Annotated in this window: 51 protein-coding genes, 4 tRNA genes and 1 riboswitch; of the genes, 35 read left to right on the top strand and 20 right to left on the bottom strand. The window is 70.6% G+C overall.

Annotation, left to right across the window (positions count from 1 at the left end):
- Nucleotides 1–1,705 (top strand): DNA repair protein RecN (gene recN, locus VFH10_RS15420; RefSeq protein WP_325130105.1); only part of this gene is annotated, 1,705 nt, incomplete at its 5' end.
- A 6-nt stretch (nt 1,706–1,711) separates the two neighbouring features.
- On the opposite strand, the gene VFH10_RS15415 is transcribed toward recN, so the two are convergent.
- Both VFH10_RS15415 and orn read right to left on the bottom strand, forming a co-directional pair.
- Nucleotides 1,712–1,787 (bottom strand) — tRNA-His (locus tag VFH10_RS15415).
- Nucleotides 1,788–1,878: 91 nt separating this feature from the next.
- Nucleotides 1,879–2,535, bottom strand: coding sequence for an oligoribonuclease (gene orn, locus VFH10_RS15410; protein WP_325130103.1), 657 nt, complete (start codon nt 2,533–2,535; stop codon nt 1,879–1,881).
- A 164-nt stretch (nt 2,536–2,699) separates the two neighbouring features.
- On the opposite strand from orn, the gene VFH10_RS15405 reads away from it, so the two are divergent.
- From VFH10_RS15405 to VFH10_RS15395, 3 genes are all read left to right on the top strand, one after another.
- Nucleotides 2,700–3,158, top strand: a complete 459-nt coding sequence (locus VFH10_RS15405; protein ID WP_325130102.1) for a MauE/DoxX family redox-associated membrane protein — start codon at nt 2,700–2,702, stop codon at nt 3,156–3,158.
- 17 nt (nt 3,159–3,175) lie between these two features.
- Nucleotides 3,176–3,958, top strand: coding sequence for a DsbA family protein (locus tag VFH10_RS15400; protein WP_325130100.1), 783 nt, complete (start codon nt 3,176–3,178; stop codon nt 3,956–3,958).
- A gap of 447 nt (nt 3,959–4,405) precedes the next feature.
- Nucleotides 4,406–5,482 carry an adenosine deaminase gene (locus VFH10_RS15395; RefSeq protein WP_325130098.1) on the top strand — a complete coding sequence of 359 codons (1,077 nt, stop codon included), beginning with the start codon at nt 4,406–4,408 and terminating at the stop codon, nt 5,480–5,482.
- A gap of 10 nt (nt 5,483–5,492) precedes the next feature.
- Here the strand turns inward: VFH10_RS15395 and VFH10_RS15390 are convergent, their stop codons facing one another.
- Both VFH10_RS15390 and VFH10_RS15385 read right to left on the bottom strand, forming a co-directional pair.
- The gene (locus VFH10_RS15390; protein WP_325130095.1) at nt 5,493–6,464 is read right to left on the bottom strand and encodes a quinone oxidoreductase; all 972 of its coding nucleotides are present in this window, start codon (nt 6,462–6,464) and stop codon (nt 5,493–5,495) included.
- Between the two features lie 28 nt (nt 6,465–6,492).
- A tRNA-Arg gene (locus tag VFH10_RS15385) sits at nt 6,493–6,566 on the bottom strand.
- Nucleotides 6,567–6,758: 192 nt separating this feature from the next.
- On the opposite strand from VFH10_RS15385, the gene VFH10_RS15380 reads away from it, so the two are divergent.
- From VFH10_RS15380 to VFH10_RS15360, 5 genes are all read left to right on the top strand, one after another.
- Entirely contained in the window at nt 6,759–7,667 is a 909-nt protein-coding gene (locus VFH10_RS15380) for an alpha/beta hydrolase (RefSeq protein WP_325130093.1), read from the top strand.
- Nucleotides 7,668–7,894: 227 nt separating this feature from the next.
- Nucleotides 7,895–8,041, top strand: a riboswitch (cyclic di-AMP (ydaO/yuaA leader).
- Nucleotides 8,042–8,056: 15 nt separating this feature from the next.
- A complete protein-coding gene (locus VFH10_RS15375; protein WP_325130092.1) occupies nt 8,057–8,395 on the top strand; it encodes a transglycosylase family protein in 339 nt (112 codons plus the stop codon).
- A gap of 358 nt (nt 8,396–8,753) precedes the next feature.
- A complete protein-coding gene (locus VFH10_RS15370) occupies nt 8,754–9,383 on the top strand; it encodes a LysE family translocator (RefSeq protein ID WP_325130090.1) in 630 nt (209 codons plus the stop codon).
- A gap of 181 nt (nt 9,384–9,564) precedes the next feature.
- A complete protein-coding gene (locus VFH10_RS15365; RefSeq protein WP_325130088.1) occupies nt 9,565–10,977 on the top strand; it encodes a hypothetical protein in 1,413 nt (470 codons plus the stop codon).
- Between the two features lie 40 nt (nt 10,978–11,017).
- Nucleotides 11,018–12,421, top strand: a complete 1,404-nt coding sequence (locus VFH10_RS15360; protein WP_325130086.1) for a FlgD immunoglobulin-like domain containing protein — start codon at nt 11,018–11,020, stop codon at nt 12,419–12,421.
- Between the two features lie 73 nt (nt 12,422–12,494).
- On the opposite strand, the gene VFH10_RS15355 is transcribed toward VFH10_RS15360, so the two are convergent.
- The 3 genes from VFH10_RS15355 to VFH10_RS15345 form a co-directional block, all read right to left on the bottom strand.
- Entirely contained in the window at nt 12,495–13,058 is a 564-nt protein-coding gene (locus tag VFH10_RS15355) for a DUF1269 domain-containing protein (protein ID WP_325130084.1), read from the bottom strand.
- Between the two features lie 136 nt (nt 13,059–13,194).
- Nucleotides 13,195–13,590, bottom strand: coding sequence for an SHOCT domain-containing protein (locus tag VFH10_RS15350; protein ID WP_325130082.1), 396 nt, complete (start codon nt 13,588–13,590; stop codon nt 13,195–13,197).
- A 223-nt stretch (nt 13,591–13,813) separates the two neighbouring features.
- Nucleotides 13,814–15,349 carry a M20/M25/M40 family metallo-hydrolase gene (locus VFH10_RS15345; RefSeq protein ID WP_325130080.1) on the bottom strand — a complete coding sequence of 512 codons (1,536 nt, stop codon included), beginning with the start codon at nt 15,347–15,349 and terminating at the stop codon, nt 13,814–13,816.
- A 208-nt stretch (nt 15,350–15,557) separates the two neighbouring features.
- On the opposite strand from VFH10_RS15345, the gene VFH10_RS15340 reads away from it, so the two are divergent.
- Nucleotides 15,558–16,073 carry a hypothetical protein gene (locus VFH10_RS15340; RefSeq protein WP_325130079.1) on the top strand — a complete coding sequence of 172 codons (516 nt, stop codon included), beginning with the start codon at nt 15,558–15,560 and terminating at the stop codon, nt 16,071–16,073.
- Nucleotides 16,074–16,087: 14 nt separating this feature from the next.
- Here the strand turns inward: VFH10_RS15340 and VFH10_RS15335 are convergent, their stop codons facing one another.
- The 3 genes from VFH10_RS15335 to VFH10_RS15325 form a co-directional block, all read right to left on the bottom strand.
- Nucleotides 16,088–16,453 carry an NYN domain-containing protein gene (locus VFH10_RS15335; RefSeq protein WP_325130077.1) on the bottom strand — a complete coding sequence of 122 codons (366 nt, stop codon included), beginning with the start codon at nt 16,451–16,453 and terminating at the stop codon, nt 16,088–16,090.
- Between the two features lie 12 nt (nt 16,454–16,465).
- Nucleotides 16,466–17,038: a DUF6529 family protein gene (locus VFH10_RS15330; RefSeq protein WP_325130075.1), complete on the bottom strand. Its 573-nt coding sequence runs from the start codon at nt 17,036–17,038 to the stop codon at nt 16,466–16,468.
- A gap of 83 nt (nt 17,039–17,121) precedes the next feature.
- Nucleotides 17,122–18,573 (bottom strand): aminopeptidase P family protein, encoded by a 1,452-nt coding sequence (locus tag VFH10_RS15325; RefSeq protein WP_325130073.1) that lies wholly within the window; start codon nt 18,571–18,573, stop codon nt 17,122–17,124.
- 102 nt (nt 18,574–18,675) lie between these two features.
- On the opposite strand from VFH10_RS15325, the gene VFH10_RS15320 reads away from it, so the two are divergent.
- From VFH10_RS15320 to ettA, 5 genes are all read left to right on the top strand, one after another.
- Nucleotides 18,676–19,893: a PrsW family intramembrane metalloprotease gene (locus tag VFH10_RS15320; RefSeq protein WP_325130071.1), complete on the top strand. Its 1,218-nt coding sequence runs from the start codon at nt 18,676–18,678 to the stop codon at nt 19,891–19,893.
- Entirely contained in the window at nt 19,890–21,617 is a 1,728-nt protein-coding gene (locus VFH10_RS15315; protein WP_325130069.1) for an ABC transporter, read from the top strand. The genes VFH10_RS15320 and VFH10_RS15315 overlap by 4 nt, the downstream gene beginning before the upstream one ends.
- Nucleotides 21,614–23,275 carry a GTPase gene (locus VFH10_RS15310; protein ID WP_325130067.1) on the top strand — a complete coding sequence of 554 codons (1,662 nt, stop codon included), beginning with the start codon at nt 21,614–21,616 and terminating at the stop codon, nt 23,273–23,275. The genes VFH10_RS15315 and VFH10_RS15310 overlap by 4 nt, the downstream gene beginning before the upstream one ends.
- A 113-nt stretch (nt 23,276–23,388) precedes the next feature.
- Nucleotides 23,389–23,892 (top strand): single-stranded DNA-binding protein, encoded by a 504-nt coding sequence (locus VFH10_RS15305; RefSeq protein ID WP_325130065.1) that lies wholly within the window; start codon nt 23,389–23,391, stop codon nt 23,890–23,892.
- A 77-nt stretch (nt 23,893–23,969) separates the two neighbouring features.
- Nucleotides 23,970–25,652 carry an energy-dependent translational throttle protein EttA gene (gene ettA, locus VFH10_RS15300; protein ID WP_325130063.1) on the top strand — a complete coding sequence of 561 codons (1,683 nt, stop codon included), beginning with the start codon at nt 23,970–23,972 and terminating at the stop codon, nt 25,650–25,652.
- A gap of 32 nt (nt 25,653–25,684) precedes the next feature.
- On the opposite strand, the gene VFH10_RS15295 is transcribed toward ettA, so the two are convergent.
- Nucleotides 25,685–26,035, bottom strand: coding sequence for a TraR/DksA family transcriptional regulator (locus VFH10_RS15295; protein ID WP_325130061.1), 351 nt, complete (start codon nt 26,033–26,035; stop codon nt 25,685–25,687).
- A 49-nt stretch (nt 26,036–26,084) separates the two neighbouring features.
- Nucleotides 26,085–26,576 (bottom strand): MarR family winged helix-turn-helix transcriptional regulator, encoded by a 492-nt coding sequence (locus VFH10_RS15290; protein WP_325130059.1) that lies wholly within the window; start codon nt 26,574–26,576, stop codon nt 26,085–26,087.
- Between the two features lie 94 nt (nt 26,577–26,670).
- On the opposite strand from VFH10_RS15290, the gene VFH10_RS15285 reads away from it, so the two are divergent.
- Entirely contained in the window at nt 26,671–27,219 is a 549-nt protein-coding gene (locus VFH10_RS15285; RefSeq protein ID WP_325130057.1) for a YceI family protein, read from the top strand.
- Nucleotides 27,220–27,499: 280 nt separating this feature from the next.
- Here the strand turns inward: VFH10_RS15285 and VFH10_RS15280 are convergent, their stop codons facing one another.
- Nucleotides 27,500–28,714 (bottom strand): acetyl-CoA C-acetyltransferase, encoded by a 1,215-nt coding sequence (locus VFH10_RS15280; protein ID WP_325130055.1) that lies wholly within the window; start codon nt 28,712–28,714, stop codon nt 27,500–27,502.
- A 68-nt stretch (nt 28,715–28,782) separates the two neighbouring features.
- Between VFH10_RS15280 and VFH10_RS15275 the strand changes: the two genes are divergently transcribed.
- A complete protein-coding gene (locus VFH10_RS15275; RefSeq protein WP_325130053.1) occupies nt 28,783–29,220 on the top strand; it encodes an acyl-CoA thioesterase in 438 nt (145 codons plus the stop codon).
- Nucleotides 29,220–29,618: a thioesterase family protein gene (locus tag VFH10_RS15270; protein ID WP_325130050.1), complete on the top strand. Its 399-nt coding sequence runs from the start codon at nt 29,220–29,222 to the stop codon at nt 29,616–29,618. Before VFH10_RS15275 ends, VFH10_RS15270 begins: the two co-directional genes overlap by 1 nt.
- Nucleotides 29,619–29,624: 6 nt before the next feature.
- Here the strand turns inward: VFH10_RS15270 and VFH10_RS15265 are convergent, their stop codons facing one another.
- A complete protein-coding gene (locus VFH10_RS15265; RefSeq protein WP_325130048.1) occupies nt 29,625–30,032 on the bottom strand; it encodes a globin in 408 nt (135 codons plus the stop codon).
- Nucleotides 30,033–30,104: 72 nt separating this feature from the next.
- On the opposite strand from VFH10_RS15265, the gene VFH10_RS15260 reads away from it, so the two are divergent.
- The gene (locus VFH10_RS15260) at nt 30,105–30,533 is read left to right on the top strand and encodes an OsmC family protein (protein WP_325130046.1); all 429 of its coding nucleotides are present in this window, start codon (nt 30,105–30,107) and stop codon (nt 30,531–30,533) included.
- A 21-nt stretch (nt 30,534–30,554) separates the two neighbouring features.
- Here VFH10_RS15260 and VFH10_RS15255 read toward each other — a convergent pair whose 3' ends face one another.
- The gene (locus tag VFH10_RS15255) at nt 30,555–31,580 is read right to left on the bottom strand and encodes a mechanosensitive ion channel family protein (RefSeq protein ID WP_325130044.1); all 1,026 of its coding nucleotides are present in this window, start codon (nt 31,578–31,580) and stop codon (nt 30,555–30,557) included.
- Nucleotides 31,581–31,642: 62 nt separating this feature from the next.
- On the opposite strand from VFH10_RS15255, the gene VFH10_RS15250 reads away from it, so the two are divergent.
- Together VFH10_RS15250 and VFH10_RS15245 are read left to right on the top strand one after the other, a co-directional pair.
- Nucleotides 31,643–32,023, top strand: coding sequence for a hypothetical protein (locus VFH10_RS15250; protein WP_325130042.1), 381 nt, complete (start codon nt 31,643–31,645; stop codon nt 32,021–32,023).
- Nucleotides 32,010–32,399, top strand: coding sequence for a DUF5130 family protein (locus VFH10_RS15245; RefSeq protein WP_325130040.1), 390 nt, complete (start codon nt 32,010–32,012; stop codon nt 32,397–32,399). Before VFH10_RS15250 ends, VFH10_RS15245 begins: the two co-directional genes overlap by 14 nt.
- Nucleotides 32,400–32,416: 17 nt before the next feature.
- Here VFH10_RS15245 and pepN read toward each other — a convergent pair whose 3' ends face one another.
- The gene (pepN, locus tag VFH10_RS15240; RefSeq protein ID WP_325130038.1) at nt 32,417–34,999 is read right to left on the bottom strand and encodes an aminopeptidase N; all 2,583 of its coding nucleotides are present in this window, start codon (nt 34,997–34,999) and stop codon (nt 32,417–32,419) included.
- A gap of 106 nt (nt 35,000–35,105) precedes the next feature.
- Here pepN and VFH10_RS15235 point away from each other — a divergent pair, with 106 nt between their 5' ends.
- The 3 genes from VFH10_RS15235 to metG all read left to right on the top strand — a co-directional run bounded on the left by VFH10_RS15235 (nt 35,106) and on the right by metG (nt 38,212).
- Nucleotides 35,106–35,723 carry a DsbA family protein gene (locus tag VFH10_RS15235; protein WP_325130035.1) on the top strand — a complete coding sequence of 206 codons (618 nt, stop codon included), beginning with the start codon at nt 35,106–35,108 and terminating at the stop codon, nt 35,721–35,723.
- 85 nt (nt 35,724–35,808) lie between these two features.
- Nucleotides 35,809–36,333: a maleylpyruvate isomerase family mycothiol-dependent enzyme gene (locus VFH10_RS15230; RefSeq protein ID WP_325130033.1), complete on the top strand. Its 525-nt coding sequence runs from the start codon at nt 35,809–35,811 to the stop codon at nt 36,331–36,333.
- Nucleotides 36,334–36,418: 85 nt separating this feature from the next.
- Nucleotides 36,419–38,212: a methionine--tRNA ligase gene (metG, locus tag VFH10_RS15225; protein ID WP_325130031.1), complete on the top strand. Its 1,794-nt coding sequence runs from the start codon at nt 36,419–36,421 to the stop codon at nt 38,210–38,212.
- A 13-nt stretch (nt 38,213–38,225) separates the two neighbouring features.
- Here metG and VFH10_RS15220 read toward each other — a convergent pair whose 3' ends face one another.
- Genes VFH10_RS15220 through VFH10_RS15210 form a run of 3 tightly spaced genes read right to left on the bottom strand, consistent with a single transcriptional unit; the run spans nt 38,226 to nt 40,176 of the window.
- Nucleotides 38,226–39,452, bottom strand: coding sequence for an RNA polymerase sigma factor (locus VFH10_RS15220; RefSeq protein WP_325130029.1), 1,227 nt, complete (start codon nt 39,450–39,452; stop codon nt 38,226–38,228).
- A 5-nt stretch (nt 39,453–39,457) separates the two neighbouring features.
- Nucleotides 39,458–39,811 (bottom strand): YciI family protein, encoded by a 354-nt coding sequence (locus tag VFH10_RS15215; protein WP_325130027.1) that lies wholly within the window; start codon nt 39,809–39,811, stop codon nt 39,458–39,460.
- Nucleotides 39,808–40,176: a YciI family protein gene (locus tag VFH10_RS15210; RefSeq protein WP_325130024.1), complete on the bottom strand. Its 369-nt coding sequence runs from the start codon at nt 40,174–40,176 to the stop codon at nt 39,808–39,810. The genes VFH10_RS15215 and VFH10_RS15210 overlap by 4 nt, the downstream gene beginning before the upstream one ends.
- Before the next feature lie 99 nt (nt 40,177–40,275).
- Between VFH10_RS15210 and VFH10_RS15205 the strand changes: the two genes are divergently transcribed.
- The 3 genes from VFH10_RS15205 to VFH10_RS15195 are packed head-to-tail and all read left to right on the top strand — an operon-like array spanning nt 40,276 to nt 42,830.
- Nucleotides 40,276–40,788, top strand: coding sequence for a ribose-5-phosphate isomerase (locus tag VFH10_RS15205; RefSeq protein ID WP_325130022.1), 513 nt, complete (start codon nt 40,276–40,278; stop codon nt 40,786–40,788).
- A gap of 3 nt (nt 40,789–40,791) precedes the next feature.
- On the top strand, nt 40,792–41,694 hold the full coding sequence (locus VFH10_RS15200; RefSeq protein ID WP_325130020.1) for an Fpg/Nei family DNA glycosylase: 903 nt from the start codon (nt 40,792–40,794) through the stop codon (nt 41,692–41,694).
- Between the two features lie 17 nt (nt 41,695–41,711).
- Nucleotides 41,712–42,830, top strand: a complete 1,119-nt coding sequence (locus tag VFH10_RS15195; protein WP_325130018.1) for a PP2C family protein-serine/threonine phosphatase — start codon at nt 41,712–41,714, stop codon at nt 42,828–42,830.
- A 52-nt stretch (nt 42,831–42,882) separates the two neighbouring features.
- Here the strand turns inward: VFH10_RS15195 and VFH10_RS15190 are convergent.
- Nucleotides 42,883–42,956 (bottom strand) — tRNA-Gly (locus VFH10_RS15190).
- Nucleotides 42,957–43,138: 182 nt separating this feature from the next.
- On the opposite strand from VFH10_RS15190, the gene VFH10_RS15185 reads away from it, so the two are divergent.
- From VFH10_RS15185 to VFH10_RS15150, 8 genes are all read left to right on the top strand, one after another.
- Nucleotides 43,139–43,214 (top strand) — tRNA-Pro (locus VFH10_RS15185).
- Between the two features lie 94 nt (nt 43,215–43,308).
- Nucleotides 43,309–44,724 (top strand): trigger factor, encoded by a 1,416-nt coding sequence (gene tig, locus VFH10_RS15180; protein WP_325130016.1) that lies wholly within the window; start codon nt 43,309–43,311, stop codon nt 44,722–44,724.
- Between the two features lie 109 nt (nt 44,725–44,833).
- Nucleotides 44,834–46,000, top strand: a complete 1,167-nt coding sequence (locus VFH10_RS15175; protein WP_325130015.1) for a hypothetical protein — start codon at nt 44,834–44,836, stop codon at nt 45,998–46,000.
- A gap of 20 nt (nt 46,001–46,020) precedes the next feature.
- Nucleotides 46,021–46,518, top strand: coding sequence for an SRPBCC family protein (locus VFH10_RS15170; protein ID WP_325130014.1), 498 nt, complete (start codon nt 46,021–46,023; stop codon nt 46,516–46,518).
- A gap of 272 nt (nt 46,519–46,790) precedes the next feature.
- Nucleotides 46,791–49,259 carry an immune inhibitor A domain-containing protein gene (locus tag VFH10_RS15165; protein WP_325130012.1) on the top strand — a complete coding sequence of 823 codons (2,469 nt, stop codon included), beginning with the start codon at nt 46,791–46,793 and terminating at the stop codon, nt 49,257–49,259.
- Nucleotides 49,260–49,544: 285 nt separating this feature from the next.
- On the top strand, nt 49,545–50,159 hold the full coding sequence (locus VFH10_RS15160) for an ATP-dependent Clp protease proteolytic subunit (protein WP_325130109.1): 615 nt from the start codon (nt 49,545–49,547) through the stop codon (nt 50,157–50,159).
- A gap of 83 nt (nt 50,160–50,242) precedes the next feature.
- The gene (locus VFH10_RS15155) at nt 50,243–50,851 is read left to right on the top strand and encodes an ATP-dependent Clp protease proteolytic subunit (RefSeq protein ID WP_325130107.1); all 609 of its coding nucleotides are present in this window, start codon (nt 50,243–50,245) and stop codon (nt 50,849–50,851) included.
- A gap of 215 nt (nt 50,852–51,066) precedes the next feature.
- Nucleotides 51,067–51,636, top strand: a 570-nt coding sequence (locus VFH10_RS15150) for a ClpX C4-type zinc finger protein (RefSeq protein ID WP_325130010.1), incomplete at its 3' end; no start/stop codon positions are given.

Here is a 51,636-nt window from a genome sequence, read left to right as displayed (position 1 = left end):
CGTCATCGAGTCGTCGACGCTCGAGCTCGGGCCGGGCCTGACGGTGATCACCGGTGAGACGGGCGCGGGCAAGACGATGGTCGTGACCGCACTGGGTCTGCTGCTCGGCGGACGTGCCGACTCGGGCGCGGTGCGCTCGGGTGCCAAGCAGGCCCGCGTCGAGGGCGTCGTCGCCGTCAGCGACCTCGACGGCTTCCGTACGGCCGTGGAGGACGCCGGCGGTGAGGTGGAGGAGGACCAGGTCGTCCTCGCCCGCAACGTCGCCGCACAGGGGCGCTCGCGCGCCTGGGTCGGCGGCGCGTCGGTGCCGGTCGCGACCCTGGCCGAGGTCGCCGAGCCCCTCGTGGCCGTGCACGGCCAGTCCGACCAGCACCGCCTGCTCCGGTCCGGTGCCCAGCGTGCCTCGCTCGACCGGTTCGGTGGCGAGGCGCTGGCCGCGACCGCGTCGTCGTACGCCGCCCTGTGGGCCGAGCTCATCGTGACCGAGCGGACGCTCGCCGAGGTGGTCGGCTCGGCTCGGGAGCGCGCGCGGGAGGCCGACCAGCTGCGGTTCGGCCTCGGCGAGGTCGAGGCGGTCGACCCGCAGCCGGGGGAGGACGCCGGGCTCGCCGCCGAGGAGACCCGGCTCGGTTTCGCCGACACGCTGCGCACGGCTGCCGAGACGGCCCGCGAGGCGCTCTCCAGCGAGGACGGCGCACCCGATGCCCTGGCCACGACCAGCGCGGCGCGGCGGGCGCTCGACGGCGTGCGCGACCACGACCCGGCGGCGGGGGAGCTCGCCGACCGGCTCGCCGAGCTGAGCCACCTGCTCGTCGACCTCGCCGGCGACGTCGCGTCCTACGCCGCCTCCCTCGAGACCGACCCGGGCCGTCTTGCCGCCGTCTCGGAGCGACGGGCGGCGCTGACTGCGCTCACCCGCAAGTATGGCGAGACGATCGACGAGGTGCTTGCCTGGGCGGAGCAGGGAGCCAGGCGCCTGCTCGAGCTCGACGGCACCGACGAGCGGATCGAGGAGCTGAAGGCCAGGGCCGCGGGGCTGAGGGCCACGCTGGCCACCCACGGTGCGACCCTCACCGACCTGCGCACCAAGGCGGCGGTCAAGCTCGGCAAGGTCGTCTCCGAGGAGCTGACCGCTCTCGCGATGCCGCACGCCGAGGTCGCGGTCGCGGTGACCCAGCACGCCGACCCCGGCGGCCTGGTGGTGGGGGAGCGGACCCTGCGCTTCGGTCCCACTGGCCTCGACGACGTCGAGCTGCTGCTCGCCGCCAACCGCGGAGCCGACGCGCGCCCGCTCGGCAAGGGCGCCTCCGGGGGTGAGCTGAGCCGGGTGATGCTGGCGGTGGAGGTGGCGCTGGCGGCGACCAACCCGGTGCCCACCTTCGTGTTCGACGAGGTCGACGCCGGCGTCGGTGGCAAGGCCGCCGTCGAGGTGGGCCGCCGGCTGGCGCGGCTGGCGCGGCACGCCCAGGTGCTCGTGGTCACGCACCTGCCACAGGTGGCGGCCTTCGCCGACCAGCACGTCGTCGTGGTCAAGAGCGACGACGGGACCGTCACGACGTCCGGTCTGACCACTCTCGACGACGGCGGCCGGGTCCGTGAGCTGTCCCGGATGCTGGCCGGCCTGGAGGAGTCCGACACCGCGATCGCACACGCGGAGGAGCTGCTCGCCACCGCACAGGAGTCGCGCGCGCGGGCGGCCCGCTGAGCCTCTTGGGGTGAACGACGGGACTCGAACCCGCGACATCCGCGACCACAACGCGGCGCTCTACCAGCTGAGCTACGCCCACCATGTGACCGGTGTCGAGACCGGCCAACAGTCGCGACGGCCCCTCCGTGCGTGCACGGGAGAAGCCGAAGCAGCGAACAGTGTACCCGTTCTCAGGGGGTCTCCGAACCGGGGGCGTCACCGTCCGCCGGCGTCGCCGGGACGACCCCGGTCAGGGACCCGCCGTGCTCTGCGGCGAGCCCCTTGGCGGTGTCGCTGTCTGGCCCCGGGGGCGGGACGAACACCGCCGAGCGGTAGTAGCGCAGCTCCTCGATGCTCTCCTGGATGTCGGCGAGGGCCCGGTGGTTGCCGGACTTGGCCGGAGCGTTGAAGTAGGCCCGGGGGTACCAGCGCCGGGACAGCTCCTTGATCGAGGAGACGTCCACGATCCGGTAGTGCAGATAGGCCTCGAGGTCCGGCATGTCCCGGGCGAGGAAAGCCCGGTCGGTGGCAACGGTGTTGCCGGCCAGGGGTGGTCGGCTCCCCTCCGGGCAGAACTCCCGGATGTAGCCGAGGACCTGCTGCTCGGCCTCCTCCAGGGTGACGCCGTCGGCCAGCACGTCGAGCAGCCCGGAGACGGTGTGCATGTTGCGGACGAAGTCGTCCATCTGGTCCAGTGCCTCGGGCGGCGGCTTCACGACGATGTCGACCCCGTCACCGAGCACGTTGAGGTCGAAGTCGGTGACCAGCGCCGCCACCTCGATCAGCGCGTCGGCGCCCAGGTCGAGGCCGGTCATCTCGCAGTCGATCCACACCAGACGGTCGTTCACGGTTAGGAGGCTACTGGACGGATCGGCGGACACCGGCGGGCGCCGTACGCCGTCACCGGCGATCGACATCGGCCCCCCGATGCAAAGGACCTGGGCCAAGGGCCCGGCCAAACCGGGCCGAAAGCCTCAGTCGACGCTCAGGATGCGTCACTAGTCTGGGCGCCATGCAATGGCTGGGGGTCCTCGCGCGTCTCGTGGTCGGCACTGTGTGGGTGGCCGCGGGAGCGCTGAAGATCCCCGACCCGACGGAGAGCGTCCGGGCCGTCCGCAACTACCGGATCCTCCCGGAGGCCGTGGTCCCGCTGGTCGGTCACTCGCTGCCGGTGTTGGAGGTCCTGATCGGCGTCTGCCTGCTGGTCGGGCTCCTGGTGCGTGCCAACGCGGTGGTGTCGTGCGTGCTCCTGCTGGCCTTCATCGCCGGGATCGCGTCGGCCTGGGCGCGCGGCCTGTCCATCGAGTGCGGGTGCTTCGGCGGCGGCGCAGGCACCCTGGAGGACTACGCGTCGAAGTACCCCTGGGAGATCGCCCGCGACGTCGGCCTGCTGCTGGCCTCCGGGTGGCTGGTGCTGCGTCCCCGGAGCCCATGGGCGCTGGACAACCGGCTCTTCCCCGTCGACGACTGAACACGAGAGAACAAGAGATGTCCAAGAAGAAGTCCAACGCGACCCGGCGGGCCGAGCAGCTCGCCACCCACGAACGCGCGGCCGAGATCCGCAAGGCGCACGAGCGCAAGGAGCGCCGTCGCCGCAACGGGTTCATCGCCGCCGGCGTCGTGGTGGTGCTGGCCCTGGTGCTGGGCATCGGGTACGCCGTGCAGTCCTCCCGCGACACGACCGGTCAGGTCGCCACCCCACCCGCTGGTGTCGTGGACGACTACGCGGTGCCGCGGGGAGACCCGGAGGCGCCGGTCACCGTGACCATCTACGAGGACTTCATGTGCCCGTTCTGCGGGCAGTTCGAGGCCGCGAGCCGGGACCTGCTCTCGTCGTACGTCGACGCCGGTGACGTGCGGGTCGAGTACCGGGTGCTGTCCTTCCTGGACCGGGCCTCCAACGGCACGGACTACTCGACGCGCTCGATGAACGCCCTCGCCGTCGTCCTCGACACAGCCGGGCCGGAGGTGGCGTGGGAGTTCCACGACCTGCTCTTCGAGAACCAGCCCGAGGAGGGCACCGACGGCCTGTCCGACGACGAGCTCGTCGACCTGGCGGTCGAGGCCGGTGCGACCCGCGACCGGGTCGCGGGCCCCATCGAGCAGCGGAAGTTCGAGCAGTGGGTGCGCAACGCCACCGACGCGGCCAACCGGGCCGGGGTGTCGTCCACGCCGACCGTGATGGTCGACGGCGAGCCACTCGAGGCGACCACCATTGACGCCCTCGTCAAGGAGCTGGATGAGGCCGTGCAGGCCGCCCTCGGCGGGTGACCACTGGCGCGCACCCTGTGGATGCTGGGGACAACCCTGGGGACAAGTTCGGCGTCCACGGCGTGTCCTCGCGGACACGCCGTGGCACCCGAAATCGGGCGCGAAAGTTGCCAGAAACCCCTTGTGGCCAAGGGGTTTCGCGGGATAGAAATCTCTCACGCCAACGGGGAGACCCGAAGGCGGGATCGGATGGAAACGGGATCCAGGCCGGTGGAGCAATCCACCGGATCGGCCGGTGACGAGGCCGCGGATCGACCGGACCGACCGTGAGTTCGGGAGCGTCACGACCGGACAAACTTGAGGCCCCGCAAACTCATACTTTGCGGGGCCTCACCCTTTGTACCCCGTCCCGGCCCGACCATCCGGGACCGACACCCGGTCACGGCGTGTCCTCCGTCACGCGGGTGCTCCACCTCGGGTCGAGTGGGAAACGGCAGGATGGTGCGCATGTCCGAAGCGACCCTGCCGCCCCCCGACCCCGCGCCCGGACTTCCGGGCAGTCTCCGCGACTTCATCGCCGGCGTCCCCAAGGCCGAGATCCACGTGCATCACGTCGGGTCAGCGTCGCCGCGCATCGTCTCGGAGCTCGCGGCCCGGCACCCCGGCAAGGTGCCGTCCGACCTGGACGCGCTGCGCGAGTTCTACAGGTTCCGCGACTTCGCGCACTTCATCGAGGTCTACCTCGCCGTCGTCGACCTGGTCCGGGAGCCCGACGACGTCCGGCTGCTCACCTACGAGGTCGCCGCCGAGATGGCTGCCCAGAACGTCCGGTACGCCGAGATGACGCTGACGCCGTACACGTCGGTGATGGCGGGCGTGCCGATCGAGGCATTCGTCGAGGCGGTCGAGGACGCCCGCACCTCCGCAGAGCGCGACCACGGCATCCGGCTCCGATGGGTCTACGACATCCCGGGCGAGTTTGGCCTGCCGGCCGCGGAGGCCACCGTCGAGTACGCGGTCGACCATGCCCCGGACACTCTCATCGGCTTCGGCCTCGGGGGTCCGGAGATCGGAGTCGAGCGTCCCCAGTTCGAGCCGGTGTTCGCCCGGGCTCGCGCCGCGGGCCTGCACAGCGTGCCGCACGCGGGGGAGACCACGGGACCTCAGACGATCTGGGACGCGCTCGAGCACCTCGGTGCCGAGCGGATCGGTCACGGCACCTCCGCGGTCCAGGACCCGAAGCTGGTCGAGCACCTGGTGGACCACCAGATCCCGCTCGAGGTGTGCCCGACCTCCAACATCGCCACCCGCGCTGTGGACACGCTCGAGAACCATCCGATCCGGGCGCTGTACGACGCGGGCGCACTGGTCACCGTGAACTCCGACGACCCGCCGATGTTCGGCACCACCCTCACACGGGAGTACCAGATCGCGGCGGAGCTGCTCGACCTCGACGCTGCCGGCGTTGCCGCCCTGGCGACGAACGCCGTGCGCGCCTCGTTCCTGCCCGAGGACGAGAAGGCCGCGCTCGCCGGCGAGATCTCCGACTACCTGGCGGCGTGGGACGGACCTGTCGGGAGCTAGGGCCTGCGGGTCACGGGATGACCAGCAGCTTGCCGGTGGTGCGCCTGCCCTCCAGGTCGTCGTGGGCGCGGCCGGCGTCCTCGAGCCCGTAGCGTCCGCCGATCCGGACGTCGAGGGCGCCGGACGCGACCTGGGCGAGCACGGTTCCCGCGCGCTCGACGAGCTCGTCCCGTCCGTGGATGTAGTGGGCCAGGGTCGGCCGGGTCAGGAACAGGGAGCCCTGCCGGTTGAGCACCTGCGGGTCGAGCGGGGGTACCGGGCCGGACGAAGCGCCATAGAGCACCATCATCCCGCGAGGGCGCAGCAGCTCCAGGCCGGCGTCGAAGGTCGTCGCGCCCACTCCGTCGTACACGACATGGACGCCGGCGCCGCCGGTCAGGCGGGTGACCTCCTCGACCAGGTCCGTCTCGGTGTAGAGCACGACGTCGGCGGCACCTGCGCCGCGCGCGAGCTCGGCCTTCTCCGGTGTCGAGGTCGTGGCGATAACTCGGGTGCCCTTCGCGGACAGCATCTGCGTGAGCAGCGACCCGACCCCGCCCGCGGCCGCGTGCACCAGCGCGGTGTGCTCGGGCCCGGCCGGGAACGTGGACTCGCACAGGTACTGCGCGGTCATGCCCTGCAGCATCACCGCTGCGGCCGCGTCGAGGTCGACGCCGTCGGGCACGCGCACCAGTCGGTCGGCCGGAACGATCGCCTCCTCGGCGTACCCCGCGCCGTCGACCATCGCCCAGGCGACCCGGTCGCCGACGGACACGTCCGCGACGTCGAGTCCGACCTCCGCCACGGTGCCGGCGCCCTCCGAGCCTGCGACGAACGGCAGCGTCTTCGGGTAGGCGCCGGTGCGCTGGTAGACGTCGATGAAGTTGACGCCGCAGGCAGCCACGTCGACGCGGACGTGCCCCGAGAGCGGGGCCTGCGGATCGCGCTCCCTCACCTGCAGGACCTCGGATCCTCCGGTCTGCTCGACGACCACGGCGCGCACGGGCTCTCCTCTCGTCAGCGGAACTGCGCGCCCCCGGCAGGACTCGAACCTGCGACCATCGGATTAGAAGTCCGGCGCTCTATCCAGCTGAGCTACGAGGGCGGGGGATAGGTATTCGCATCGGGAGAACCCAGGGGGACAGCTCCGTTGTGGTTCGACACGAGTTCCAACCCGCGTCACAGCGTAGTGGAGGGCTTCAGCGCTCCCGCGTCTCCGCTGGGTCCTTGTCCGGCGTTGCGGGCGTCCTCGGTCAGGCGGCACAGTGAGCGCATCAGTGCGAACGGGGGCGGCGCGATGCCGATCACCGACGAGGGGTCGACCGAGACGGTCACCACGGTCGACCGGCGGACCCTGGCTTTCTGCCGGTGGGGCGACCCGGACGGCGCACCCGTGTTCTACCTGCACGGCACGCCGGGCAGCCGGTTCCTGCGCCACAGCGAGGACGAGTACCGGCGGAACCGGCTCTCTGTCTACACCTACGACCGGCCCGGCTTCGGACTGTCCACCCGGTTGAGGGGTCGGAAGACTGCGGACACGGCGGCAGACGTCCGCGCGATCGCGGACGCCGTAGGGCTGGGCGAGTTCGGCGTGGCGGGGGTGTCCGGGGGCGCGGCGCCGGCGTTGGCCTGCGGGGCGCTGCTGCCGGACCGGGTGACGCGATGCGCCACCGTCGTGGGTGCTGCACCGTTCACCGCCGAGGGGCTGGACGTCTTCGACGGCATGGACGAGGAAGCCCGCACCGAGTGGGCACTTCCACTGCGGGGGGAGGAGGCGATCGAACGGGACTGGCTCGAGACCGTCGACTGGATCGAGCAGGGCCTGCCGGGGGTCGATGCTCCCGACGAGGTGCGGGCGATGCTCCTGGTCGCCTTCGAGGAGGCGACGCGGCAGGGGTCGCACGGCTTCGTCGACGACATGCTCTCCGAGGCCCGCGAATGGGGGTTCTCCTTGTCCGACGTCCGCGCGCCGACCCGGCTGATGATGGCCCGCGACGACGTGATCCCAGCCGCGCACGGCGACTGGCTCGTGCAGCGCCTGCCGAACGCTCGGGTGGTCTGGGTCGACGGCGGACACTTCGGTCCCCGGGACGAGCCGGAGATGGAGCTGATGACCTGGGTCGGGCACGGCGAGGGCGGCTCTCGGATTTCCAGTGGTGTGTCCGGCAGTACGCCGCACCCGGGTGGCCCGTCGAGGACCCCTTAGGGAGGCAGAAGCCTCCGATCGCCGCTGTGAGAACACGCACACGGGTCACGACCGATTGACCCGTACAGAACGGGGCGAACCTCGCGAAATGCGCCGGGTGCGACGACGGCGGAGGCGTGCTCAGGACTCGCTCGCTTTGGTTTGTCCGGCCATTCCTTGCACCATGGTTGGGTTCCCGCGTCAGTGCGGGGGCGGCCACCGGACGCCGAGTCCTGCCTGCCGGTGTGTCATGTCCACCGCTCGAAGGCAGGAGCGGGGGAACCAATCTCCCGGGCCGGCACAGACCGGTCCTTGGGGTGAAGCCGCGTAGACGCGGCCGGGCAGCTTCCGCCCGAACCCGACAGCTCACCTCGTAGGCGTGGAAGGGATGAACCATGTCCGAATTGAGGATGACGCGCGCCGTTTTGCTGATGCTGGTGACCCTGGTCTCGGCGGGCGTGCTGAGCGTCGTAGGCACGACCAGCCCTGCTCAGGCGGCGCCCGTGCGAGTCTGGGACCGGCTGGCCCGCTGCGAGTCGGGCGGCAACTGGCACATCAACACCGGCAACGGCTATTACGGCGGCCTGCAGTTCAGCGGGTCGACGTGGCGGGCCTTCGGTGGCGGGAAGTTCGCCCGCGCCGCGCACCGGGCCAGCAAGGTCGAGCAGATCCGGATCGCGGAGCGGGTTCGCCGCCACCAGGGGTGGGGCGCCTGGCCGGCCTGCTCGAGTCGCATCGGCTTGCGCTGACCGCTCGACGTCGGACGAGGCTCGCCTACCCCCGGCCCGCAGCGAGCCTCGTCCGGCGCGGAGCCACGCAACACATCGACGACCCGGGGTCAGCTGGCGTGCGCCGCGATATCTCTGGTGATGTCCGGTCCAGCGAGCCGTGGACCCGCGACAACGTCAGATTCGGCTGCGGAATCGCGCTGGACAGAACGAGGACGGCGCCCTATTCCGAGGCAGGCCCGCGCTGGGAGCGTCTCTTGCCGACGCCCGGGAGCGCTTGGGGCAGCCCTGCCTCCTTGCTCGTTCACGGCGAAGGCGACCGGCCCGAGCTGCGCCTAAGGAGATGCCGATCGAGCGCGGAGGCCCGACAATGGTCGGCATGCCCACGTCAAGCCAGTGGCTCGCGTTCCTGGTGGCCTCGATCCTGTTCATCCAGGTGCCAGGGCCGAGCCTCTTGTTCACGATCGGTCGCGCGCTCACCGTCGGCCGACGCGAGGCGTTGCTCTCGGTCGTCGGCAACGCGCTGGGGCTCGTCGCGCAGGTCGGTTTCGTCGCGCTCGGCCTAGGCGCCGTCGTGGCGGCGAGCGCCACGGCGTACACCGTGCTCAAGCTGGTCGGCGCGGCGTACGTGGTGTGGCTCGGAGTATCGGCCATCCGGCACCGGGCCGACGCCCGGGTTGCGCTCGAGAGCCCGGAGCGGGCGCCGGCCAGGCGTGGTCACGCGGTTCGCACCGGCTTCGTCGTCGGGGTCACCAACCCGAAGACGATCGTGTTCTTCGTCGCGTTCCTTCCCCAGTTCACGAGCGACTCCGGTCCGGCCGCAGCGCAGGTGGCGCTTCTCGGCATCGTCTTCGGGATCCTGGCCGTCTGCTCGGACAGCCTCTGGGCGCTGGGCGCCGGGAAGGCGCGTGACTGGTTCGCCCGCAAGCCTCACCGGTTGGACAAGCTGAGTGCGTCGGGCGGAGGCATGATGATCGCGCTGGGTGTCACGCTCGGCGCCAGCGAGTAGCGGCTTCGCGTCGACACGGCGGACCACGCGCGGTCGGGTCGGCCGTGAACCGTCAGACCCGGCCCAACTGGGTGTGTCCCTTTCCCTCAGGTCTGCGTGTCCGCGGCTACGATGACGATCCGCTTCTCCACTTCCACGTCGATCAGCAACCAGTCGGGGGAACTCAGTGCTTCACGTCACCGTGAGCGCACGGTCCAACACCACGCGTTCACTTCGCGCCGCCGCCGGCATGATCGTCGCGGCAGCCACCATCGCCGCCCCACTGGCCGCCATCACGTCCGTCGCGACGGCGCCCGTCGCGCACGCCGACGGTTGGCGGCCCATCCTCAGCGTCTCGCCTGAGCGGGCCTGGTTCTCGCCCAACAAGGACCACGTCCAAGACAAGGTCAAGCTGTCCGTCAGCGTCCGTGAGGGCGCGAAGGTGACCGTCAAGGTCCGCCGCGCCACGGACCGGACCCTGGTGTTCAAGGAGGAGCCTGGCAAGCTCGGCGGCGCCGGCGGGACCTCGCACCGCTGGGTCTGGAACGGGAAGAACGCCAACGGGAAGGTCGTCCGCGACGGCGAGTACACCGCGACGTTCACCGCGCGCGCGAGCGCCGACGGCAAGGTGCAGGTCCGTTCGGCGAACGTCTTCGTCGACACCGAGTACGACCTGCCCAGGACACCGGCCACCAGCCTCGACATCCTGTACCCGAAGACCACCGTGCTGCGGGACGCGCTCGCGGTCACCCTGCGCGGCAAGGGTCGACTGGCCTCGGTCGGCAGCGGCGTGCTGCGGGTCAGCGACGCGGACGGCCGGGTCGTGCGCAGGGTCGTCGCCAGCGGCGGGTGGCGTCCGATCCTCACCGCCGTGTTCGACGGCCGCGACGCCACCGACCAGCCGCTGCCCGCCGGAACGTACACGCTGGGCTTCAAGGTGACCGACCGGGCCGGGAACCAGGGCAGGTCGAAGACCACCACGGTGCGAATTTCCGACAAGGCCCTGGTCGAGAAGACCGGCACCCTCGTGCTGCCGCCGACGGGCACGTGGAAGGCGTCCGAGGTGCTCGCGGGGACCGCGCCGGCACCCGTCGTGGCTCCCCCTGCGCCCAGTGTGGTGAGCCCGCACCCGTGCGGCAAGGTGGTGCCCTCCGAGGTGTACCCGAACGCGGGCGCGACGAGCTACCGGTCCGACGAGACGTGCACCGACTCCTTCGCCGCGAGGGGCGCGTACGCCACCGGTGCGGTCGTGCTGGACAACCTCACGTTCGACGCGGCGCCGCGCGGCGGCGTGTACTCGACCCGGGTGTCGATGCGCGGCCAGCCGACGGTGCCGGGTGAGACCGACTCCGCCACGCTGACGCTGGGTGGGCCCTCCTTCGGGTTCAACGGCGTCATCGAGACGCCGCGCGGCGTACCGTCGCCCGCGGTCGCGCAGGAGACGGTCACCGCGACCGCGACCGAAACCACAACCGTCCCGCCGCAGACCCACTACAGCCGCCCGGTGACCACACAACCCAAGACGGTGGCGTGGACCGTCGTGACCCGCGGCGCGGACTCGTTCGACGTCGCCGACGTCACTCTCACCTACACATACTTCGCCCCGCAGGAGTAGCGCGTCCTCGACCGCTCAACGACACGGAGATCCAGACCGCATGAACCGCACCCGCACTGCACTGCTCGCCCGGGTCGCCACCGCGACCATCGCCGCCGGGTTGGCAGCGCTGCCGGCCACCGCTGCCACCGCGGCCACGGCGGCGGCGCCGACGTCGGGAGCCGCCAAGGCCGCAAAGCCGAAGAAGGTGACGGTCCCGAACCTCATCGACGCGACGCAGCAGCCGGTGTCCCTTTCGCCGAACGGCGACAAGGTCAAGGACCGCGCCCGCGTCCCGTTCACGCTCAAGCGGAAGTCCGTCGTCACCGTGAAGGTGCTCCGCACCACCGGCGCCCACGAAGCCGTCTTCACCCAGAAGCTCGGCACGCTCGCGCGCGGCAAGCACGCGTACCGGTGGGACGGGAAGAAGCCCGGCGGCAAGGTGCTCCGCGACAACCGCTACGAGATCTCCCTCCTCGCCAACCCGGTCAAGGACCGCATCAAGAAGGCGTCCGACTACACCTACGTGTACGTCGACACCCGGTACCAGCCCGAGCCGCTCGAGGCGAGCTCCACGACCGTCTACCCGAACACGACCGTCATCACCGACCAGATCGCGTTCAACCACGGCGGCTGGCTGGCGTGGGGCGGCCCGCGCAGCGAGCGGATCAGCAAGGTCACCCTCGTCGTGACGGACACGGCAGGGAACGTCGTGCGGTCGGCCCCGCAGGCGTACCGTCACGAGCTGTTCTACCCGGTCACCTGGGACGGCCGCGACGACACCGGCGCCGCTGTGCCCGCCGGTTCGTACGCGGTCCACATGGACGTCACCGACGCGGCCGGCAACAAGGGCACGTCCCCGGCGATGAGCGTGAGCGTATCCGCGGTCCCGCTGGTCGTCGCCAGCGGTACGCGCACCGTCGCCCCCGTCAACGGCACGCTGACACCCGCTCCCGCCTCGGCAAGCTCCCGTTCAGCCGGGGACGGCGGACGCGCGTCGACGAACGGCGGGGACGACACCCCGACGGAGCCGTGCGGCTCCGTGTTCGCCTCGACCGTCTATCCGGCCCCGGGGGCGAGCCTGCGGTCCAAGAGCGGCTGCGGCTGGGCCTTGAACGAGGCCCGCGGTTCGGGGTCGTTGGCTCTCACGGACCTGAACGCGCCCCGTGGTCTGCAGTCGGCGCAGCTGTCGATGCGTGGCCGGCCCTCCCTGGACGGCGAGGTCGACACCGCGCAGCTCGCGCTGGGCTGGCTGGGGTCGGGCTGGGCGAACCTGACGGCGACGTCGCCGACCGCGCCGGGCGAGGCAGTCACGTCGTCGCCGGTGCTGAACAACGCCTGGGACGCCACCCGGTACCAGCGCCAGGTCGGCGTCGAGTGGACGATCCGGACGTTCGGCTTCGACTCCTACGACGTCGCCGACGTCACCGCGAACTTCACCTACCTGACGCCTCAAGCCTCCTGACCGGCTCGCAGCGCAGCCACGACAGGGCGGTGGCGGCGGTCAGACACAGGTCTTCAGAGCGCCGGTGCTCTGCTCAGGCGTCGGCCTGCTGGGCCTCCTTGGCTGCTGCCTTGATGTCCTCCGCCTCGACCTTGTCGATGGCGGACTCGACGATGGCGTCGGCCCGCTCGAGGGCCGTCCGAATCTTGACTGCTCCTGGGTCTGAGACGAGGGCGAGCAGACCGGAGTGCCCGGGCGGGATGGCGTTCTCGAGTTGCTGCTCGAGCTCGCCGTGGTGGTGGCGCTGGCGCAGCTTGCCGGCGAGGGCGCCGACGGAGCCGACAACCGCGGCGCTGCCGAGGATTGATGGTGGGAAGATCACGCCGAGTGCGATGCCGCCGACCACGCCCCACTTGAGCCCGGACTTCGTGCTGTGGTCCGTCGCCTTCTGGACCTCCAGCTTGCCTTCGGCGGAGCGGTTCACCACGATGACGCCTTCGATTTCGACGGTGCGGCCGTCCTCGGCCGACTTGAGGGCCTCGTACGCCTCCCAGGCCGTGCTGGTGTCGCTGAAGTCTGCGACGAGGAGCGTGTAGGCGCCGTCGGAGACGGCGGCCGCCCTCATCTTCTGGTCGGGAGTGATGGTCTCGTCTGACATGGCATGCGCTCCTTGGTGATTGGGTTCCCACTCTTCAGCGACCACGACCGGATGGCATCACCCGTAGGGGTGGATCTGTCCGCGCAGAGAGCGGAACGCGATGTCGCCCGGGATGACGCGTCGGGCGCGCGTGTCGTCAGGCGAGTGCCTTGGCCTTCAAAGTGTCGAACTCGCTCTGGTCGATGGCGCCCGAATCCAGGAGCGCCTTGGCGCTGGCAATCTGGTCCGCTGCCGAAGCGGGGGCGCCGGCGACCTGCTTGATGTAGTCGGCTTGAGCGGCCTGTAGCTCCTCGGCCCTCGTCATTTGTCGTTGGGTCATGCTCCGGCCGCGGGCGATGAGGTAGATCAGGGCACCGACCCAGGGCACGAAGATGAGCAGCACAGCCCATCCGGCCTTGGCCCAACCGCTGAGCGTGTGATCACCGAACATGTCGAACAGGCACCGGAACCAGACCATGAGCGCAGCAATCCAGATGAAGAACCAGAAGGACCACAGCAGCACGTCTCCGAAGTCGTTGGTCATGGCGTCCATAACAAGCTCCTTGTCGTCATCCGGGTCTGTCGTCCGGTCTGGCGCAGTGTTGCAGAGCCCACGGGGGCTCGCCTCCTCATCTGTGCATGAGGAATGCCGAGGCGGGGGCAGATGGGTGGTCACATGACGAGTGCGGAAACTCGTCCACTCGGTACGGCAGGAACACGGTCGGGGCCGTCACCCGTGGTGGTGGTGACGGCCCCGACCGCTCTCGGAACCGGCTTCAGCGCAGGGCGCTGTCACCCTTGTAGGACCAGTCGACCCGGCCCGATCCCTTGCCCTTCGCGGTGCCGTTGACCGCAGAGGTCGTCTCGGCGAAGGTCAGGGTCGAGTGCGCCACGGCGTCCGACATGACGTCGAGGGTGTCGGCGTCGATGTTGTCGATGTCGTCGCAGGCCGCGTGGTAGCACGGGTCGTACGCCGTGCCGGCGGTGCCGCCGAAGATGGCCGCCTGCGCCGGTGACTTGATGCCCTCCGCGCCGGTGAAGAGGCCGCCCGCGGGGATGCCCGCCTCGATGAAGCCGAAGTAGTCGCTGCGGCCGTCGAAGTCGGTCGGCTCGGTGGGCTCGCCCTCGGCGGTGAAGAAGTCGGTGAAGACGTCCTCGATGGTGCCCGAGCCGTTGGGGCCCGCGATGCCCAGAGCGTCACCGTCGCCGTCGTAGACGAAGTTGACCGCGTTCGGTGAGCCGATCATGTCGAAGTTCAGGTTGAGCGCGGTGCCCTTGATCTCGCGTGGGGTGAGCTGCGAGACGTAGAAGCTCGAGCCGATGAGCCCGTCCTCCTCCCCGCTCCAGAACGCGAACCGGACGCGGTTCTCCGGCTCGATGCCGAGCTCGGCCATCTGCAGCGCGGTCTCGAGGATGGCGGCGGTCCCCGAGCCGTTGTCGTTGATGCCGGGCCCCTCGGGCACGGAGTCGAGGTGGCCGCCGACCACGACCGTGCGGTCGGTGCGCCCGGTCGGGGTGTCGGCCAGGAGGTTCTCGGTGGCGACCGGGACGATCTCCACGTCGACGTTGAGCCGCAACGTGAGCTCCGGCGTGGTCGCCCACTCGGCACCGAGAGCGAACGGGGCGCTGACCACGGGGATGGTGCGCGGCGGCGGGTCGAGGGTGCCGCCGAAGAGCCCGAGGCGGTCGTCGTTCGGGTCGACGTTGCCCTGGTTGAAGATGATGACCCCTGCGGCGTCGGCGTCGGCGGCGAGGTCGGCCTTGACCGAGAAGTTGCAGGTGCCGCGCTGGATCAGGGCGATGTCCCCCGCGGGGAATCCGTCGAAGTCGTCGGCTTCGCAGCCGCTCGTCGTCGCGCGGTCGTCGTCCAGGTTCACGTCGACGACGGTGACCGGCGCGGTGACGTCCGCCTCGCCGGAGAAGTCCATCGGGAAGTAGTCGACACCGAGCGTGTAGGTCGTGGCGGTGGGGCTCACCTGCTCGAGCGCCGAGTCCCCGAAGTCGGTGCGGTCGTAGGTGAACGCCTGGCGCTGGGTGGTGTACCCGGCGGCCTGGAGCAGCCCTTCGACGTAGGCGACGGACGCCGCGTGCCCGGGCGTTCCGGCCGCCCGCGTGTCGCCGTTGGCGTCGGCAATGTCCTGGAACTCCTCGAGGTGGTTCACGATGCCCTCGACGGTGACGGCCTCGCGCAGGGCGCCGGTGTCGGTGGCGACCGCCGCCTGCGCGGGGGAGCCCGCCAGGGCGAACGAGCCGCACAACGCGACCGTCGCCCCGGCGGCGATCGCTTGGATGCTGGTGGTTCTCCGATTCACAGAAACCTCCCTGTCAAGCCCCGACGCTCGGTGCTCGGGGCCGGCTCACGCCGATCCGACGGACGCTAGCGGAGGCGGTGGATGGTCGGACATAGTCCGAAGAGGGGGTAGTCAAGGTTTGTGACCGGGTTTGCCCGGACAGGGGCCGCGCGTCAGAGGGCTCCGCCGGGATGTCTCAAACCGGGCCCAACCGGGTACTGCTCTCCACGTGACCTCCGTTGCACCGCCGAGCCCCCGTCCGGTCACGACCGCCGACTGGGACGTCCCGCACCCGCAGCTGACGGCCGACGACCGCGCGGCGGTCGGGTCGGCCGTGAGGCGGTACACGGTCGCGACCGGCGCCGCCCTCGCCGGGATCTTCGTCGGCGCCGGCCTGGTCGCGGCCGCGCCGGTCGCCGGTGCGGCGCTCCTGGTGCTCTCCTTCTTCACGGGGGTCGTGGCGTTCTCGCGGCGGCTGGAGCTGACCCACCCGCGTCCAGGCACCCGGTTCCGCGGCAAGCCGCTCACGCTGCGCGTGAACCCGGTCGCCGCATCGGCGTACACGCGCTGGCTCGAACACTGCGCTGACGAGGACGAGTCGTCCGAGCGGCAGGTGGTCGAGCGCATGGTCGAGCTGGCGGAGCTGACCGACGCCGGGCGCGGAGACTGTCAGCACGCCAGGGCCCTGACCGGCCGGCTGGTGCGCGACGTGCGTGCGGCGACGGCCGACGGCCGGGCGGCCTGAGCGGGCCGGTCGGGTCACACTCGGTCGAGGAGCCAGGACGGGCCGACCGTGCTCGCCCCCGACGCACGGACACGGTCCTGCAGGGCGCGGTCGGCGGTGACCACGGTGACGTCCCACCCGTCCGTCGTGCGAGCGTGGGCCTCCGCGGCGATCGCGTCGTCGCCCGAGCCCGTCGCGTGGATCGTCTGCACGCGACCGGTCCGACCAGCGGGTACGCCGGACCGCGCCGCGCCCTCCAGCACGAGGACGACCTCGTCATGCGGCAGGTCCGCCGTCGTGAGCCGGTCCCGCAACCGACCCGCCGCGCCGGGACGGTCGCGCCACCAGCCGTCGGGACGGCTGCCCACGACGTTGGCGCCGTCCACGATGAGCACGTGCACGCAGGCGGTCCGTCACTCGGAGGCGGTCGCCGACGGCCAGCCGCTGTCGCCGACGTACCAGACTGCCGAGGTCCACACCGCGACGATCAGCGTGGCGAAGAGGAGGCCGCCGGCGACGGGAAGCAGCCAGCCCGGGCCGCGACGGCTGTGCACGGCGACCACCTTCACCACCAGCGCGCCGTACACGGCGCACCCGACGACCGAGTGGATCAGGACCCGGGTGGAGGTCTCCTCGCCGACGTTGAAGCCGAGCGCCCACAGGCAGTTGAGCGCCACCGGCGTCGCGAGCAGGACGGCCACCAACCCGGACAGGCGGTGCGCAGTACCCAGCCAGCGCGGGGCCGCGATGCCCAGCTTCCCGTACAGCCACAGCCCGCCGAGAGCCTGGCCGATCGCTATCACCGCGGCCGCGAGGGCCAGGTAGACCTTCATCGCGATCATCGAGCCGAAGCCCATGAGGGTGACCGGTTCGAGGGTCGGGTCGTGCACGGAGCCGTACACCCCGATGAGCAGCGCCACCACCGCTCCGGCGGCGAACGCGGCGAGTGGGACGATCGAACTCCTGGTGGCGGTGGCCTCGGCCATCCGTCCACTATGCCCGGCCCGGTCACCGCAGGGAATGGCCCGGACAACCCGTCGGCCCCGAGCGCTGCGGGATGCGGGAGCCGTCAGGCGCGCAGCGCGCCCATCCACTCCTCGATGGCGTCCGCCTCGCGGGGGAGCGACGCGGAGAGGTTCGTGCAACCGTCGGCCGTGACGACGATGTCGTCCTCGATGCGGATGCCGATGCCGCGCAGCTCCTCGGGGACGAGCAGGTCGTCCTCCTGGAAGTACAGCCCCGGCTCGACCGTCAGCGCCATGCCGGCCTGCAGGTCGCCCTCGTGGTAGGTGTCGCGCGACGCCTGCGCACAGTCGTGGACGTCCATGCCGAGCATGTGGCTCGTCGAGTGCAGCGTCCAGCGCGCGTAGACGCGGCTGTCGGGCGACAGCGCCTCCTCGACCGAGCAGGGCAGCAGGCCGAGGTCCCCGAGCCCCTGCGCGATCACCGCCATCGCGGCGTTGTGCGGCTCCAGGAAGCCGACGCCGGGGCGTACGGCGTCGATGCCGGCCTGCTGGGCGCCGAGCACCAGGCTGTAGAGGTCGCGCTGCAGAGCGGTGAACGTGCCGTCGACGGGCAGCGTGCGCGTCACGTCGGCGGTGTAGAGGTTCCTGCCCTCGACGCCCATGTCGAGCAGCACCAGCTCGCCGGGGATGATCGGGCCGGAGTTCTCGATCCAGTGCAGCGTGGTGGCGTGCTTGCCGCCGCCGACGATCGAGTCGTAGCCGATGTCGTTGCCCATGGCCCGGGCCCGGCGGAAGAAGGTGCCCTCCACCCAGCGCTCGCCGTACTTCAGGACGTTGTCCCACTCGCGCACGCTGTCGGTGAAGCCGAGCGTCGTGATGTCGCAGGCCTCGGTGAGCTCGCGGAGCTCCCACTCGTCCTTGACCAGGCGCATCTCGGACAGCACGCGTGCGAAGTCCTGGTCGCGGCCCTCGTCGGCCGGCACCTCGGCATCGACCGACGCGTCGACACCGCGCAGCACGCGGGTCTTCGCCGACGACCGCAGCCGGCCCGGCAGCTCGTCGAGGTGGCGGACCGTGAGGCCCAGCGAGCTGCTGATCTCGTGCAGCGACGGCCGCCGGCCGACCCACAGCTCGCCGTACTGCCGGTCGCGGAAGAACTCGTCGGTGTCACGGGAGGACCGGGGGCGCGCGTACAGCACCGACTCGCCGTCCTCGACGACCAGCACCGCGTCGCTGGTCTGGTTGCCGCACAGGTAGGTGTGCGCGGTGTCGGGACGGAACCGGTAGTCGGTGTCGTTGGAGCGCACCTTGAACGTGCCGGCGGGCACCACCAGCCGCTCGCCCGGGAAGGTCTCGGCCAGCCGGGCGCGCCGTCGAGCCGTCCACGCGGTCACCGGGTGCGCGGGCAGGTCGAGCTCGCGGTCGCCCCAGCCCTGACGCATGAACGAGGCGTACGCCTCCGGCACCGGCTGGTCGTGCCCCTGCGTCCCGGGCTTGCTGTCGGTGCCCTCAGGCGGGAGCTGTGCAGTCGCGTCGGTCTCGGTGTGGTCGCTCACGCGGTCACTGTACGTCGAGGCGACCGGCCGCTGCGACGCACGTGCGCGACCTCGCGACCTCGCGGGACGAAGCGGACGCACCGTCCCGATAGGCTTTGCGCCATGAGCGGGGAAGGCGGTCTCGGACAGCGGCATGCCGCCCCGCCTATGACGCCCGATGTGCCTCCGGCCCTGCTCCAGTCCCCGCGTCGCCACGGCAGCGTCGTGTTCACGGTGGTGCTCACGATCGCGATGCTGGCCGGCTCGGTGGTGATGGCCATGGTGCTGTTCGCGAGCAGTGCCCCCGGCGCCCTCGTGATCGGCGTGCTCCTTGCGGTCCTGCCCGTCGGGCCGGTGATCGCGGCGTTCCTGTGGCTGGACCGCTACGAGCCGGAGCCCACCCGGCTGCTCGCGGGTGCGTTCGGCTGGGGCGCCGTCGTCGCGACCGCGGCCGCGCTCGTCCTGCAGTCCCTCGACGCGGTCGTGCTCGGCAGCGACGCCACCGCGTCGGCGTCGATCGTCGCGCCGGTGACGGAGGAGGCGGCCAAGGGGCTGTTCGTACTGCTGCTTGTCTGGTGGCGGCGGCACGCCATTGACGGGGTGCTCGACGGCATCGTCTACGCCGGCCTGGTCGGTGTCGGCTTCGCGTTCACCGAGAACATCCTCTACCTCGGCGCGGCCTACATGGGCGGCGAGGGCATCGGCCCCGGCGGACTCGGGTCGGCGATCGGCGTCTTCGTCGTACGTGGCATCTTCAGCCCGTTCGCGCACCCGCTCTTCACCGCGTTCATCGGGGTGGCGGTCGGCTACGCCGTGACCCGGCGAGGCCCGGGCCGGTGGCTCGCGCTGGTCGTCGGCTACCTCCTCGCGGTGCTCGCGCACGCCGCCTGGAACGGCTCGGCGTCGCTCGCCGGCGGCTCCTACTTCGTGCTGACCTACCTCTTCGCGATGGTGCCCGCCTTCCTCGTCGTGGTCGGGTTCGCGGTGTGGGCCCGCAACCGCGAGGCCTCGATGCTGACCCGAGCCCTCGGCGACGCCGCCGACCGCGGCTTCCTCGGCCGGGCCGAGGTGCCGTGGCTGGTTCGGCTCCCCGCCCGCCGGGAGGCGCGCCGGCACGCTCGCGCCGTGGGCGGTCCCGTCGCCGAGCAGGTGATGAAGGAGTACCAGCAGCAGGCCGTCGAGCTCGGCTTCCTGCACGACCGTTACCTGCGTGGCACCGCGCCGGCCGACTTCGCCGCGCGCGCCACCGGCATGGTGCAGCGACTGCAGGCATTGAGGCCGTACGTCGTCTTCCCCCAGCCCACGCTGTCCGGAGCCGGCCGGCCTGGGGCGGAACGATGACGTCCACGTCGATGGTGACCTCCCTGGTCCAGCTGCGGGCTGCCCTGGAGGCGGCGGCACTGCCGCTCGACGTACCGCAGGCCGAGCAGCACCGGGCCGTCCGTCGGGAGCTGGTCGACCAGCTCGAGGACTACGTGCTGCCGCGGCTGATCCAGATCGACGCGCCGCTGCTGGCCGTGGTCGGCGGCTCGACCGGCGCCGGCAAGTCGACGCTGGTCAACACGATCGTCGGCACGCGCGTCACCGAGCCCGGCGTGCTCCGGCCGACCACGCGTTCGCCCGTGCTGGTGCACAACCCGGCCGACGCGGACTGGTTCGAGGGCGGGCGGATCCTGCCGCACCTCGCGCGTACGACGGGCGCGGGCACCGACACCGGCACGCTGCAGCTGGTCGCGGCCGAGTCCGTCCCGGCCGGTCTGGCGATCCTCGACGCTCCCGACATCGACTCTGTCGAGGAGGCCAACCGCTCGCTGGCCGCGGAGCTGCTCGCTGCCGCGGACCTGTGGCTGTTCGTCACGTCCGCCGCGCGCTACGCCGACCAGGTGCCGTGGGACTTCCTCAAGGCCGCGGCCGAGCGCAGCACGGCGGTCGCCATCGTCCTGGACCGCACCGCACCCGAGGCGGTCGACGAGGTGTCCAGCCACCTGGCGCGGATGCTGACCTCCCGGGGCCTGCGCGACTCGCCGCTGTTCACGGTCACCGAGGGCAAGGTGGACGAGCAGGGCCTGCTCCCGGCCGAGTCCGTCGACGAGGTGCGGCACTGGCTGCACGCGCTCGCAGCCGACGCCGACGCGCGGACGGCGGTGGTCAAGCAGACGCTGGACGGCGCCGTGCGCAACGTCGCCCGCCGCAGCTACGACATCGCCGACGCGAGCGCCGCCCAGGCCGAGATGGTGACGCGGCTGCGCAAGGCGGTCGACCAGGCCTATGACGAGGCGATCGTGTCCGTCGACAAGGCCAGCGCCGACGGCACGTTGCTGCGCGGCGAGGTGCTCGCCCGCTGGCAGGAGTTCGTCGGGACCGGTGAGCTGCTCCGCTCGCTGGAGACCAAGGTCGGCTGGCTGCGTGACCGCGTCGTCGGCTGGGTGCGCGGCAAGCCCCAGCAGGTCGAGCGCGTGACCGTCGCTGTGGAGTCCGGGCTGGAGACGCTGATCCTCGAGCACGCCGAGTCGGCCGCAGAGCAGGCCCAGGCCGGATGGCGGTCGGTGCAGGCCGGGCAGGACCTGGTGGAGGACTCGGGCGCCGACCTCGGGCGCGCCTCGCGTGGTTTCCGCGCCGAGGCCGAGCGCGCCGTCCGCGACTGGCAGCACGACGTCCTCGAGCTCGTCCGCGAGGAGGGCGCCGAGAAGCGCAGCACGGCACGCTTCCTGGCCTTCGGTGTCAACGGGCTCTCCGTGGCGCTGATGATCGTGGTCTTCGCGCACACCGCAGGCGTCACCGGCGCGGAGGCGGGAATCGCCGGCGGCAGCGCGGTGCTGGGGCAGAAGCTTCTCGAGGCGGTGTTCGGGGACCAGGCGGTACGCCGGCTGGCCGCCCGCGCTCGCGAGGACCTCAACCGTCGCGTCGAGGAGCTCCTCGACGGCGAGCGCGCCAGGTTCCTCACGGTGCTCGCCGATCTGGGGATCGAGGAGGGCGCGGCCGACCACCTGCGCAACGCGGCCCGCGCCGTCGACGATCTCCGGTTCGCCGAGTCCGGCACCGCACCGGGTGGTGAGGAGTCGTGAGCTCGCTCGTCGAAGGGGCCAAACGCCTCGTCGGCCGGAGCACCGACGTCACGGAGCGCATCGAGGGTCTCCGCCGCGCGGCGGAGGCAGCCCGGGGACGACTCGCCGACTCCCTCGTGGACGAGGCGCTCGAGGTCGCGGAGCGGGCGGCGACCCGGCTCAGCCTCGGTGGTGACCATACCGTCGTCGCGCTGGCCGGGGCCACCGGATCCGGCAAGTCCTCGACGTTCAACGCCCTCACTGGCCTCGACCTGGCCGCGATCGGCGTACGCCGTCCGACCACGTCCTGGACGATGTCGTGCGCGTGGGGGTCGACGGAGACCGGCGAGCTGCTCGACTGGCTGGGCGTGCCGCGTCGGCACCAGGTCTCCCGCGACAGCATGCTCGACGAGCAGCGCGAGGACCGTGAGCTGCAGGGGCTGGTGCTGCTCGACCTTCCCGACCACGACTCGACCGAGGTGGCCCACCACGTCGAGGTGGACCGGCTGGTCAAGCTCACCGACATGCTCGTCTGGGTGCTCGACCCGCAGAAGTACGCCGACGCCGCGCTCTTCGACCGCTACCTCAAGCCCCTGGCGGGGCACGCCGAGGTGATGCTCGTCGTGCTCAACCACATCGACGAGGTGGCCGAGGCCGAGCGGCCCAAGATGGTCGCCGACGTCGAGCGTCTGCTCGCGCTCAACGGGCTCGGCCAGGTCCCGGTGCTCGCCACCTCCGCGAAGCACGGCGACGGGATCCCGCAGCTGAAGAAGCTGATCGCGGAGCGGGTCGCCGCCAAGAAGGCGACCAAGGCCCGGCTGATGGCGGACGTCGCCTCCTCGGCCCAGCGGATGCAGGCGGCCAACGGTGCTGCCGACCCCGGTGGGGTGAGCCGGCAGCGGCGCGCCGAGCTCGTGGACGCCTTCGCAGACGCCGCGGGCGTGCCGGTCGTCGTGGGTGCGGTCGAGCAGGCCTCCCGGGTCCGGGCCGCGCAGGCGACCGGGTGGCCGGTGACCAAGTGGCTGAGCAAGCTCCGTCCGGACCCGCTCAAGAGGCTGCACCTCGACCTCGGCAAGAGCGGCAAGCAGCTGACCGGCCGGGCCCGGGCCTCGATCCCGGAGGCAACCGCCGTCCAGCGGGCCCGGGTCGACACCGCCGTCCGCAGCGTGGCCGAGGACGTGACGACGGAGCTCCCGCGGCCGTGGTCGGAGGCGGTACGCCGGGCCTCGGTCTCGCGCTTCCCCGACGTCAACGACGGCCTCGACGCCGCCGTCACCGGCACCGACCTGGGCGTGGCCCGCACGCCGGTCTGGTGGCAGCTGGTCAGGGTCCTCCAGTGGCTACTGCTGCTGACTGCACTCGGCGGCGCGGTGTGGCTCGGCGCCCTCGCGGTGATGGGCTACCTGCGGCTGCCCGAGCCGGCGACGCCGTCCTACCGGGGGCTGCCGGTGCCGACGCTGATGCTCGTCGGGGGCGTGCTGCTCGGCATCGTGCTCGCGCTGGCCTGCCGCCTCCTGGTGCGCTGGACCGCACGCTCGAAGGCGCGGTCGGTCGACCGTCGGCTGCGGGCGGCGATCAGCGACGTGGCGGAGCGCCTGGTGCTCGAGCCCATCGAGGTCGAGCTGGCGGCGTACCGCAGCACCCGCGACGGTCTCGCCGTCGCCGCCCGCGCCGGCTAGCGTCCCCAGCCGACCCGACCGCCGGTTCGTCCCCAGGCGACCCGATGGCGTCCGGGCCCGGTCGGAGCCGCCCGGCAGCCTCCCCGTCGTACCCCCACGACGAGGAGGCATGAATGAACGACACCTTCGTGACACTGCACGGCTGGGTCGGCAGCGAGGTCACGTTCCGCGACCCGCAGGGCATCAGCGTCGCCAACCTGCGCGTCGCCTCGACGCCGCGGCTCAAGCGCGACGGCCGATGGTTCGACGGCGAGACCACGTGGTACTCCGTGACGGCGTGGCGGCAGCTCGCCGACAACGTCCGCGACTCCATCCGCAAGGGCGACGCGGTCATCGTGCACGGCCGGCTGCGCACCGACACGTGGGAGCGCGCCGACGGGCAGTCGTCGACCACGCTGTGCATCGAGGCGTCGATGATCGGCCACGACCTGGCCCGCGGGACCAGCTCGTTCCAGCGCACGGTCCGCACCGAGCGCACCGAGAGCGACGTCGACGCGCAGGCAGACGCGCTGAACCGGCAGGAGCCGCCCGACCTCGAGGGCTTCGACAGCTTCGGCAACCCGGTGCGCAGCAGTGAGGAGGAGCCGGGGTCCACGCCCGGCTACACCGCCGCGTGAGCGGTCCCGAATCCTCGCGGATGCCGCTGCTGCTCGATTTCGGGGCGACGGGTCACCCACCGTAGGCTGGCCGGACTATGGCTGAGTATGTGTTCACGCTGCGCAACGTCCGCAAGGCGCACGGCGACAAGGTAGTCCTCGACAACGTCACGCTCTCGTTCCTGCACGGAGCGAAGATCGGCGTCGTCGGTCCCAACGGCACCGGCAAGTCGACGCTGCTGAAGATCATGGCCGGGCTCGAGCACGCGTCCAACGGTGACGCGACGATCGACCCCGACGCGACCGTCGGCATGCTGCAGCAGGAGCCTCCGCTGAGCGAGGGCAAGACCGTCCTCGAGAACGTCGAGGAGGCGGTCGGCGCGATCAAGGGCAAGCTCGACCGGTACAACCAGATCTCCGAGGAGCTGGCCGACCCCGACGCCGACTACGACAAGCTGCTCGCCGAGATGGGCGAGCTGCAGACCGACCTCGACCACGCCAGTGCCTGGGACCTCGACAGCCGGCTCGACCAGGCCATGGACGCGCTGCGCTGCCCGCCGCCGGAGGTTGTCGTCGACCACCTCTCCGGCGGTGAGCGTCGCCGGGTGGCCCTGTGCAAGCTGCTGCTCCAGCAGCCCGACCTGCTGCTGCTCGACGAGCCGACCAACCACCTCGACGCCGAGTCCGTGCAGTGGCTCGAGGGCCATCTCGCCAGCTACCCGGGCGCCGTTCTGGCCGTCACCCACGACCGGTACTTCCTGGACAACGTGGCCAGCTGGATCCTCGAGCTCGACCGCGGCAAGACGCACCCTTACGAAGGCAACTACTCCACCTACCTCGAGACCAAGAAGGAGCGGCTCAAGGTCGAGGGTGCCAAGGACGCCAAGCGCGCCAAGATGCTCGAGCGCGAGCTCGAGTGGGTGCGGTCCAACCCCAAGGCACGGCAGGCCAAGAGCAAGTCCCGTCTGGCTCGCTACGAGGAGATGGCGGCGGAGGCCGAGCGCAACCGCAAGATCGACGTCTCCGAGATCAACATCCCGGCGGGGCCCAGGCTCGGTGACGTGGTGCTGGAGGCGGAGGGGCTGACCAAGGGCTTCGACGACCGCGTGCTGATCCACGACCTGGACTTCAAGCTGCCGCGCGCCGGCATCGTCGGCGTGATAGGCCCCAACGGCGTCGGCAAGACCACGCTGTTCCGGATGATCATCGGGGAGGAGAAGCCGGACTCCGGCGAGCTGAAGGTCGGCCAGACCGTCAAGATCTCCTACGTCGACCAGAGCCGCGGGGGCATCGACCCCAACAAGAACGTCTGGGAGGTCGTCTCCGACGGGCTCGACTTCATCAAGGTCGCCAACTTCGAGATGCCGAGCCGTGCCTACATCGCGTCCTTCGGATTCAAGGGGCCCGACCAGCAAAAGAAGGCAGGCGTGCTCTCCGGCGGTGAGCGCAACCGGCTCAACCTCGCGCTCACCTTGAAGATGGGCGGCAACATGCTGCTCCTCGACGAGCCCACCAACGACCTCGACGTGGAGACGCTGCAGTCGCTGGAGGACGCGCTCCTGGAGTTCCCCGGCTGTGCCGTGATCACCTCTCACGACCGGTGGTTCCTGGACCGGACCGCGACGCACATCCTCGCCTGGGAGGGTGACGACGAGGACGGCGGCAAGTGGTTCTGGTTCGAGGGCAACTTCGCCTCTTACGAGGAGAACAAGATCGACCGCCTCGGCGCCGAGGCCGCCCGGCCGCACCGGGTCACGCACCGGCGGCTCACCCGCGACTGAGGGCTTGTCCCGGGTGATCGAGCCCGTCGAGATCAGCGCGAGGCGCAGGTGATGCAGGTCCGTGCAACCGGTCGCGCCTCCAGCCGGCCTGGCGCGATCGCCCCGCCGCACCGCTCGCAGGTGCCGTAGCTGCCGTCAGCGACCCGCGCGATCGCCGCGTCGATCTCGGCGAGGTGCAGCCTGGTCTGCTCGACGAGCGCCCCGACCTGCGACCTCTCGAACGCGATGGTGGCGCCCTCGGGGTCGTGCTCGTCGTCGGCGTTGGAGTCCACTGACGCCTCGACGATCCCGGCGTAGTCGCCGGTGAGGCCGGCGAGCCGCTCGCGGGTGCGCTCCCGCTCCTCGCCGAGCGCGGCGGCCGGGTCCCAGCTCATGGCGGTCATGGTCGGGAGTCTGGCATCCCGAGCGGGGCAGGGGACTTCCGGCGAGCCGCTAGCGGATGTCGAGGCCCGGCTGCGCGGAGACCAGGTGGTCGGTGACCGCGTCGAACACGCGGCCGACGGCGGTGAAGTCGTCGTCGCTGGCCAGCTCGACCAGGTGCTCGCGCACGCCCCGGACGTGCGTGTGTGCGGCCTCCTCCAGCAACCGGAACCCCTCGTCGGTGAGTCTGGCCTCCACGCCGCGCCCGTCGGACACGCATGCGACCCGGGTGACCAGGCCGGCGCGCTCCATCCGGGACACCGTGTGGGTGACGCGGCTGCGGGAGTGGCTCAGCGAGTCGGCGAGTGCCGCCATCCGAAGCCGCCTGTCGGTCGCCTCGGACAGCCGGACGAGGATCTCGTACTCGGGAAGGGACAGGTCGTGCTTCTCGCGGAGGTCCCGGTCCAACCGGTCCATCAGCAGCGTGGTGCCGACCAGGTACGCGCGCCAGGCGCGCTGCTGTGCAGCGTCCAGCCACAGCGCGTCTTGTGTGTCCGTCTTCATACGACGATCGTACGCCCGGCTTATTGAAGGTTCAATAAAACCCTGGTACGTTGGTCCCGTAGTTGAAACGACAACTTTTGAGGAGCACAATCGCATGAGCATCGACGTCACCCAGTCCACCAAGGTCCCCACCGGCACCTGGACCATCGACCCCAGCCACTCCGAGGTCGGGTTCACGGTCCGGCACCTGATGACCAAGGTGCGCGGCCAGTTCGAGAAGTTCGAGGGCACGATCGCCACCACCGACGAGGTGGACGGCTTCCGCGCTTCCGCGACGATCGACCTGAACTCGGTCAACACCCGTGACGAGACCCGCGACAACCACCTGCGCTCCGCCGACTTCTTCGACGTGGAGAAGCACGGCCCGATGACCTTCAACACCACCGCCTTCGACGGCACCACCGCCACCGGCGAGCTCACCATCAAGGGCGTGACCCGGCCGGTCGAGCTCGAGGTCGAGTTCCTCGGTGTGGACGTGGACGCGTTCGGCAACACCCGGATCGGCTACGAGGCCACCACGGAGATCTCCCGCAAGCAGTGGGGCGTGGACTTCAACGTCCCGCTCGATGGTGGCAAGGTCCTGGTCGGCGACAAGGTCAACGTGGTCCTGTCGATCCAGGCCATCTTGAACCAGGGCGCGTAACTCCCGCCTGCAACACCTCTCATGCGATGGGCCCCCGGATCCAACCTGGATCCGGGGGCCCGCGCACGTTCAGGCCAGGCGGTGGGGGCGGACGGCCGTGCGGGGAGCGTCAAGCGGCTTGGCCGCGGCGGCCGCAACGGACTCGACTGACGGCGGAGCTATCGGCCGACGCGCCGCCGCAGCGACTGCACGGTTGGCAGCCCACGCCGGCGGGCCCTCCCCGTGCGCACGCAGGAGCCGCGTGTCGGGCCACCAAACCTGACACTCGGCGATCCCAGAATCAGCTCATCCGCTCCAGGATGAGCGCCATTCCTTGACCGCCGCCGACGCACATGGTGATGAGCCCGGTGGACTTGTCGTGCCAGTCAAGCGAGTTGATCATCGTGTTCTGCAGCCGGGCGCCGGTCATGCCGAACGGATGGCCGACCGCGATGGCGCCACCGTTGACGTTGAGCCGGTCGAGGTCGATGCCGAGGTCCTGGTACGACGGGACGACCTGGGCGGCGAACGCCTCGTTGATCTCGACGAGGTCGATGTCGTCGATCGTCATGTTCGCGCGGGCCAGCGCCTGCTTGGAGGCCTCGACCGGGCCGAGCCCCATGATCTCGGGGGAGAGCGCCGTGACCCCGGTGGAGACGATCCGGGCGAGCGGGGTCAGGGCGAGCTCGCGGGCCTTGGTGTCCGACATCACCACCACGGCCGCCGCGCCGTCGTTCAGCGCACAGCAGTTGCCCGCCGTCACCACACCGTCGGGCCGGAACACCGGCTTGAGGTCCGAGACCCCCTCGAGCGTCACGCCGGCCCGGGGGCCGTCGTCCTTGGAGACCTCGGTGCCGTCGGGGGTGGTCACCGGAGTGATCTCGCGGGTCCAGAAGCCGGCGTCGATGGCTTTCTCGGCGAGGTTCTGGCTGCGCACCCCGAACTCGTCGAGCTCCTGCCGGCTGAGCCCGCGGAACTTGGCCACGTTCTCGGCCGTCTGGCCCATGGCGACGTAGGCGTCGGGCAGCGTGCCGTCCTCGCGCGGGTCGTGCCAGTCGACGCCGCCCTGGGCGGTCTGCGTGGTGCGGCTCATCGCGTCCCCGAAGGCAGGGTTCTGCGCTCCCGGAACGTCCGACGTACCGTTCCCGAACCGGGAGACGGTCTCGACGCCCGCGGAGACGAACACGTCACCCTCGCCCGCCTTGATGGCGTGGAACGCCATCCGCGTGGTCTGCACCGACGACGAGCAGTAGCGGGTGATGGTGGCGCCGGGCAGGTGGTCGAACCCCATGAGCACCGAGACGATCCTGGCCATGTTGAAGCCGGACTCGCCGCCGGGCAGGCCGCAGCCGAGGTAGAGGTCGTCGATCTGCTTCGGGTCGAGCTCGGGAATCTTCGCGAGGGCCGCCTGGATGACGGTCGCGGTGAGGTCGTCGGGCCGCATGTCCTTCAGCGACCCCTTGTTGGCGCGACCGATCGGGGACCGGGCCGTGGAGACGATCACTGCTTCGGGCATGGGGGCTCCGATCTCACGGGTGGCAGGGCGTCTCTCACCATAGGGGGCAGACCTGTTTTGATGGCTGTGTGGCTCGACACATCTACGACTGCCCGTTGCGGTGGGCCGACATGGACTCGCTGGGGCACGTCAACAACGTGGTCTACGTCGACTACCTGCAGGAGGCGCGCGTCGACATGCTCCGGGTGCACGCGCCCGCGCAGGGTGGCGAGGAGCTCGCGGAGGGCGTCGTCGTGGTGCGGCACGAGGTCGAGTTCGTCCGACCCCTGGTGTTCCGGCCCGAGCCCGTGCGTGTCGAGTCGTGGGTGACCCAGATCCGGGCGGCGACGTTCACGATGGCCTACGAGGTGCTCGACGAGCTTCCCGACGGCGATCGTCGGGTCTACCTGCGCGCCAACAGCGTGCTCACGCCGTACGTGTTCAGCCAGGAGCGCCCCCGGCGGATCACCGCCGAGGAACGTGACGTGCTCGGTCGGTTCCTCGAACCGGCAGGGGAGGGGGCCTGATGCCGCACGAGTACACCTGCCACGTCCGATTCTCCGACGTCGACGTCTACGGGCACGTGAACAACGTCAAGTACTTCGAGTACTACCAGGAGGCCCGCATCGACTTCCTGCGCTCGATGCGCACCGACGACGAGCCACACCTCGCGACGGTCGTGGCCCGGATCGACGTCGACTACCGCCGGCCGATCCTGTTCCGCCCGGAGCCGTACGTCGTCCGGACCTGGGTGACCCGGGTCGGTACGTCGTCGTACTCGCTGGCGAGCGACATCAGCGACGATCACACCGTGCTGTCGCGGGCCCAGGCGGTGCTCGTCGCGTTCGACATGAGCTCGCAGCGCTCCCGGCCGCTCCGCGACCTCGAACGGCAGGTGTTGGAGGGCGCGCTCGAGCCGGCCTGAGGGAGGTCAGTCCTCGTCGAAGCTGTTCACCATGAACTGCGCGGCGTGGGTGATGTAGTCCCAGAACTGGGTGTCCTGCTCGGGGGTGAGCCCGGCTTCGTCGAGACCGGCCCGGAAGTGCAGCAGCCAGTGGTCCCGCGCCTTCGGAGTGACCTTGAAGGGCGCGTGCCGCATCCGCAGCCGCGGGTGCCCGCGCCGGTCGGAGTAGGTGGTCGGTCCGCCCCAGTACTGCACCAGGAACAACGTGAACCGCTCCGCGGCGGGCGCCAGGTCCTCTTCCGGGTACAGCGGACGGAGCACCTCGTCGGTGGCGACGCCTTCGTAGAAGCGGTCGACGATCTTCGCGATCGTCGGGTAGCCGCCGATCTGGTCGTAGAAGGTCTCGTCGTCACGTTCACTCGTTGGTGCGCTCACTTGTCTATTGTCCCCTTCCCGGCAAGAGTCGGACCGGTACCCCGTTGTCACCCCTACGTGAAGGAGATGTGCATGGCCACCACCCGCACCGCGAAGACCCACTGGGAAGGTCCGCTGCTGGAGGGCGGTTCCGGTCGGGTGAGCCTCGAGTCGTCGGGGCTCGGCACGTACGACGTGTCGTGGCCGGCCCGCGCCGAGGAGCCCAACGGCAAGACCTCGCCCGAGGAGCTCATCGCCGCGGCTCACTCGTCGTGCTTCTCGATGGCGCTGTCCCTGGGGCTGTCCAAGGCCGGCTCGCCGCCGCAGGCGCTCGACACGCAGGCGGACGTGAGCTTCCAGCCCGGCAAGGGCATCACGGGCGTGCACCTCACCGTGGTCGGCAGCGTCGAGGGCATGGACGCCGACGCGTTCCAGAAGCACGCCGAGGACGCCAAGGCCAACTGCCCGGTCTCCCAGGCCCTGACCGGTACGACGATCACGCTGGACGCCTCGCTGGCCTGACGGCCCGGGGCGATCCCCGACCTACGACGACGCGGGAGTCCCGGATCCGTCCGGGGCTCCCGTGGTCTCCAGGTCCTCGCCGGCCGCCCGGTTGTCGCGGTGGATGAGCACGCGTGCCGGGCGGGCCAGCTCGATGCCCAGGTGGTCGAAGCGGGCCTTGATCCGCTCGCGCATCTCGCGGGCCACGCCCCACTGCTCCAGCGGGGCGGTCTTGAGCGTCACCCGCACGGTGATCCAGTCGGGGGTCATGTCCTGGACGCCCCACACCTCGGGCTCCTCGAGGATGACGCTGCGGAAGTCCTCGTCCTCCCACACCTCGTGGGCGACGTCCTTGAGCACCGACTGGACGCGGAAGAGGTCCTGCTCGTGTGACACCGGCACGTCGACCACGGTGCGCGCCCAGTTCTGGCTCTGGTTGCCGACCCGGATGATCTCGCCGTTGCGGACGTACCAGACGGTGCCCTCCACGTCGCGCAGCCGGGTGACGCGCAGGCCGACCGCCTCGACGGTCCCGACCGCCTCCCCGAGGTCGACCGCGTCGCCGACGCCGTACTGGTCCTCGACGATCATGAAGATGCCGGAGAGGAAGTCGGTCACCAGGCTCTGCGCCCCGAAGCCGAGCGCGATACCGACGATCCCGGCGCTGGCGATCAGCGGCCCGACCGCGAAGCCGAGCTGGGCCAGGGCGGTGATGCCGGTGATGGTGAACACCACGATCGAGGCGATGCTCTTCAGCAGCGACCCCATCGTCTGGGCGCGCTGCACGCGCCGTCCGGACAGCACCGTCGCCGGGACGTCCTTGCCGGGCTTGTGCTTCAGCATCGGCGTCGGCAGGCCCTCGGCGGCGCGGTTGGTGACCCGGTCGATCATCCGGTGCAGCAACCACCGGGCCACGAAGGCGATGATCAGGAGGACCAGCAGCGCCAGCGGCTTTGCGATGAGCCAGTCGGCGGCCTGAGCCAGCCAGTCGTTCCCGGTCAGTTCCGACACCCAGACACACCACTGGTCGTCGGGGTCGCACGTGGGGGCCGTCTGGAGGAGACTCATGCGCCGGACACTAACCAGAGGGGATCGCCCGTCTCAAACCCGGTTTGGATACCCTGTCGTCCGTGACGAAACCACGTTTTCCCCGCTCACGCGCGGTTGTCCGAGCTCTGGTCCTCGCCCCGGCGCTGCTGATAGTGACGGGGATCTCGCCGGCGTTCGCGTCGCGACCGGCCAGCTGGCCGCCCGCCGACCCGGTCTCGCCGCTCAGCTTCCTCATCGTGCTGGTGCTGATCCCGGCTGGACTGTTCCTCCTGATCGCGCTGCTGACGGCGATCCCGAGCATGGCTCGCGGTGACTCGACGTACCAGCCGGGCCTGGCATGGCGCAACGAGCCGGAGTGGTTCGGCGGTCCTCGTGGTGGTCTGGACAAGGCCGACGAGCAGGCCGAGCTCGAGTCCGGCGAGTCGTCCTCCGACCGAGGAGGAGCCAGTGCCCGCTGGTGACGCGTTCAGCGCCGCGCAGAAGCACGAGATCGACAAGGCCATCCGTGACGCCGAGACGATGTGCCGCTACGAGTTCTCGGTGTACGTCGGGGCCTCCGACGGCGAGACGCGGCCGTTCGCCGAGCGGCTGCACGGTGCGCTCGTCGCGCCGAGCCGCTCCGTGCTCGTCCTGGTCGACCCGGCCGCGCGGATCGTGGAGATCATCACCGGATCCGAGGCGCGCCGCGACCTCGACGACGCCGAGGTGAAGCTAGCCGCCCTGTCGATGCAGACCGCGTTCGCGGCCGGCGACCTGGTGGGCGGCATCACGGCCGGCGTGCTGCAGCTGGCCGAGCACGCGCGCAGGCCGACCCTCCTGCACGGCGGCCCGAGCTAGGCGGCTCTCCACACCCGTTATGCGTCGGCCTGCTGAGCCTTCAGGGCGCGCACGATGTCGGCGCGGGCCTCGGACACGTAGCGCTTGGCGGCCGGGTTGGCCTCCGACTCGGCCAGCCAGCGGTCCACCCGGTCCAGGGTCTCCTGGCTGGTGAGCGCACGCGGGAACATGTACTCCAGGGCGGTCGAGGCGATCTGCACGCCCTTGTCCTCCCAGATGGTGTCCGCCGCCTCGAGGTACTGCTCCAGGAACGGTGCGAGCACCTCCGGCTGACCCGACGTGTCGAAGACGTAGGCGATGCTCCGCTGGGTCTCGTTGGGCACCCCGTCGCGAACCGCGCCGTCGGCCCACGCCTGCGCCTTGGTGTCCGGGTCGGGCAGCACCGCGAGCGCCGCCGCGGCCTTCTCGTGCCCGGTGATCGTGTTGTCCGACGCGAGCTCCTTCTCGATCCGGGCCCGGTCGGCGTGGCCACCGGCGGCGAGCGCGGTCAGCAGGACCCAGCGCATGTCGGTGTCGATGGTGAGGCCCTCGAGGCTCTCGCTGCCGTCGAGCAGGCCGGCCATGAACCGCATCGCCTCGGGGCTGCGCCCGGCACCGGTGTACGACGACGGCGGGATCCGCTTGCCGTGGGTGCCGGCGAACGTCTTGAGGAACGTGAGCTGGTTGTCGCTGCCCGGGCGGGCCGACCGGAGCAGCTGCCAGAAGCCCTGCTCCCACCGCCTGCGCAGCGCGTCGCGCTTGCTCGGGTGAGCGAACTGCTCGATCGCCACCTGGGCGTAGACCGGCAGCTGCTTGACCGCGGTGTCGTCCGTCTCGCTGCCCAGGCCGTCGAGCACCAGGGTGATGAAGTCGCCCGCCGACATCTCGGCGTCGCGGGTCATGTCCCAGGCGGCGGACCAGCACAGCGCGCGGGCCAGCGAGTCGTCGAGCGTGTGGATCGACTCGACGACGGTGGCCTGCGAGCGCTCGTCGAGACGGATCTTGGCGTAGGTGAGGTCGCCGTCGTTGAGCAGCAGCAGGTCGGGCTGCTCGGCGCCGGCCAGCTCCGGCACGTCGGTGGACGAGCCGTCCACGTCGGTCTCGACGGACGTGCGTCGGACGAGTCGTCCCTCGACCTCGTCGTAGAGGCCGATGCCGATGCGGTGCGGCCGCAGCGTCGGGAACTCCTCCGCGGCGGTCTGCCGCACGGCGAAGGAGGCGTAGCGGCCCGCGTCGTCGAGGGTGAACTCGGCGGCCAGGGTGTTGACACCGGACGTCTGCAGCCAGGCCTTGGCCCAGGTGACCAGGTCGCGCCCCGACGTCTCCTCCAGCGCGGCCAGCAGGTCGGCGAACTCGCTGTTGCCGAACGCGTGCTTCTGGAAGTAGGTCCGCAGGCCGGCCACGAACGCGTCCTCGCCGACGTAGGCGACGAGCTGCTTGAGGGCTGAGGCGCCCTTGGCGTAGGTGATGCCGTCGAAGTTGACCTCCACGGCCTCCAGGTCGTGGTTGTCGGCGGCGATCGGGTGCGTGGTGGGGAGCTGGTCCTGGCGGTACGCCCAGTTCTTGCGGTGGTTGGTGAACCCGGTCCACGCCTCGTCGTACTGCGTGGAGTGCACGGCCGCATGGTGGGCCGCCCACTCGGCGAACGACTCGTTGAGCCAGAGGTCGTCCCACCACCTCATGGTCACGAGGTCGCCGAACCACATGTGCGCCATCTCGTGGAGGATCGTGTTCGCGCGCTGCTCGTAGAACCAGCGGGCCTGCTGGCTGCGCGGGAGATACTCGTCGCGCAGTGTCACGCACCCAGCGTTCTCCATCGCACCGTTGTTGAACTCCGGCACGTAGAGCTGGTCGTACTTGTGGAACGGGTACGGGTAGCCGAACGCATCCTCGAAGAACTCGAAGCCCTGCTTGGTGATCTCCACCAGCTCGGCCGTGTCGAGGTAGGGAACCATCGACTGCCGGCAGTAGTGACCCAGCGGGATCGAGCCGTGCTTGCCCTCGTAGACGTCGAGCACCTCGTGGTACTCGCCCGCCACGACCGCCGTCACATAGGTGGACATGCGCTCGGTCGCGGGGAAGCTCCAGACCGCGGTGCCGTCGGGGGACTCCAGCGGCTCGGGAGTGGGTGCGTTGGAGACGACCTTCCAGTGGGCGGGCGCCTTCACGGTGAACGAGAAGACCGACTTGAGGTCGGGCTGCTCGAAGGTCGCGTAGATGCGCCGCGCGTCCGGCACCTCGCACTGGGAGTACAGGTAGACCCGGTCGTCGGCCGGGTCGACGAAACGGTGCAGACCCTCCCCGGTGTGGCTGTAGAGCATGTCGGCGGAGACCCGCAGCTCGTTCTCGGCGGCCAGGTCGGTCAGCCGGATCCGACCGTGCGCGTAGAGCTCGCTCCAGTCGAGCTCACGCCCGTTGAGGGTCAGCTCGGAGATGTCGGCGCCGACCAGGTCCACGAACGTCTCCGCGCCTGGCTCGGAGCAGGTGAAGCTCAGCGTCGTCGTGGATCGGAACGTCTTGGTGCTGCCCGTCGTGAGGTCGAGGTCGATGTCGTAGGACTGCACGTCGAGGAGGGCTGCGCGGGCACGCGCCTCGTCGCGGGTGAGGTTCGTTCCAGGCATGGAGGGCATCTTGTCACCCGTTTCGGGGAATAAACGAATCGAGACCAAACGTAGATATAGGCGTATGGATACCCCCGAAACGGGCCGAAACTGGAGACGCACCCTCATGACAAAGTCCGCCGACCGCACCCCCGTCGACTTCTGGTTCGACCCGCTCTGCCCATGGGCCTGGATCAGCTCGCGCTGGCTCCTCGAGGTGGAGAAGGTGCGCCGTATCCGCCCCTCGTTCCACGTGATGAGCCTGGCCTATCTCAACCAGGACAAGGACATCCCCGACGAGTACCGCAAGATGCTCGAGTCGGCCTGGGGACCCGTGCGGGTGGCCGTCGCCGCCGCCCAGGTGGAGGGCGACGAGATCCTGCTGCCGCTCTACAACGCACTCGGCCGGCGGATCCACCTCGAGGGCCGCAGCATCGACCGCGCCCTGGTCGAGGAGTCCCTCCAGGAGGTGGGCCTCCCCGTCGCGCTCGCCGACGCGATGGACTCCACCGACTACGACGAGGACCTCAAGAAGTCGCACCACGCCGGGATGGACCAGGTCGGCGAGGATGTCGGCACTCCCGTGATCAGCGTCGACGGCGTCGCGTTCTTCGGTCCGGTCGTCACCCCGGCCCCGAAGGGTGAGGCCGCGGGCCGGCTGTGGGACGGCGTCCTCATGGTCGCGGGCACCCCGGGCTTCTTCGAGCTCAAGCGCACCCGTGACAGGGACCCCGACTTCTCCTGAACCCCCGCTCGCCAGAGCCGGCGGACCGCGAGGACCACGGTTGCGGGGCTGGAGGGACCCGGGCGACGGGGCTACGGTGAGTCGCGTGAGCATCGCCTACGACGTCCGGCTGCTGTCCCACGCCCTCGACCAGACCGGCGACGCGCTGGCCCAGGTGCACTCGGCCGACCTCGACCGGGACACTCCCTGCTCCGACTGGAAGCTGCGTCAGCTCGTCGACCACGTGGTGGAGTCCCCGCGCCGCTACCTGCAGATGATGCGCGGTGAGCAGGTCGACTGGTCGGCCGACCCGCCGCGGATCGAGGAGGACTGGGCGGGGGCGTTCCGCACCGCGGCCGACGACCTGCTGCACGCCTGGCACGAGCAGGACGACACCTCGGGGGCCGGATGGCAGACGGCCGACCTCGCCGTGCACACGTGGGACCTGCGCCGGTCGCTCGGCCGTGGCACCGAGGACCTGGACCCGGAGGTCGCCGAGCTCGGCATGAAGTTCATGCAGGCCAACCTGACCGACGAGAACCGCGGGCCGGCGTTCGGCCCCGCCCAGGAGCCGGACCAGGGCGGTACGCCGTACGACCGGCTCGCCGCGTTCGCCGGCCGGAGCGTCTGACCCGGCCCGCTCGACCCGCGCCGCCCATCTGGGCTGCACGTGGACCGATCGCGGGGGATCCACCCTCGCTCCCTAGGATTGCCGCATGAGTCGAGTCCTGTCCGCCGTCGCCTGGCCGTACGCCAACGGCCCGCGCCACATCGGCCACGTGGCCGGTTTCGGTGTGCCCTCCGACGTCTTCAGCCGCTACATGCGGATGGCCGGGCACGACGTACTCATGGTCTCGGGGTCCGACGAGCACGGCACACCGATCCTGATCGCCGCCGACGAGGCCGGGGTGACACCTCAGGAGCTCGCCGACCGCAACCACCGGATGATCGTCGAGGACTTCGTCGCGCTGGGGCTCAGCTACGACCTGTACACCCGAACGACCACGCGCAACCACCACGCCGTGGTGCAGGAGATGTTCCTCGGGGTCTACGAGAACGGCTACTTCGTCGAGCAGACCACGTTCGGCGCGATCTCACCCTCGACCGGGCGCACGCTGCCGGACCGCTACATCGAGGGAACCTGCCCGATCTGCGGAGCCGACGGCGCCCGGGGCGACCAGTGCGACACGTGCGGCAACCAGCTCGACCCCCAGGACCTGAAGAACCCGCGGTCCCGGATCAACGGCGAGACGCCTGAGTTCGTCGAGACCCAGCACTTCTTCCTCGACCTGCCGGCCCTCGCCGATGCCCTGGCGGAGTGGCTCGACGAGCGCGAGGCGACCGGGCTGTGGCGTCCCAACGTCATCCGCTTCAGCCAGAACATCCTGTCGGAGATCAGGCCGCGCGCGATCACCCGGGACCTCGACTGGGGCATCGCGGTGCCGCTCGACGGCTGGCGCGACAACCCGACCAAGAAGCTCTACGTGTGGTTCGACGCCGTGATCGGCTACCTCTCCGCGTCGGTGGAGTGGGCGCGTCGGCTCGGCGAACCGGACCGGTGGCGCGACTGGTGGAACGACCCGGACGCACTGTCGTACTACTTCATGGGCAAGGACAACATCACCTTCCACTCCCAGATCTGGCCGGCCGAGCTGCTGGCGTACTCCGGGAAGGGCGCCAAGGGCGGCACACCGCGTGGGTACGGCGCGCTGAACCTGCCGACCGAGGTCGTTTCCAGCGAGTTCCTCACCATGGAGGGCCGGAAGTTCTCCTCGTCGAAGCGAGTCGTGATCTACGTCCGGGACCTGCTCTCGCGCTACCAGCCGGACGCGTTCCGCTACTACGTCGCGGCGGCGGGTCCGGAGAACCAGGACGCCGACTTCACCTGGGCGGAGTTCGTCCGCCGGACCAACGACGAGCTGGTCGCCGGCTGGGGCAACCTGGTCAACCGCACGGCCAACCTCATCGCCAAGAACTTCGGTGAGATCCCCGCGGCCGCCGACCTGACCGCGGCGGACCAGGCCCTGCTCGACCACGTGAACGGGACCTTCGCGACCGTCGGCGAGCTCATCGGTCGGAACCGGATGCGGCAGGCGATCGGCGAGGCGATGCGTGCGGTCGCCGAGGTCAACAAGTACGTCTCGGACTCCGAGCCCTGGAAGCTCAAGGGCGAGGACGAGCGCGAGCGGCTCGGCACGATCCTGCACGTGGTCGCCCAGTGCGTGGCCGACCTCAACGTCGTGCTCTCGCCGTTCCTGCCGTTCTCGGCCAACGCCGTCGACGAGGTGTTCGGCGGCAAGGGGGACGTGCAGCCGATGCCGCACATCGAGGAGGTCGAGGACCTCGACGGCGGTCCGGGCTACCCGATCATCACCGGCGAGTACTCCGACGTACGGCCCTGGCGGCGTACGCCGATCACCGTCGGCGCCGGGATCGCCAAGCCGGCCCCGGTCTTCACCAAGCTCGACCCCTCAGTGGTCGAGGAGGAGCTGGCTCGGCTGGGCGGCTGACCTCCTGCCGTCCCTACGCGTTCCCTAGGGCCGCCCGGCGGGCGGAGAGGAACCGCCGCTCGACGTCGTTGCCGCTCAGCGCCAACGCCTCGTCGAACGCCGCGCGTGCTTCCTGAGGGCGTCCGGCCCGGGCGAGGAGCTCCGCCCGGACGGCCGGCAGCCGGTGGTTCCCCGGCAGGTCGACGCCCTCGAGGACGGCGAGGCCCGCCGGTGCGCCGTGTGCCTCGGCGACGGCCACCGCGCGGTTGAGCCGCACGACGGGGGAGCCGGTCAGGTCCTCGAGCTCGGCGTAGAGATCGGCGATCCTCGGCCAGGCGGTCGCCTCGGCCGTCGGCGCGACCGCGTGCTCGGCGGCGATGAGCGCCTCCAGCAGGTACGGCGTCGCCGGGTCGGCACTGGACACCAACGGGGTGAGCAGTGCCAGCGCCTCGGCGATCTCGTCCTGGCGCCAGCGCGACCGGTCCTGGTCAGGGAGGAGCACGAGCCCGCCGTCGGGGCCCACCCGGGCGTCCCGCCGCGAGTGCTGGAGCAGGACGAGGGCGAGCAACGAGTCGAGGAGGGCGCCGCGGGGCAGCACCTCGTGGAGCACGCGCACGAGTCGGACCGCGTCGTCGGCGGCATCCACCCGCAGCAGGTCGGGGCCCGACGTGGGGGCGTAGCCGGCGGTGAACGCGAGGTAACCGACGCGCGCGACGACCTCGACCCTCTCCGCGAGGGTCGCCTCGTCCGGCAGGGCGAACGGGACTCCGGCGAGCGCGAGCTTCTTGCGGGCCCGGGTCAGACGCGCCGCCATCGTGGCGGGCTGGACGAGGAACAGCCGGGCGATGTCCTCGGTCGGCACGCCCAGCACCAGGCGGAGGCTGAGCGCCGCGGCCGACTCCGGAGCCAGCGACGGGTGCGCGCACATCAGCACCAGCCGCAGCCGCTGGTCGAGCAGCGGCTCACCGGTGTCGGCCATGTGACGCTCCGCCTCCTGCTGGGTCCGCGCGTCGACGACGAGGAGCGGCTGCTTGCGGGCGGCCACCGCCTCCGCCCGCAGCCGGTCGACCGCACGGCGGCGGGCCGCGGTCAGCAGCCACGCCGGCGGGTTGGCCGGCGGTTCCTCCCCCCAGCTGCGGGCGGCCGCCTCGAACGCCTCCGCGAGCGCGTCCTCGGCCAGGTCGAGGCGCCGGAACTGCGCAACCAGCAGGGCCAGCAGCCGACCCCACTGGTCGCGCCAGACCTCGTCGAGCCTCGGCAACGCGGTCAGTAGGGCTCGACGGGGACGACGGGCCGGATCTCGACGGTGTACCGCGGCGGCAGCAGCCGGGCCGTCTCGATCGCGGCGTCGAGGTCGGGCAGGTCGACGACGTAGAAGCCCCCGACCTGCTCCGCCGTCTCGGCGAACGGCCCGTCCGTGACCGTCGTGACCCCGTCGACCGTGCGGAGCGTCGTCGCGGTGTCGGTGCGGTCGAGCGCCTCCCCGCCGAGGATCTTCCCGCGCTGCGCCACCGCCTCGTCGAAGGCCCGATGGGCGGCGAGCACCCCCTGCCGCCCCCCCTCCGTCGCCCGGTCCCAGGCGGACGGGTCGACCTCGGCCAGCAGCAGGACGTACCTCACGCGTCGCTGCCGGAGTGGTCGACGGCGGCACGAACCTCGACTGCGCCGTCCTCGCCGCCGAGCATCGACGCGATCCGGAGCAGGTCGTCGAGGTCGTCGGACTCGACGAGATAGAAGCCGGTGAGCTGTTCGACGGACTCCGCGTACGGCCCGTCGGTGACGTCGATCGAGTCGCCCGTGCGGCGTACGACCTTGGCCTCGCGGGAGTGCGTCAGCTCGGCGCCGCCGGTGACCTTGTGGCCGCGCGCGGCGAGCAGGTCGGAGAACTCCTGGTGCACGCCGTACATCGCCGCGCGGTGCTCGGCCGAGGCGCTCTCCCAGCGGCTCTCGTCGCCGGGGAGCAGGATCACGTAGGTGGTGGTCATCGCAGGTCCTTCCAGGTGGGGATGAGTCTTCCACCTCGATGACGTGCGTGCGTGGCCCGAATCGACAGGGCCGGCGAGACGAGTGAAAGACTCTGCGCCATGCGCGTTCACCTCGGCTCCGACCATGCCGGCCTCGAGCTCAAGGAGCACCTGCTCAACTGGCTCGCCAACCACGGCCACGAGGCCGTCGACCACGGACCCTTCGTGTACGACGCGCTCGACGACTACCCGGTCTTCTGCCTGCGGGCGGCCCAGGGCGTGGTCGCCGACCGCGAGGACGGCGTCGGGGCGCTCGGCGTGGTCATCGGCGGCTCCGGGAACGGAGAGCAGATGGCCGCCAACAAGGTCAAGGGGGTCCGGGCCGCGCTCGTTTGGAGCGAGGAGACCGCGGTGCTGGCCCGTGAGCACAACGACGCCAACGTGATCTCCGTGGGCGGCCGCATGCACACCGTCGAGGACATGACGCGCTTCGTCGAGGTCTTCCTCGACACGCCGTACTCCGGCGAGGAGCGCCACGACCGCCGCATCGCGATGCTCGGCGACTACGAGAAGACCGGCAACCTGCCGCCGTTGCCCGAGTCGGCGCTGGGCCGCGGCCCAGCCCAGGGCTGACGCGTGCCCGAGGGCCACACCCTGCACCGCCTCGCGGACGGGATCCGGGAGCGATTCGCGGGCCGCGCCGTACGCGTGTCCTCTCCGCAGGGCCGGTTCGCCGACGCTGCCGCGCTGCTCGACGGGACCCGGCTCCTCGACGCGCAGGCCTGGGGAAAGCAGCTGTTCATCGAGTTCGAGGGCGGGCGGTTCGTGCAGGTGCACCTCGGCCTGATCGGCTCGTTCGACCTGTTCGACGGCCCTCCTCCGCCGCCGCGCGGGCAGGTGCGGCTGCGGATCTCGACCGACTCGATCACCGGGGACGGGCGGGCGTCGTACGGCGACCTGCGCGGCGCGACGATCTGCTCGCTGCTCACGGCGGACCAGCGCCGGGCGGTCGTCGACCGGCTCGGCCCCGACCCGCTGCGTGCGGACGCCGACTGGACCTCCGCCTGGGTGCGGATCGCGCGCAGCCGCAAGCCGATCGGTGCGCTGCTGATGGACCAGGCGGTGCTGGCCGGCGTCGGCAACGTCTATCGCGCCGAGCTGCTGTTCCGGCATCGGATGCACCCGCACCGGCCGGGGAACACGCTCCGGCGCGGCCAGTTCGAGGCGATGTGGGACGACCTGGTCGCGCTCATGCGCGAGGGTGTGCGCACCGGACGGATCGACACCGTCCGCCACGACCACACCCCCGAGGCGATGGGCCGGGATCCGCGGGTCGACGACCACGGTGGCGAGGTCTACGTCTACCGGCGCACCGGCCAGCCCTGCCTGGTCTGCGGCGCGAAGGTGCGCACCGAGGTGCTGGAGGGCCGCAACCTGTTCTGGTGCCCCCGCTGTCAGCCCCGGTTCCGGTCCCGCGCGGGGGCGTCGCGGCGGCCGGTCGGCCGGGCTGCGCCAATCGGCCGCGAGGGGGTGACCTGACGACTATGGTCGTACCCGTGGTCGCCGCCCCCTCCTCCGACCGCCTGGCGTCCGTGCCCGCACGTCGGGTTTTTTCGCGACGCTGGAACCGGGCGCTGCGGCGCTACCGCAGCACGGAGTTCACCTGGATGCTCCTGCTGGGGCTGCTCACCGTGGTCATTGGCGCGGGCATGTACCAGTTCGTGGGGATCGTGCCGGTGAGCGCGCTGATCATCCCGATGGTCATGGCCAACAGCGTGCTGGGGCCGCGCAGCCTGCCGTGGTTCGTGGTCTTCGTGCTCGGCGTGATGGTGGTGGTGGTGGCCGCCACGGCCGAGGAGGCGCTCGACGGCCGTCGGGTGGGCGGCATCGTCGTCGCCTTCCTGGTCGGGCTGGTGATCCTCGTCTCGTCGTTCCGTCGCTCCCAGCTCGGGGTGGCGGGCGCCCGGGGCGAGTCGATGCTGGTCGACCTGCGCGATCGCATCACCAAGCAGGGGCTGATCCCCAAGCTCCCAGACGCCTGGTACGCCGAGTCGGTGACCCGCTCGGCCGGGGCCTCGTCGTTCGCCGGCGACTTCATGGTCGGGTCGCTGTCGCGCGACGGCTCGCGCTTCCAGGTCGTGGTGGTCGACGTCTCCGGCAAGGGGGAGCAGGCCGGCACGCGTTCGCTGCTGCTCTCCGGTGCCTTCGGTGGCCTGCTCGGGGCCATGCCTCCGGCCGAGTTCCTGCCCGCCGCCAACGACTACCTGCTCCGGCAGGACTGGCTCGAGGGGTTCGCGACCGCGGTGCACCTCTCGGTCGCGCTGGACACCGGCGAGTTCGAGATCCGCTCCGCGGGCCACCCGCCGGCCGTGCAGATGAAGGCCGGCTCGGGCCGCTGGGCGGTGCACGAGTCCGAAGGCCCCATCCTCGGACTCATGCCCGACGCCGAGTTCAAGGCGGTCTGTGGCCGGCTCAACCACGGCGACGCCCTGCTCATGTTCACCGACGGGCTGGTCGAGACCCCGACCCGGGACATCTCCCTGGGGATCGACAAGCTGCTCGGCCAGGGGGAGCGACTGCTGCGCAGCGGCTTCGAGAAGGGCGCCGTGCGGCTGATCAACCAGAGTCCCGCGGTCAACGACGACCGCGCCCTGTTCTTGCTGCACCGCCGCTGAGAGACCCCGGAGACGCCGCGAACCCCCGGCTGTGACCACCCGGGGTTCGACGTGGAGCGGATGACGGGAATCGAACCCGCGTAGCTAGTTTGGAAGACTAGGGCTCTACCATTGAGCTACATCCGCGTGCCGTCGCGAGGATCCAGTACCGAGCCGGGAAGCCCCCACAACGCGGGTCAATCGTGCCACAGGAGCGAACTCCCGTTCCAATCGGTCGACCTGCCCTCGTGGCCGTCCCGGTCACGATTGGGGGAGCGCCCACCAGGTCGACTAGACTCCCCGGGGCTCCCAACAGGGGCTCGTGAACTCGGGGCGTAGCGTAGTGGCTAGCGCGCCTGCTTTGGGAGCAGGAGATCGCAGGTTCGAGTCCTGTCGCCCCGACCACACGAATCGCCGCGCGACCAGACGAGTGGCGTCCTGTGTCCAGAAGTCACCCACGCAACCCACGCACGAGATGTGGATTAGAGGAGAAACACCTGTGAAGAGCGCCGTCGAGACTCTGAGCCCCACCCGGGCCAAGCTCACCGTCGAGGTGCCCTTCGAGGAGCTCAAGCCGAGCCTCGACGCGGCGTACAAGAAGATCGCCCAGCAGATCAACGTGCCGGGCTTCCGCCGCGGCAAGGTCCCGCCGATGGTGATCGACCGGCAGGTCGGCCGCGGTGCGGTCCTCGACGAGGCGATCAACAACGCGCTGCCCAAGCTGTACGTCGACGCGTTGCAGGCCAACGAGCTCGAGCCGCTCGCGCAGCCGGAGATCGACATCACCAAGCTCGAGGACAACGACACCCTCGAGTTCACGGCCGAGGTCGACATCCGCCCCGAGGTGGACCTTCCCGACTACCAGGGTCTCGAGGTCAGCGTCGACGACGTGGTCGTCAGCGACGAGGACGTCGAGGAGCAGGTGCAGAACCTCCGCGAGCGCTTCGCCACCCTGACCGACGTCGAGCGGCCCGCCGCCGACGGCGACTTCGTGACGATCGACCTCAAGGCGACCAAGGACGGCGAGGTCGTCGAGGGCGCCGAGGTGAGCGACATGAGCTACCAGGTCGGGCGCGGCGGCATGCTCGACGGTCTCGACGAGGCGCTCGCCGGCATGTCGGCCGGCTCCGAGAAGACCTTCACCTCCCAGCTGGTCGGCGGCGACCAGAAGGGCGAGGACGTCGAGGTCGAGGTCAAGGTGACGGCGGTCAAGGAGCAGGACCTGCCCGAGCTCGACGACGACTTCGCGCAGACCGCCTCGGAGTTCGACACCGTGGCGGAGCTCACCGAGGACGTCCGCTCCCGCCTGCACAACGGCAAGCGTCTCGAGCAGGCCGCCGCCGCGCGCGACGCCGTGCTGGAGAAGATCCTGGACATGGTCGAGGTGCCGCTGCCCGACGCGGTCGTCGACCAGGAGCTCACCGCCCGCCGCGAGAGCGTCCAGCAGCAGCTCTCCTTCGCCGGCATGACCATGGAGCAGTACCTCGACTCCGAGGAGCAGACCGTCGACGAGTTCGAGGCCGATCTCGAGAAGCGGGTCCGCGACGCGGTCGCCGCCCAGTTCGTGCTCGACCAGGTCGCAAAGAAGGAGGAGATCGCCGTCAACGAGGGCGAGCTCCAGGAGCACCTGATGCGGCGCGCCCAGCAGTCCGGGCAGAACCCGCAGGAGTTCATCCAGCACATGCTCGAGCACAACCACATCCCCGAGATGGTGGCCGAGGTGGTGCGGGGCAAGGCGCTGGCGATGATCGTCGAGTCGGCCACGGTGACCGACGCGTCGGGCAACCACGTCGAGCTCAAGCTGCTGCAGCCGGACGGCACCATCGGCGAGCCCGCCGACGAGACACCCGATGCCTCCGACGCCGACGACGAGGCTCCGAACGACGCGAAGGACGAGGAGAAGGCCGACGCCTGATCCCCGCTCTCCTGTGTACGACGCCCCCGGTGACCCACCGGGGGCGTCGTCACCTTCTGTGACGGAGTCGTCGTTGACATACTCCGGGTATGGCCCGGAGACTCGGGCGATGACCGCACGCACCGCTTCGACCAGACGCGCTCCTGGCGTGCTGGGGGCGGCCGCGCTGGCCGCCGACGTGGTTGACGAGCTGGTGGTCGGCACGGTCCGGGACGTGCACGGAGCGGTGGCGCGACGGGTCCGTCGCCTCGCCGGTCGCCCGGCCCCCCACGACCGTCCGGGGCGGGTGGCGGCAGGCGTCTACACGGGGGTCGGCGCGGGGCTGGACGGCACGTCGCGGCTGCTTCGCGCCGCCGACCGTCGCGGTCTGGGCGCCCGACTCGAGTCGGGTCCGCGCGGCCGGTTCCTGAGGGCCGCGGCGAACGGGCTGCTCGGGGATCGTCTCGCCGAGCGGCACCCGGACCTCGCCATCGACATGAGCGTGCGGCGCGACGGTCGCGACGTCCGGTGCAACGCCCGTGATCTCGCGGCGGCGTACCCGGACGCGACCGGTGAGATCGTCGTCTTCCTGCACGGGCTGGCCGAGAGCGACGACGCGTGGCGGCACCGTGCGGTCGAGACGGGTGGCACCTACCCGGACCGGCTCGAGGCGGAGGGCCGCTGGACGCCCGTGCTGCTGCGCGCCAACACCGGCCTTCCGATCGCCGACAACGGCATCGCGCTCGCCGGCCTGCTCGACGACCTTGTGGAGCACTGGCCGGTGCCGGTGCGCAGGATCGCGCTCGTCGGGCACTCGCTGGGCGGCCTCGTGATGCGCGCCGCCTGCGCCGTGGTCACCGACGCCCCCACCCAGTGGAACCTGCTCGTGACCGACGTCGTCACGCTCGGCACGCCGCACCTCGGCGCGCCCCTCGAGCGCACCGTGCACGCCGGTGCCCGCGTTCTCGGCCTGCTGCCCGAGTCGGCGCCGTTCGGCCGGATCCTGGAGTACCGGTCGGTCGGCATCCTCGACCTGCGCGGCGGGCTGGCGCCCGACGTGCAGCACCTGCCGCACGCGCGGTACCGCCTGGTCGCGGCCACCCTCGCCTCGTCGTACCGGCACCCGGTGAGCGAGCTGCTCGGGGACCTCCTGGTCCGGTACCCGTCGGCGGTGGGCCGTCCCCGCCGCGGCCGGGCGCTGTTCCCCGACGCCGACGTGCTGCACGTGCGCGGCGGCCACTTCGACCTGCTCAACCACCCAGAGGTCGACGCCGCCCTCCGGGACTGGCTGTCCTGACCATCCCCTCGAGGAGAACCGTGAACCGTCCCACCCCGCTGCCCATCTCCGCCTCCGTCGACGTCGATGCACAGCCCGCCGACGTGTGGGCCGTCGTCTCCGACGTCTCGCGGATGCCGGAGTTCAGCCCGGAGCTCCGGTGGGCGTTCGCGGTTGGTGCCCGCGAGCCCCGGATCGGGATGCGCCTGGTCGGGATCAACCGGCGCGGGTACGCCGTGTGGCCGACCACGTCCAAGGTGGTGCGGTTCGAGCCCGACCGCGCGGTGGCGTGGCACACCCGCGAGAGCGGTGCCACCTGGACCTACGAGCTCGAGCCGACGGCGACGGGCACCCGGCTGACGGGTCGGCGTGACCTCGCCGGGTTCACCCTGGGCACCACGCTGCTGGCGCCGGTGATCGGTGGCGCCGCCGGCCACGACCGGGAGCTGGCCGACGGGATCCGCCAGACCCTGCTGCGGATCAAGGCGGCCGTCGAGTCCGCCCGGACCGCCGACGCCGATCCGGGCGTCGTTCGCTGACCGGACGCGACTGCCCTCATGTTTGTGCACTCGCAGAAACATGAGGGGGTTCGGGGCGGGATCGGTATTGATCGGCCCGTACGTCCGTGTTTGTCTCCGTCCGGCTGCAAAACCGCGGCCGCGCAACCTACGTGCGAGCTCGGGACGACGCTGCGTGCCTCTCGGCGTGGACCCGGTCCCTTCAGACTTCCGTGACCTCCACGGCGCGGTCAGTCCTGCGCTCAGCCCGTTGTTGCGCCGATGCGACACGATCGCTGTTCGACGGAGGAACTGTGCGCAAGAAGTCAGCCGGGCTGCTCAGCCTGGTCCTGGCGGCGGGCCTGGGGTCAACCCTCACGGCACCCGCTGTCTCGGCCACGCCGACACCCACGCTTCAGAAGTCTGTGGCCATCACCCACGACCACCCCGACGAGGCGTCCGGCCACGAGATGCCGAACCCGTTGGAGGACAAGCGCCGCGCGCTGCGCGAGCAGGCGCTCACCGAGGTGCTGTCGGGTGAGGCCACCATCCAGAACCGGGGCGGCAGCAAGGTCGTCAAGGTCAGCAGCGGCAAGGCCCCCGAGGCGGTGAACGCCCAGGGCCAGACCACGGCCAAGGCCAGCAAGGACCCGCAGTACGTCGAGCTCAGCCGGGAGAAGACCGACAAGATCTTCGTGGTGCTCGCCGAGTTCGGCGACGAGCGGCACCCGTTGTTCCCCGACAAGGACCTCGAACCCAGCATCCCCGGCCCGACGACGTTCAACGGTCCGGTGCACAACGCGATCCCGCAGCCCGACCGCACCCAGGACAACTCCACCGGCTGGCAGGCCGACTACAGCCGCGCGTACTTCCAGGACCTCTACTTCGGTGAGGGCGGCGTGGAGGGTTCCGGCGCCGAGCACGAGACGGTCAAGCAGTACTACGAGCGCCAGTCGTCCGGCCGCTACAGCATCGACGGCACCGTCACCGACTGGGTCAAGGTCCGCTACAACGAGGCCCGCTACGGCCGCTCCAGCGACAACCCCACCACCAACGGGGACGACCCGGCGGTCTGCGCCAGCAGCAACTGCTCCAACGTCTGGAACCTGGTGAAGGACGCCGTCGACAAGTGGTTCGCCGACCAGCTCGCCTCAGGCAAGACCGCCGCGCAGGTCAGGGCGGAGCTCGCCGAGTTCGACCAGTGGGACCGCTACGACGTCGACGGTGACGGCAACTTCAACGAGCGCGACGGCTACATCGACCACTTCCAGATCGTGCACTCCGGCGGCGACCAGGCCGACGGCGACCCGATCCAGGGTGAGGACGCGATCTGGTCGCACCGCTGGTACGTCCAGACCACGCCGATCGGCACCGGTGGCCCCGAGGGCGCGCCCCTGGGTGGCACCCCGATCGGTGACACCGGCATCTGGGTGGGTGACTACACCACGCAGCCCGAGAACGGCGGCATGAGCGTGTTCGCCCACGAGTACGGCCACGACCTCGGCCTGCCGGACCTCTACGACACCGCCGGCGGCGAGAACAGCGTCAACTACTGGTCGATGATGGCGCAGAGCCGCGTCGACGGCCCCAACGACGAGGCCCTCGGCACCCGTGGCGCCGACCTCGGCGCGTGGGAGAAGCTGCAGCTCGGCTGGCTCGACTACGAGACCGTGCTGCCGTCGCAGAACCGGCGCTTGAAGCTCGGCCCGCACGAGTACAACACCAACAACGCCCAGGGCGCGGTCGTCGTACTCCCGAAGAAGTCGGTCACCACCGACCTGGTCGCCCCGGCGGCCGGCACCAAGTCCTGGTGGAGCGGTGCGGCCGACGACCTCAACTCCTCGATGACCCATTCGGTCTCCCTGCCCGCAGGTCAGGCCGCCAAGGTCGAGTTCCAGGCCAACTACAACATCGAGGAGGACTTCGACTATTACTTCGTCGAGGTCAACGACGGCAACGGCTGGGTCAGCATCCCCGGCACCGAGGCCGACCCGGCCGCGAACAACGGTGTCGACGGCGACACCGGCGGCGCCTGGGTGCCGGTGAGCTACGACATCCCGTCGACGTACGCCGGCAAGGACGTGCAGATTCGGATCCGGTACTTCACCGACGGTGGCGTGCAGGGCAACGGCGCGGACACCCCGGCCGGTGTGTTCGTCGACGAGCTGAAGGTCACCGCCGGTCCGGCCAGCGTCTTCGCGGACGGTGCCGAGGCGGGGGCGAACGGCTGGACGTTCGCCGAGGGCTGGTCCGTCGTCGGCTCGTCGCTGACGACCCAGCACGACAACTACTACATCGCGTCGCACCGCGACTACCTGTCCTTCGACAAGTACCTGCAGTCCGGTCCGTACAACTTCGGGTTCACGAACACCAAGCCCGACTGGGTGGAGCGGTTCCCCTACCAGGACGGCCTGCTGGTCAGCTACTGGGACACCTCGCAGAGCGACAACAACACCAGCACGCACCCGGGCTCCGGCCTGATCCTGCCGATCGACGCGAACCCGACGCCTCGGGTCCGCCTCGACGGCAGCCTGTGGCGGCCGCGTGTGGCCGGGTACGACGCACCGTTCTCCCTGGAGAAGTCCGACTCGATCACGCTGCACGTGAACGGTCAGCCGAACTACATCCGGGGTCAGGCGGCGCAGTCGACGTTCCGTGACAACAAGTCCTACTGGGACGCGGCACAGCCGTCGGCCAGCGTGAAGGTGCCCAACCACGGCGTCAACATCGGTGTCACCGGGCAGCAGGGCGCGACGATGGACATCCGCATCTGGCAGCGGTGAGCAGTCTTGTCGTGAGTCACGTCTGATGCATGCGGCGGCGCCGAGGGTCGATGGGCCCTCGGCGCCGCTTCGTCGTACCGAGGAGCCGCGCCGGGTGGTCGAGCCCGGCTCCCGGTGGTTCGAGCCCGGCTCCCTGTGGTTTGAGCCCGGCTCCTCGGTGGTCGAGCCCGTCGAGACCCTCGAGTCCCGCGCAACACACCGGAGTCCGCTGTTGGCGAACAAGGCGGTATCGCCCGTGGATGCGTCGATGGTTCCGGCTAGGGTCGGGACGTGACCGACATCGAGATGACCCCGACGATGAATGGGGCCGGACAGTCCTACGGGCTCGACGACCACATCTACCAACGGCTCCTCAAGGAGCGCATCGTTTTCCTCGGCTCCGAGGTGCGCGACCAGAACGCCAACGCGATCTGCGCGCAGATGCTGCTGCTCAACGCCGAGGACCCCGAAGCCGACATCTTCCTCTACATCAACAGCCCCGGTGGCTCGGTCGACGCCGGCATGGCGATCTACGACACCATGAACTACATCTCCAACGACGTCGCCACGGTCGGCATGGGCCTGGCCGCCTCGATGGGTCAGTTCCTGCTCTGCGCCGGCGCCAAGGGCAAGCGCTACGCCCTGCCGCACGCGCGGATCATGATGCACCAGCCGTCCGGCGGCATGGGCGGCTCGGCGTCCGACATCAAGATCCAGGCGCAGCAGTCGCTGCACATCAAGCAGGTGCTGTTCAAGCTGATCAGCGAGCACACCGGCCAGGAGCTCGAGCAGGTCGAGACCGACGCCGACCGTGACCGCTGGTTCACCGCCGACCAGGCGCTCGAGTACGGCTTCATCGACAAGGTCGTCGCCAACGCCGGCCAGGTCGCAGACCAGGGCCGTCCGGCCGCGAAGAAGTGAGGGACCCCGCGATGACGAGCACCCAGATCCCCGGCATGGCCGCTCCGATGATCGGTCGCGCACCGGCGCACGCCGCGGCGGACATGAACTACTACATCCCCCAGTGGGAGGAGCGGACGTCCTACGGCTTCCGCCGCATCGACCCCTACGCGAAGCTGTTCGAGGACCGGATCATCTTCCTCGGCACCCCGATCAGCGACGACATCGCCAACGCGGTGATGGCACAGCTGCTCTGCCTGGAGTCGATGGATCCCGACCGCGACATCTCCATCTACATCAACAGCCCCGGCGGCTCGTTCACGGCCCTGACCGCGATCTACGACACCATGCGGTTCATCAAGCCTGACGTCCAGACGGTCTGCCTGGGTCAGGCGGCCTCCGCCGCGGCGATCCTGCTGGCCGCAGGCAGCGAGGGCAAGCGCCTCGCCCTGCCCAACAGCCGGATCCTCATCCACCAGCCCTACACCGAGGGCTCCTACGGCCAGACCTCCGACATCGAGATCCAGGCCAACGAGATCCTGCGGATGCGCGAGCTGCTCGAGAAGATGATCGCCGAGCACACCGGCAAGTCCCAGGAGGAGGTCAGTCGCGACATCGAGCGTGACAAGATCCTGACCGCGGAGGGCGCGGTCGAGTACGGCCTGATCGACGCGATCCTGGAGTCGCGGAAGGCAGCGCTCCCGGTCGCGTGAGCCGTTCGGCGCGCGCTCCCTGTGGAGCGCAACGGCGCCTCACCGGGACCTGGTGCCCGGCGAGGCGCCGGCCGAGGGCGATCGTCGTGTCTCGGTCCCATTTGGGGGCGCGACGGGGTACCTTCGAGTTCGAGTCAGACGCAAGCAGCCGGAAGCGGGTCCACCCGCCTGGTCCCACGTGGGATCCCCGGCCCGAGTCGTGAGGAGTCGTGCCTGTGGCACGCATCGGTGACGGCGGCGACCTGCTGAAGTGTTCCTTCTGCGGGAAGAGCCAGAAGCAGGTCAAGAAGCTCATCGCCGGCCCGGGCGTCTATATCTGCGACGAGTGCATCGACCTCTGCAACGAGATCATCGAGGAAGAGCTCAGCGAGGGCACCGAGGTCGGTCTCGAGGAGCTGCCCAAGCCGCGGGAGATCTTCGAGTTCCTCAACTCCTACGTCATCGGCCAGGAGAACGCCAAGAAGGCCCTCGCGGTTGCGGTGTACAACCACTACAAGCGCGTCCAGGCGGGTGTCACCGCCGGCGCGCAGCGGCACGGCAAGGACGAGCTCGTCGAGCTGGCCAAGTCCAACATCCTGGTGATCGGCCCGACCGGCTGTGGCAAGACCTACCTCGCCCAGACGCTCGCCCGCATGCTCAACGTGCCGTTCGCGATCGCTGACGCGACCGCGCTCACCGAGGCCGGCTACGTCGGCGAGGACGTCGAGAACATCCTGCTCAAGCTGATCCAGGCCGCCGACTACGACGTCAAGAAGGCCGAGACCGGGATCATCTACATCGACGAG

Source organism: Nocardioides sp. (assembly GCF_035697785.1).
Lineage (GTDB): Bacteria > Actinomycetota > Actinomycetes > Propionibacteriales > Nocardioidaceae > Nocardioides_B.
Note: the sequence above shows the minus strand (reverse complement) of the source record. Positions and strands in the feature narration are given on the sequence as shown.

Excerpts from the sequence above, each read along its gene's own strand:
- VFH10_RS15405 (WP_325130102.1), top strand. The coding sequence starts at position 2,700 with ATGCAATGGCTGGGGGTCCTCGCGCGTCTCGTGGTCGGCACTGTGTGG.
- VFH10_RS15400 (WP_325130100.1), top strand. The coding sequence starts at position 3,176 with ATGTCCAAGAAGAAGTCCAACGCGACCCGGCGGGCCGAGCAGCTCGCC.
- VFH10_RS15395 (WP_325130098.1), top strand. The coding sequence starts at position 4,406 with ATGTCCGAAGCGACCCTGCCGCCCCCCGACCCCGCGCCCGGACTTCCG.
- VFH10_RS15380 (WP_325130093.1), top strand. The coding sequence starts at position 6,759 with ATGCCGATCACCGACGAGGGGTCGACCGAGACGGTCACCACGGTCGAC.
- VFH10_RS15375 (WP_325130092.1), top strand. The coding sequence starts at position 8,057 with ATGACGCGCGCCGTTTTGCTGATGCTGGTGACCCTGGTCTCGGCGGGC.
- VFH10_RS15370 (WP_325130090.1), top strand. The coding sequence starts at position 8,754 with ATGCCCACGTCAAGCCAGTGGCTCGCGTTCCTGGTGGCCTCGATCCTG.
- VFH10_RS15360 (WP_325130086.1), top strand. The coding sequence starts at position 11,018 with ATGAACCGCACCCGCACTGCACTGCTCGCCCGGGTCGCCACCGCGACC.
- VFH10_RS15355 (WP_325130084.1), bottom strand. The coding sequence starts at position 13,058 with ATGTCAGACGAGACCATCACTCCCGACCAGAAGATGAGGGCGGCCGCC.
- VFH10_RS15350 (WP_325130082.1), bottom strand. The coding sequence starts at position 13,590 with ATGGACGCCATGACCAACGACTTCGGAGACGTGCTGCTGTGGTCCTTC.
- VFH10_RS15330 (WP_325130075.1), bottom strand. The coding sequence starts at position 17,038 with ATGGCCGAGGCCACCGCCACCAGGAGTTCGATCGTCCCACTCGCCGCG.
- VFH10_RS15320 (WP_325130071.1), top strand. The coding sequence starts at position 18,676 with ATGAGCGGGGAAGGCGGTCTCGGACAGCGGCATGCCGCCCCGCCTATG.
- VFH10_RS15315 (WP_325130069.1), top strand. The coding sequence starts at position 19,890 with ATGACGTCCACGTCGATGGTGACCTCCCTGGTCCAGCTGCGGGCTGCC.
- VFH10_RS15305 (WP_325130065.1), top strand. The coding sequence starts at position 23,389 with ATGAACGACACCTTCGTGACACTGCACGGCTGGGTCGGCAGCGAGGTC.
- ettA (WP_325130063.1), top strand. The coding sequence starts at position 23,970 with ATGGCTGAGTATGTGTTCACGCTGCGCAACGTCCGCAAGGCGCACGGC.
- VFH10_RS15295 (WP_325130061.1), bottom strand. The coding sequence starts at position 26,035 with ATGACCGCCATGAGCTGGGACCCGGCCGCCGCGCTCGGCGAGGAGCGG.
- VFH10_RS15290 (WP_325130059.1), bottom strand. The coding sequence starts at position 26,576 with ATGAAGACGGACACACAAGACGCGCTGTGGCTGGACGCTGCACAGCAG.
- VFH10_RS15285 (WP_325130057.1), top strand. The coding sequence starts at position 26,671 with ATGAGCATCGACGTCACCCAGTCCACCAAGGTCCCCACCGGCACCTGG.
- VFH10_RS15280 (WP_325130055.1), bottom strand. The coding sequence starts at position 28,714 with ATGCCCGAAGCAGTGATCGTCTCCACGGCCCGGTCCCCGATCGGTCGC.
- VFH10_RS15270 (WP_325130050.1), top strand. The coding sequence starts at position 29,220 with ATGCCGCACGAGTACACCTGCCACGTCCGATTCTCCGACGTCGACGTC.
- VFH10_RS15260 (WP_325130046.1), top strand. The coding sequence starts at position 30,105 with ATGGCCACCACCCGCACCGCGAAGACCCACTGGGAAGGTCCGCTGCTG.
- VFH10_RS15255 (WP_325130044.1), bottom strand. The coding sequence starts at position 31,580 with ATGAGTCTCCTCCAGACGGCCCCCACGTGCGACCCCGACGACCAGTGG.
- pepN (WP_325130038.1), bottom strand. The coding sequence starts at position 34,999 with ATGCCTGGAACGAACCTCACCCGCGACGAGGCGCGTGCCCGCGCAGCC.
- VFH10_RS15235 (WP_325130035.1), top strand. The coding sequence starts at position 35,106 with ATGACAAAGTCCGCCGACCGCACCCCCGTCGACTTCTGGTTCGACCCG.
- metG (WP_325130031.1), top strand. The coding sequence starts at position 36,419 with ATGAGTCGAGTCCTGTCCGCCGTCGCCTGGCCGTACGCCAACGGCCCG.
- VFH10_RS15210 (WP_325130024.1), bottom strand. The coding sequence starts at position 40,176 with ATGACCACCACCTACGTGATCCTGCTCCCCGGCGACGAGAGCCGCTGG.
- VFH10_RS15205 (WP_325130022.1), top strand. The coding sequence starts at position 40,276 with ATGCGCGTTCACCTCGGCTCCGACCATGCCGGCCTCGAGCTCAAGGAG.
- VFH10_RS15175 (WP_325130015.1), top strand. The coding sequence starts at position 44,834 with ATGACCGCACGCACCGCTTCGACCAGACGCGCTCCTGGCGTGCTGGGG.
- VFH10_RS15160 (WP_325130109.1), top strand. The coding sequence starts at position 49,545 with ATGACCCCGACGATGAATGGGGCCGGACAGTCCTACGGGCTCGACGAC.
- VFH10_RS15155 (WP_325130107.1), top strand. The coding sequence starts at position 50,243 with ATGAACTACTACATCCCCCAGTGGGAGGAGCGGACGTCCTACGGCTTC.